At 56.2% G+C, this 56,709-nt stretch carries 54 protein-coding genes and 1 tRNA gene (1 of these 55 cut by a window edge); 26 read left to right on the top strand and 29 right to left on the bottom strand.

The features are described 5' to 3' along the window. The 3 genes in view from lldR to trmL are tightly spaced (at most 47 nt apart) and all read left to right on the top strand, a layout consistent with a single transcriptional unit that may run on beyond the window. Nucleotides 1-104 carry the 3' portion of a transcriptional regulator LldR gene (lldR, locus tag RTX96_RS05675; protein WP_103820483.1) on the top strand. 670 nt of this gene lie to the left of the window's left edge, so 104 of the gene's 774 nt are visible here — the last part of the coding sequence; its start codon lies beyond the left edge, outside the window; the stop codon is at nt 102-104. Then, nucleotides 101-1,285, top strand: coding sequence for an FMN-dependent L-lactate dehydrogenase LldD (gene lldD, locus RTX96_RS05670; protein WP_103820484.1), 1,185 nt, complete (start codon nt 101-103; stop codon nt 1,283-1,285). Before lldR ends, lldD begins: the two co-directional genes overlap by 4 nt. Nucleotides 1,286-1,332: 47 nt before the next feature. Further along, nucleotides 1,333-1,806 (top strand): tRNA (uridine(34)/cytosine(34)/5-carboxymethylaminomethyluridine(34)-2'-O)-methyltransferase TrmL, encoded by a 474-nt coding sequence (gene trmL, locus RTX96_RS05665; protein WP_103820485.1) that lies wholly within the window; start codon nt 1,333-1,335, stop codon nt 1,804-1,806. A 50-nt stretch (nt 1,807-1,856) separates the two neighbouring features. Here trmL and cysE read toward each other — a convergent pair whose 3' ends face one another. The 5 genes from cysE to RTX96_RS05640 all read right to left on the bottom strand — a co-directional run bounded on the left by cysE (nt 1,857) and on the right by RTX96_RS05640 (nt 4,962). Then, nucleotides 1,857-2,675 (bottom strand): serine O-acetyltransferase, encoded by an 819-nt coding sequence (cysE, locus tag RTX96_RS05660; RefSeq protein ID WP_042393296.1) that lies wholly within the window; start codon nt 2,673-2,675, stop codon nt 1,857-1,859. Nucleotides 2,676-2,745: 70 nt separating this feature from the next. Beyond that, on the bottom strand, nt 2,746-3,765 hold the full coding sequence (gpsA, locus tag RTX96_RS05655; RefSeq protein WP_103820486.1) for an NAD(P)H-dependent glycerol-3-phosphate dehydrogenase: 1,020 nt from the start codon (nt 3,763-3,765) through the stop codon (nt 2,746-2,748). After that, the gene (secB, locus tag RTX96_RS05650; protein ID WP_103820487.1) at nt 3,765-4,232 is read right to left on the bottom strand and encodes a protein-export chaperone SecB; all 468 of its coding nucleotides are present in this window, start codon (nt 4,230-4,232) and stop codon (nt 3,765-3,767) included. The genes gpsA and secB overlap by 1 nt, the downstream gene beginning before the upstream one ends. A gap of 32 nt (nt 4,233-4,264) precedes the next feature. Continuing rightward, nucleotides 4,265-4,516 carry a glutaredoxin 3 gene (grxC, locus tag RTX96_RS05645; protein WP_103820488.1) on the bottom strand — a complete coding sequence of 84 codons (252 nt, stop codon included), beginning with the start codon at nt 4,514-4,516 and terminating at the stop codon, nt 4,265-4,267. A 14-nt stretch (nt 4,517-4,530) separates the two neighbouring features. Beyond that, on the bottom strand, nt 4,531-4,962 hold the full coding sequence (locus RTX96_RS05640; protein ID WP_042393305.1) for a rhodanese-like domain-containing protein: 432 nt from the start codon (nt 4,960-4,962) through the stop codon (nt 4,531-4,533). Nucleotides 4,963-5,210: 248 nt separating this feature from the next. Here RTX96_RS05640 and gpmM point away from each other — a divergent pair, with 248 nt between their 5' ends. From gpmM to RTX96_RS05625, 3 genes are read left to right on the top strand one after another with little or no spacing between them, the layout of a single operon-like run. Continuing rightward, entirely contained in the window at nt 5,211-6,758 is a 1,548-nt protein-coding gene (gene gpmM / locus RTX96_RS05635) for a 2,3-bisphosphoglycerate-independent phosphoglycerate mutase (RefSeq protein WP_312670466.1), read from the top strand. 9 nt (nt 6,759-6,767) lie between these two features. After that, nucleotides 6,768-8,036: a murein hydrolase activator EnvC gene (gene envC, locus RTX96_RS05630; protein WP_312670463.1), complete on the top strand. Its 1,269-nt coding sequence runs from the start codon at nt 6,768-6,770 to the stop codon at nt 8,034-8,036. 3 nt (nt 8,037-8,039) lie between these two features. Then, a complete protein-coding gene (locus RTX96_RS05625) occupies nt 8,040-8,981 on the top strand; it encodes a divergent polysaccharide deacetylase family protein (RefSeq protein WP_312670461.1) in 942 nt (313 codons plus the stop codon). Here the strand turns inward: RTX96_RS05625 and RTX96_RS05620 are convergent. The 3 genes from RTX96_RS05620 to kbl all read right to left on the bottom strand — a co-directional run bounded on the left by RTX96_RS05620 (nt 8,978) and on the right by kbl (nt 12,372). Continuing rightward, entirely contained in the window at nt 8,978-10,012 is a 1,035-nt protein-coding gene (locus RTX96_RS05620; RefSeq protein WP_312670459.1) for a glycosyltransferase, read from the bottom strand. The two genes, RTX96_RS05625 and RTX96_RS05620, sit on opposite strands and share 4 nt — an antisense overlap. Nucleotides 10,013-10,140: 128 nt before the next feature. Then, a complete protein-coding gene (tdh, locus tag RTX96_RS05615) occupies nt 10,141-11,166 on the bottom strand; it encodes an L-threonine 3-dehydrogenase (protein WP_312268386.1) in 1,026 nt (341 codons plus the stop codon). A gap of 9 nt (nt 11,167-11,175) precedes the next feature. Then, complete coding sequence (kbl, locus tag RTX96_RS05610; RefSeq protein WP_312670457.1) at nt 11,176-12,372, bottom strand: glycine C-acetyltransferase; 1,197 nt, start codon at nt 12,370-12,372, stop codon at nt 11,176-11,178. A gap of 215 nt (nt 12,373-12,587) precedes the next feature. Between kbl and rfaD the strand changes: the two genes are divergently transcribed. Genes rfaD through rfaC form a run of 3 tightly spaced genes read left to right on the top strand, consistent with a single transcriptional unit; the run spans nt 12,588 to nt 15,532 of the window. Further along, the gene (rfaD, locus tag RTX96_RS05605) at nt 12,588-13,520 is read left to right on the top strand and encodes an ADP-glyceromanno-heptose 6-epimerase (RefSeq protein WP_312670455.1); all 933 of its coding nucleotides are present in this window, start codon (nt 12,588-12,590) and stop codon (nt 13,518-13,520) included. 8 nt (nt 13,521-13,528) lie between these two features. Further along, nucleotides 13,529-14,575, top strand: coding sequence for an ADP-heptose--LPS heptosyltransferase RfaF (gene rfaF, locus RTX96_RS05600; RefSeq protein WP_312268384.1), 1,047 nt, complete (start codon nt 13,529-13,531; stop codon nt 14,573-14,575). A 3-nt stretch (nt 14,576-14,578) separates the two neighbouring features. Further along, on the top strand, nt 14,579-15,532 hold the full coding sequence (rfaC, locus tag RTX96_RS05595; protein WP_312670453.1) for a lipopolysaccharide heptosyltransferase RfaC: 954 nt from the start codon (nt 14,579-14,581) through the stop codon (nt 15,530-15,532). Between the two features lie 7 nt (nt 15,533-15,539). Here the strand turns inward: rfaC and RTX96_RS05590 are convergent, their stop codons facing one another. From RTX96_RS05590 to rfaQ, 7 genes are read right to left on the bottom strand one after another with little or no spacing between them, the layout of a single operon-like run. Next, entirely contained in the window at nt 15,540-16,235 is a 696-nt protein-coding gene (locus RTX96_RS05590; RefSeq protein WP_312670451.1) for a lipopolysaccharide core heptose(II) kinase RfaY, read from the bottom strand. 30 nt (nt 16,236-16,265) lie between these two features. Continuing rightward, complete coding sequence (locus RTX96_RS05585) at nt 16,266-17,372, bottom strand: glycosyltransferase family 9 protein (protein ID WP_312670449.1); 1,107 nt, start codon at nt 17,370-17,372, stop codon at nt 16,266-16,268. An 18-nt stretch (nt 17,373-17,390) separates the two neighbouring features. Then, a complete protein-coding gene (locus RTX96_RS05580) occupies nt 17,391-18,401 on the bottom strand; it encodes a glycosyltransferase family 9 protein (protein WP_103820500.1) in 1,011 nt (336 codons plus the stop codon). Then, nucleotides 18,398-19,792, bottom strand: a complete 1,395-nt coding sequence (locus RTX96_RS05575; protein WP_312670447.1) for an O-antigen ligase family protein — start codon at nt 19,790-19,792, stop codon at nt 18,398-18,400. The genes RTX96_RS05580 and RTX96_RS05575 overlap by 4 nt, the downstream gene beginning before the upstream one ends. Nucleotides 19,793-19,835: 43 nt before the next feature. Beyond that, nucleotides 19,836-20,633 carry a lipopolysaccharide core heptose(I) kinase RfaP gene (gene rfaP / locus RTX96_RS05570; protein WP_312268379.1) on the bottom strand — a complete coding sequence of 266 codons (798 nt, stop codon included), beginning with the start codon at nt 20,631-20,633 and terminating at the stop codon, nt 19,836-19,838. Continuing rightward, a complete protein-coding gene (locus tag RTX96_RS05565) occupies nt 20,626-21,750 on the bottom strand; it encodes a glycosyltransferase family 4 protein (protein WP_312670445.1) in 1,125 nt (374 codons plus the stop codon). Before RTX96_RS05565 ends, rfaP begins: the two co-directional genes overlap by 8 nt. Then, nucleotides 21,747-22,817, bottom strand: a complete 1,071-nt coding sequence (gene rfaQ, locus RTX96_RS05560) for a lipopolysaccharide core heptosyltransferase RfaQ (RefSeq protein WP_312670444.1) — start codon at nt 22,815-22,817, stop codon at nt 21,747-21,749. The genes RTX96_RS05565 and rfaQ overlap by 4 nt, the downstream gene beginning before the upstream one ends. A 320-nt stretch (nt 22,818-23,137) precedes the next feature. On the opposite strand from rfaQ, the gene waaA reads away from it, so the two are divergent. Beyond that, nucleotides 23,138-24,415, top strand: coding sequence for a lipid IV(A) 3-deoxy-D-manno-octulosonic acid transferase (gene waaA / locus RTX96_RS05555; protein ID WP_103820505.1), 1,278 nt, complete (start codon nt 23,138-23,140; stop codon nt 24,413-24,415). A gap of 9 nt (nt 24,416-24,424) precedes the next feature. Then, the gene (gene coaD / locus RTX96_RS05550) at nt 24,425-24,904 is read left to right on the top strand and encodes a pantetheine-phosphate adenylyltransferase (protein WP_103820506.1); all 480 of its coding nucleotides are present in this window, start codon (nt 24,425-24,427) and stop codon (nt 24,902-24,904) included. Nucleotides 24,905-25,106: 202 nt separating this feature from the next. Here the strand turns inward: coaD and mutM are convergent, their stop codons facing one another. From mutM to radC, 4 genes are all read right to left on the bottom strand, one after another. After that, nucleotides 25,107-25,916, bottom strand: coding sequence for a bifunctional DNA-formamidopyrimidine glycosylase/DNA-(apurinic or apyrimidinic site) lyase (gene mutM, locus RTX96_RS05545; RefSeq protein ID WP_312670443.1), 810 nt, complete (start codon nt 25,914-25,916; stop codon nt 25,107-25,109). Nucleotides 25,917-25,987: 71 nt separating this feature from the next. Next, a complete protein-coding gene (gene rpmG, locus RTX96_RS05540) occupies nt 25,988-26,155 on the bottom strand; it encodes a 50S ribosomal protein L33 (RefSeq protein WP_003024094.1) in 168 nt (55 codons plus the stop codon). 22 nt (nt 26,156-26,177) lie between these two features. After that, nucleotides 26,178-26,414: a 50S ribosomal protein L28 gene (gene rpmB, locus RTX96_RS05535; protein WP_002436699.1), complete on the bottom strand. Its 237-nt coding sequence runs from the start codon at nt 26,412-26,414 to the stop codon at nt 26,178-26,180. 216 nt (nt 26,415-26,630) lie between these two features. Next, the gene (gene radC / locus RTX96_RS05530; protein ID WP_103820508.1) at nt 26,631-27,326 is read right to left on the bottom strand and encodes a RadC family protein; all 696 of its coding nucleotides are present in this window, start codon (nt 27,324-27,326) and stop codon (nt 26,631-26,633) included. A 173-nt stretch (nt 27,327-27,499) separates the two neighbouring features. Between radC and coaBC the strand changes: the two genes are divergently transcribed. Then, nucleotides 27,500-28,711, top strand: a complete 1,212-nt coding sequence (coaBC, locus tag RTX96_RS05525; protein WP_312670615.1) for a bifunctional phosphopantothenoylcysteine decarboxylase/phosphopantothenate--cysteine ligase CoaBC — start codon at nt 27,500-27,502, stop codon at nt 28,709-28,711. On the opposite strand, the gene RTX96_RS05520 is transcribed toward coaBC, so the two are convergent. Beyond that, on the bottom strand, nt 28,708-29,874 hold the full coding sequence (locus RTX96_RS05520) for an RNA-guided endonuclease TnpB family protein (RefSeq protein ID WP_312670442.1): 1,167 nt from the start codon (nt 29,872-29,874) through the stop codon (nt 28,708-28,710). The genes coaBC and RTX96_RS05520 overlap by 4 nt on opposite strands. A gap of 121 nt (nt 29,875-29,995) precedes the next feature. Between RTX96_RS05520 and dut the strand changes: the two genes are divergently transcribed. Both dut and slmA read left to right on the top strand, forming a co-directional pair. Further along, entirely contained in the window at nt 29,996-30,454 is a 459-nt protein-coding gene (gene dut, locus RTX96_RS05515) for a dUTP diphosphatase (protein ID WP_181016632.1), read from the top strand. A gap of 39 nt (nt 30,455-30,493) precedes the next feature. Further along, nucleotides 30,494-31,090, top strand: a complete 597-nt coding sequence (gene slmA / locus RTX96_RS05510) for a nucleoid occlusion factor SlmA (RefSeq protein ID WP_312670441.1) — start codon at nt 30,494-30,496, stop codon at nt 31,088-31,090. Nucleotides 31,091-31,134: 44 nt separating this feature from the next. Here the strand turns inward: slmA and pyrE are convergent, their stop codons facing one another. Beyond that, on the bottom strand, nt 31,135-31,776 hold the full coding sequence (pyrE, locus tag RTX96_RS05505; RefSeq protein WP_103820510.1) for an orotate phosphoribosyltransferase: 642 nt from the start codon (nt 31,774-31,776) through the stop codon (nt 31,135-31,137). 200 nt (nt 31,777-31,976) lie between these two features. Beyond that, nucleotides 31,977-32,693 (bottom strand): ribonuclease PH, encoded by a 717-nt coding sequence (gene rph / locus RTX96_RS05500; RefSeq protein WP_103820511.1) that lies wholly within the window; start codon nt 32,691-32,693, stop codon nt 31,977-31,979. Nucleotides 32,694-32,817: 124 nt separating this feature from the next. On the opposite strand from rph, the gene RTX96_RS05495 reads away from it, so the two are divergent. Both RTX96_RS05495 and RTX96_RS05490 read left to right on the top strand, forming a co-directional pair. Next, entirely contained in the window at nt 32,818-33,681 is an 864-nt protein-coding gene (locus RTX96_RS05495) for a YicC/YloC family endoribonuclease (RefSeq protein ID WP_103820512.1), read from the top strand. 69 nt (nt 33,682-33,750) lie between these two features. Next, entirely contained in the window at nt 33,751-34,464 is a 714-nt protein-coding gene (locus tag RTX96_RS05490) for a 4'-phosphopantetheinyl transferase superfamily protein (RefSeq protein ID WP_312670440.1), read from the top strand. 9 nt (nt 34,465-34,473) lie between these two features. On the opposite strand, the gene ligB is transcribed toward RTX96_RS05490, so the two are convergent. Then, nucleotides 34,474-36,153 (bottom strand): NAD-dependent DNA ligase LigB, encoded by a 1,680-nt coding sequence (gene ligB / locus RTX96_RS05485; RefSeq protein WP_312670439.1) that lies wholly within the window; start codon nt 36,151-36,153, stop codon nt 34,474-34,476. A gap of 257 nt (nt 36,154-36,410) precedes the next feature. Here ligB and gmk point away from each other — a divergent pair, with 257 nt between their 5' ends. From gmk to RTX96_RS05450, 7 genes are all read left to right on the top strand, one after another. Then, the gene (gmk, locus tag RTX96_RS05480) at nt 36,411-37,034 is read left to right on the top strand and encodes a guanylate kinase (protein ID WP_103820515.1); all 624 of its coding nucleotides are present in this window, start codon (nt 36,411-36,413) and stop codon (nt 37,032-37,034) included. A gap of 54 nt (nt 37,035-37,088) precedes the next feature. Beyond that, nucleotides 37,089-37,364, top strand: coding sequence for a DNA-directed RNA polymerase subunit omega (rpoZ, locus tag RTX96_RS05475; protein ID WP_031523238.1), 276 nt, complete (start codon nt 37,089-37,091; stop codon nt 37,362-37,364). Between the two features lie 18 nt (nt 37,365-37,382). Continuing rightward, entirely contained in the window at nt 37,383-39,491 is a 2,109-nt protein-coding gene (spoT, locus tag RTX96_RS05470) for a bifunctional GTP diphosphokinase/guanosine-3',5'-bis pyrophosphate 3'-pyrophosphohydrolase (protein WP_103820516.1), read from the top strand. 4 nt (nt 39,492-39,495) lie between these two features. Continuing rightward, complete coding sequence (gene trmH / locus RTX96_RS05465; protein WP_103820517.1) at nt 39,496-40,185, top strand: tRNA (guanosine(18)-2'-O)-methyltransferase TrmH; 690 nt, start codon at nt 39,496-39,498, stop codon at nt 40,183-40,185. 4 nt (nt 40,186-40,189) lie between these two features. Continuing rightward, entirely contained in the window at nt 40,190-42,271 is a 2,082-nt protein-coding gene (gene recG / locus RTX96_RS05460; RefSeq protein WP_312670438.1) for an ATP-dependent DNA helicase RecG, read from the top strand. A 103-nt stretch (nt 42,272-42,374) separates the two neighbouring features. Then, complete coding sequence (locus RTX96_RS05455) at nt 42,375-43,766, top strand: NCS2 family protein (protein ID WP_312670437.1); 1,392 nt, start codon at nt 42,375-42,377, stop codon at nt 43,764-43,766. A 120-nt stretch (nt 43,767-43,886) separates the two neighbouring features. Then, nucleotides 43,887-45,566: an AsmA family protein gene (locus RTX96_RS05450; RefSeq protein ID WP_312670436.1), complete on the top strand. Its 1,680-nt coding sequence runs from the start codon at nt 43,887-43,889 to the stop codon at nt 45,564-45,566. Nucleotides 45,567-45,599: 33 nt separating this feature from the next. Here the strand turns inward: RTX96_RS05450 and yicI are convergent, their stop codons facing one another. Both yicI and RTX96_RS05440 read right to left on the bottom strand, forming a co-directional pair. Further along, a complete protein-coding gene (gene yicI / locus RTX96_RS05445; RefSeq protein WP_312670435.1) occupies nt 45,600-47,918 on the bottom strand; it encodes an alpha-xylosidase in 2,319 nt (772 codons plus the stop codon). A 12-nt stretch (nt 47,919-47,930) separates the two neighbouring features. After that, on the bottom strand, nt 47,931-49,325 hold the full coding sequence (locus RTX96_RS05440) for a glycoside-pentoside-hexuronide family transporter (protein WP_312670434.1): 1,395 nt from the start codon (nt 49,323-49,325) through the stop codon (nt 47,931-47,933). A 288-nt stretch (nt 49,326-49,613) separates the two neighbouring features. Between RTX96_RS05440 and RTX96_RS05435 the strand changes: the two genes are divergently transcribed. The 3 genes from RTX96_RS05435 to RTX96_RS05425 all read left to right on the top strand — a co-directional run bounded on the left by RTX96_RS05435 (nt 49,614) and on the right by RTX96_RS05425 (nt 51,650). Continuing rightward, a tRNA-Sec gene (locus tag RTX96_RS05435) sits at nt 49,614-49,708 on the top strand. Nucleotides 49,709-50,007: 299 nt separating this feature from the next. Beyond that, nucleotides 50,008-51,222, top strand: coding sequence for a phage integrase central domain-containing protein (locus RTX96_RS05430; protein WP_312670433.1), 1,215 nt, complete (start codon nt 50,008-50,010; stop codon nt 51,220-51,222). Between the two features lie 122 nt (nt 51,223-51,344). After that, nucleotides 51,345-51,650, top strand: a complete 306-nt coding sequence (locus RTX96_RS05425) for a hypothetical protein (protein WP_312670432.1) — start codon at nt 51,345-51,347, stop codon at nt 51,648-51,650. Nucleotides 51,651-52,515: 865 nt separating this feature from the next. Here RTX96_RS05425 and RTX96_RS05420 read toward each other — a convergent pair. Genes RTX96_RS05420 through RTX96_RS05405 form a run of 4 tightly spaced genes read right to left on the bottom strand, consistent with a single transcriptional unit; the run spans nt 52,516 to nt 56,671 of the window. Beyond that, nucleotides 52,516-53,433, bottom strand: coding sequence for a hypothetical protein (locus tag RTX96_RS05420; RefSeq protein WP_312670431.1), 918 nt, complete (start codon nt 53,431-53,433; stop codon nt 52,516-52,518). A gap of 29 nt (nt 53,434-53,462) precedes the next feature. Further along, the gene (locus tag RTX96_RS05415) at nt 53,463-54,914 is read right to left on the bottom strand and encodes a hypothetical protein (RefSeq protein ID WP_312670430.1); all 1,452 of its coding nucleotides are present in this window, start codon (nt 54,912-54,914) and stop codon (nt 53,463-53,465) included. After that, complete coding sequence (locus tag RTX96_RS05410; protein ID WP_312670429.1) at nt 54,914-55,759, bottom strand: hypothetical protein; 846 nt, start codon at nt 55,757-55,759, stop codon at nt 54,914-54,916. The genes RTX96_RS05415 and RTX96_RS05410 overlap by 1 nt, the downstream gene beginning before the upstream one ends. A 3-nt stretch (nt 55,760-55,762) precedes the next feature. Next, nucleotides 55,763-56,671 carry a WYL domain-containing protein gene (locus RTX96_RS05405; protein WP_312670428.1) on the bottom strand — a complete coding sequence of 303 codons (909 nt, stop codon included), beginning with the start codon at nt 56,669-56,671 and terminating at the stop codon, nt 55,763-55,765. Nucleotides 56,672-56,709 lie beyond the last annotated feature (38 nt).

Genomic DNA, 56,709 nt, shown 5'->3' with positions numbered 1-56,709 from the left:
TTGTCCATACCACTATCAAACAATTTGATGAAGATCAGGCCCGGCAGGCGCGCATCACCCGCCTGCCGGGCGATCCCGACCCTACCAGGGAGAACAACACATGATTATTTCTGCAGCCAGTGATTACCGCGCAGCGGCTCAGCGCATCCTGCCTCCTTTCCTGTTTCACTACATCGACGGCGGCGCGTACGCGGAATATACCCTGCGCCGCAACGTTGAGGATCTCGCCCAGGTTGCTCTGCGCCAGCGCGTGCTGAAGAACATGGCCGACCTGAGCCTGGAGACCACGCTGTTTAATGAAAAGCTCTCTATGCCGGTCGCTCTTGCACCGGTGGGACTCTGTGGAATGTACGCCCGCCGGGGCGAGGTGCAGGCCGCTGCCGCTGCCGATGCGAAAGGTATTCCGTTTACTCTCTCTACCGTCTCGGTCTGCCCGATTGAAGAGGTGGCCCCCACGCTGAAGCGCCCGATGTGGTTCCAGCTCTATGTTCTGCGCGATCGCGGCTTTATGCGCAACGCCCTGGAGCGAGCCAAAGCGGCGGGCTGCTCGACGCTGGTCTTTACCGTTGATATGCCGACGCCGGGGGCACGCTACCGCGATGCCCACTCCGGCATGAGCGGTGCCAACGCCGCCATGCGCCGCTACTGGCAGTCGGTAACCCATCCCCGCTGGGCCTGGGACGTGGGCCTGCACGGCCGTCCGCACGATCTGGGAAATATCTCCACCTATCTTGGCAAACCAACCGGGCTTGAAGATTACATTGGCTGGCTGGCGAACAACTTCGATCCCTCTATCTCGTGGAAGGACCTGGAGTGGATCCGCGAATTCTGGGACGGCCCGATGGTGATCAAAGGGATCCTTGATGCCGAAGATGCCCGCGACGCGGTGCGCTTTGGCGCGGACGGCATCGTGGTCTCGAACCACGGCGGCCGCCAGCTGGATGGGGTGCTCTCCTCGGCACGGGCGCTACCTGCGATTGCCGATGCGGTGAAGGGCGACATCACTATTCTGGCCGACAGCGGGATCCGTAACGGCCTCGACGTGGTGCGAATGATAGCCCTCGGGGCGGACAGCGTGCTGCTGGGCCGGGCCTACCTCTACGCGCTGGCGACCCACGGCCAGGCAGGGGTAGCGAACTTGCTGAACCTGATCGAGAAAGAGATGCGTGTGGCGATGACCCTGACCGGGGCGAAATCCATTAAGGAGATCACCCGCGACCTGCTGGTGCAGAACGTCGAGCACGAGTCGGTATTTGAACCGGTGAAGACCGGCGACGCGGCGTAATTTAAGCGTAATTCTGCTATGCTGCCCCGCGTTATTGAGGGGGCACCATGCTGAACATCGTCTTATTTGAACCGGAGATCCCGCCGAACACCGGGAATATCATTCGTCTTTGCGCCAATACCGGCTTCCGCCTGCATATTATCGAACCGATGGGTTTTACCTGGGACGATAAGCGCCTGCGCCGTGCGGGGCTGGATTACCATGAGTTCACCGCCGTGCAGCGTCACGCTGACTACGCGGCGTTTATGGCGGCGGAAAACCCGCAGCGCCTGTTTGCGCTCACCACCAAGGGCACGCCTGCGCACAGCGCGGTGAGCTATCAGGAGGGCGACTATCTGATGTTTGGTCCCGAGACCCGCGGCCTGCCCGCGACGATTCTGGATGCGCTGCCGCCTGAGCAGAAGATCCGCATCCCGATGATGCCGGACAGCCGCAGCATGAATCTGTCTAACGCGGTGTCGGTAGTGGTGTATGAGGCCTGGCGTCAGCTGGGGTACGCCGGAGCGGTGCTGCGCAGCTAAGGTTTCGCCGGGTGGCGCTACGCTTACCCGGCCTACATGACGTGCGCGGATTAAATTCCGTCGCCGTACTCGAACCCGTGATGGGCAGCGAAGTGCTGATCCATATCCATCGCGGGCTTGTCCGACTCTGGCTTACCAACAATGCGAGCCGGGACGCCTGCGGCGGTGGTATGGGGCGGAACAGGCTGCAGCACCACCGAGCCCGCGCCAATCTTCGCCCCGCGTCCGACTTCGATATTGCCGAGGATTTTTGCCCCCGCGCCAATCATCACCCCTTCACGAATTTTCGGGTGACGATCGCCGCTGGTTTTGCCGGTCCCGCCAAGAGTAACGGATTGCAGAATCGAGACGTCGTTTTCAATCACCGCCGTTTCACCGACGACGATGCCGGTTGCATGGTCAAGCATGATGCCGCGACCAATCCGCGCCGCCGGGTGAATATCGACCTGGAACGAGACCGAGACCTGGTTTTGCAGGAAGATGGCCAGCGCGCGGCGGCCCTCTGCCCACAGCCAGTGTCCGATGCGATAGGCCTGCAGGGCATGGAAACCTTTCAGGTAGAGCAGCGGCGTAGAGTATTTATCTACCGCCGGGTCACGGGTACGCACGGCTTGAATATCGCAGGCGGCGGAGGCGATCATCTCCGGATCGGCGGCGTAGGCCTCTTCGACCACTTCGCGAATAGCGATGGCGGGCATAATGGGCGACGCCAGCTTGTTGGCCAGCATATAGCTCAGCGCGCTGCCAAGATTTTCATGCTTAAGTAACGTCGCGTGATAGAAACTGGCCAGCATCGGCTCACAGTCCGCCAGCGCCCGGGCTTCGGCTTTAATATTATTCCAGACCAGATCCAGCTCTTCACACGGCATTGCATACTCCAGACGTAATAAAAGAGACCGGCCAATCTACGTTGGCCGTGTCCATTTAGATGATTTGAAATTACTGACTGCTACGCTCGTCCTTGCGCGTGCGCCCTAACAGAGTTAATGCTGCCTCGCGCGCGTTTTTACCGCAATACAATACTTGAAATATCTCCTCGGTAATTGGCATTTCGACACCAAAGCGGTGTGCCAACTCGCGGACCTCTTTCGTATTGCGGTAGCCTTCTACCACCTGGCCAATCTGCGTCTGGGCCTGCTGCACGTCCATGCCCTGGCCGAGCATCATGCCAAAGCGGCGGTTACGGGATTGGTTATCGGTACAGGTCAGTACCAGATCGCCTAAACCTGCCATCCCCATAAAGGTTTCGGGTGCCGCACCCAGCGCAGCGCCGAGGCGTGACATCTCCGCCAGCCCGCGGGTAATCAGCGCGGTACGGGCGTTGGCACCAAAGCCGATGCCGTCTGACATGCCCGCACCAATGGCGATGACGTTTTTCACCGCGCCGCCGAGCTGCACGCCGATAAAGTCCGGGTTGCTGTAGACGCGGAAGCTTTTGCCGCAGTGCAGCAGCTGCTGGAGATCTTCAGCAAAGGCGCTATCCGTTGAGGCCAGCGAGATGGCCGTTGGCAGGCCCGCCGCCAGCTCTTTCGCAAAGGTTGGCCCGGAGATCACCGCCAGTGGAATGGTATCGCCCAGCGCTTCACGCGCCACGTCCTGCAGCAGGCGGCCCGTCTCGGCTTCCAGCCCTTTGGTGGCCCAGACGATACGCGCATCGTCGCGCATTAGCGGCTTGATCTGACGCAGCACGTCACCAAACACGTGGCTTGGCACCACCACCAGAATATTGCGGCTGGCCTGCAGAGCGGTCGCTAAGTCGCTCTCAAGATGCAGCGTGTCGGGGAAAGGCACATCGGGAAGGAACGCGGCATTGCAGCGATCGTGCTGCAGGGTCGCGATATGTTTTGGATCGTGCCCCCAGAGAATAACCTGGTGGCCATTTCTTGCCAGGGTGATGGCAAGAGCGGTGCCGTAAGAGCCGGCACCGATCACAGTCATATGAGCATTAGGTGTACTCATCAGGCATCCTGATGTTCTTCAGTACCTTCACCAGCCTGCTGCTGCAAATAGTTCATGAACAGCGCATCAAAGTTGACCGGCGCAAGGTTCAGCTGCGGGAAGGTACCGCGAGAAACCAGGCTGGTGATGCATTCGCGGGCGTACGGGAACAGAATGTTCGGGCAGTACGCGCCCAGGCAGTGCGCCATCTGGTTGCCTTCGATACCACCAACGGAGAAGATACCTGCCTGCTGCACTTCGCACAGGAACGCGGTCTCTTCGCCCAGGCTTGCGGTAACGGTCACGCGCAAGACCACTTCGTATACATCATCAGCCAGCTGGCTGGACGCGGTATCCAGATCCAGTTTCACTTCTGGCTGCCAGTCTTTCTGGAATACATGAGGCGCATTTGGCGCTTCAAAAGAGACATCCTTGGTGTAGATACGCTGGATCTGGAACGTCATTTCGGTGTTATTTTGTTCTGACATGAGAAAAGCCCTTAGTAATATACTCAAACGCCTTAGCGCAACAGGGGATCGAGTCCACCACGCGCATCCAGCGCATACAAGTCGTCACAGCCGCCAATGTGCTGTGCATCAATAAAAATCTGCGGCACGGTCGTACGGCCACTACGTTGAATCATCTCTTCACGCTTCACGGCATCGCCGTCAATCGGCAGCTCCGCGTAGGTCACGCCTTTGCTGCTCAGCAACGCCTTTGCACGATGGCAAAACGGGCAGGTTGCTTTGGTATAGATTTCAATGTTGGCCATAACGCTTCTCCAGATTATTTACCGCGAACCAGCGGTAGGTTTTCGCCGCTCCAGCCTGCAACGCCGTCCTTCAGCACATAAACCTGTGTGAAGCCCGCGTTGACCAGCGCGCTGGCAGGCTCCTGCGCCTGCATGCCAGAACCATCTACAACAATAATGGGTTTGCTTTTGTGTTTATCAAGCTCACCTACATTATTGGCTTTAATTTCGGCTGGCAGCAAATTCACCGCGCCGGCGATATGCCCTTTGCGGAAATCATCACGCTGACGCAGATCGACAACCACGGCCTCTTCTTTGTTAATCAGACGCGTCGCTTCACCACGGGTGATCACTTTCACTTTGGATGTAAGGCCTTTGAAGGTGGTGAACAGCACCGCCCCCAGTAACACAACCCACGCGATACAGAGGATGGGGTGACGGCTAACAAATTGCATAATTTCTTGCATGGGGGGTAACAGCTCCCGACTCAGTGAATAAAAAAACCAGGATGGGAGTATACCTGTGCAGTGTGGCAAATACAGCCAGCGAGCAACAAGGAATGCATTTTCTGCGTACCGGCACGAAAAAAAGCGCTATAAGCCGCCCCAATCGGCACTTTCCCGGTGCTTTTCTTTGATCTTCTGCGGCTATTTAATCGATTCAGTCGTAGTAAAATCAGGCAAATTTTTGTCTTATGAGCTTGAGGGTTGTCGCAATGTCGGTTACTAAAAAACCTATGGTACTGGTGATTCTGGATGGCTACGGCTACCGCGAAGATCAGCAGGATAACGCTATTTTTAACGCCAAAACGCCGGTGATGGACGCCCTGTGGGCGAAACGTCCGCACACGCTGGTGGACGCATCCGGCCTCGAAGTGGGCCTGCCGGACCGCCAGATGGGTAACTCAGAAGTGGGCCATGTCAACCTGGGCGCGGGCCGCATTGTTTATCAGGATCTCACTCGCCTGGACGTCGAGATTAAAGCGCGCACCTTCTTCAGCAACCCGGCGCTGGCGGGCGCAGTGGACAACGCCGTGGCACAGGGCAAAGCAGTGCACATTATGGGCCTGCTCTCCGCCGGCGGCGTGCACAGCCATGAAGATCATATTCTGGCGATGGTTGAGTTGGCCGCGGCACGTGGCGCAGAGAAGATCTACCTGCACGCGTTCCTCGATGGCCGTGATACCCCGCCGCGCAGCGCAGAGTCCTCCCTCAAACGCGTTGAAGAGAAGTTTGCCGAGCTGGGTAAAGGCCGCGTCGCCACGCTCATTGGCCGCTACTACGCTATGGACCGCGATAACCGCTGGGATCGCGTTGAGCAGGCCTACGATCTGATGACCCAGGCGAAGGGCGAATACCAGGCCGACACCGCCGTGGCGGCTCTTCAGGCCGCCTACGCGCGTGACGAGAACGACGAATTTGTGAAGGCGACGGTGATCCGCGCTGAAGGCCAGGCCGACTCTGCCATGCAGGATGGCGACGCGCTGATCTTCATGAACTTCCGTGCCGACCGCGCCCGTGAGATCACCCGCGCCTTCGTCAACGCCGACTTTGACGGCTTTGCCCGTAAAAAAGCGGTCAAGCTGGGCGAGTTCGTGATGCTGACTCAATACGCTGCTGACATCAACGCGTCCTGCGCCTACCCGCCCGCCTCGCTGGCCAACACCTTCGGCGAGTGGATGGCGAAGAACGACAAAACCCAGCTGCGCATCTCTGAAACGGAAAAGTACGCGCACGTCACCTTCTTCTTCAACGGCGGTGTAGAAGAGCCGTTCAACGGGGAAGATCGTATCCTGATCAACTCGCCGAAAGTGGCAACCTACGACCTGCAGCCGGAGATGAGCTCTGCAGAATTAACTGAAAAATTGGTCGCTGCCATCAAGGGCGGTAAGTACGACACCATCATCTGCAACTATCCGAACGGTGATATGGTCGGCCATACCGGCGTGTTTGAGGCTGCCGTTGCCGCCGTCGAAACGCTGGACAAATGCATTGCTCAGGTTGCCGATGCGGTAGAGTCTGCAGGCGGCCAGCTGTTGATTACCGCGGATCACGGCAATGCCGAGCAGATGCGCGACCCGGCCACCGGCCAGGCCCATACCGCTCACACCAACCTACCGGTTCCGCTGATCTACGTTGGTGGTAAATCGGTTAAAGCAGTCAGCGGCGGTAAACTTTCGGACATCGCACCGACCATGCTGAGCCTGATGGGCATGGAAATCCCGCAAGAGATGACTGGCAAGCCGCTGTTCATCGTGGAATAATCGCTCCCCATGAGGGGAAAGGCGATTTTTTCAATCACATGGGCCGGCACTGTCCGGCCACTGTTCTGTGCCAGCGCACTTAGCGCTGGCGTTTTGCTATGCGCTTTTCCCGCCCACGCGGACGATCGCGACCAGCTAAAATCGATTCAGGCCGATATCGCCAGCAAAGAGCGGGCGGTACGCCAGCAGCAGCAGCAGCGCGCTACGCTTCTGGCGCAGCTTAAAGAGCAAGAGGAGGCGATCTCCGCCGCCGCCCGTAAACTGCGTGAAACCCAAAGCACCCTCAACGAACTCAACAAGCAGATTGACGCCATGAATGCGTCAATTGCCAGGCTTGAGCAGCAGAAAGCCAGTCAGGAGCGCAACCTGGCGGCCCAGCTCGACGCCGCATTTCGCCAGGGCGAGCACTCTGGCGTCCAGTATATTTTTAACAGCGAAGAGAGCGCCCGCGGCGAGCGCATGCAGGCCTATTACGGCTACCTGAACCAGGCACGTCAGGAGACCATCGCCCAGCTTAAGCAGACTCGTGAAGAGGTCGCTGTGCAACGGGCTGAACTGGAAGAGAAGCAGAGCCAGCAGCAGACGCTCCTCTATGACCAGCAGGCCCAGCAGGCGAAGCTGGAGCAGGCGCGTAACGAACGTAAAAAGACCCTCACCAGTCTGGAAAGCTCTATTCAGGCAGGCCAGCAGCAGCTGAGCGAAATGCGTGCCAACGAATCTCGTCTGCGCAACAGCATTGCCCGGGCGGAAGCCGCTGCGAAGGCGCGGGCGGAGCGCGAGGCCCGCGAGGCCGATGCCGTTCGCGATCGCCAGCAGGAGGCGTCACGTAAGGGCACCACCTATAAGCCCACCGAGAGCGAGCGTTCGCTGATGTCACGCACCGGCGGTTTAGGCTCGCCGCGTGGACAGGCCTACTGGCCAGTACGCGGTACTATCCTGCATCGCTATGGCGAGCAGCTGCAGGGCGAGCTACGGTGGAAAGGGATTGTTATCGGCGCCTCCGAAGGCAGCGAGGTGAAAGCCATTGCTGATGGACGGGTGATCCTCGCCGACTGGCTACAGGGCTACGGTCTGGTCGTCGTTATTGAGCACGGGAAAGGCGATATGAGCCTTTATGGCTATAATCAGAGTGCACTGGTCAGCGTCGGAACACAGGTTCGCGCGGGCCAGCCGATTGCCCTCGTGGGCAGCAGTGGCGGTCAGGGCCGTCCGTCACTCTATTTTGAAATTCGTCGTCAGGGTCAGGCGGTTAATCCACAACCGTGGTTGGGAAGATAAGTTTTGCTTCAGTTTCGTCGTCTGTTTCTCGCGATTATGACGCTTCTGCCGTTTATTGTTCCGGCGCACGCCGGCAAGCTCTCCATTGTTATTGATGATTTCGGCTATCGCCCGCATACGGAAAACCAGGTGCTGGCGATGCCCGCCGCGGTTTCCGTTGCTGTGCTGCCCAACGCGCCTCACGCCCATGAGATGGCGACCAAAGCGCATAACAGCGGCCACGAGGTCCTGATCCATCTGCCGATGGCCCCGCTGAGCAAGCAGCCGCTGGAAAAAGATACCCTTCGCCCGGAGATGAGCAGCGCCGAGATCGAACGCATCATTCGTGACGCCTATGGCAAAGTGCCCTATGCCGTGGGCCTGAATAACCACATGGGCAGCGCCATGACCTCAAGCCTGTTTGGCATGCAGAAGGTGATGCAGGCTCTGGAGCGCTATAACCTCTACTTCCTCGATAGCATGACCATCGGCAACAGTCAGGCGATGCGCGCCGCCGCCGGGACGGGCGTGAAAGTGATCAAGCGTCGGGTATTTCTCGACGATACGCAGAACGAAGGGGATATCCGCCGCCAGTTCAACCGGGCGGTAGATCTGGCCCGTCGCAACGGCTCGGCGATTGCCATCGGCCATCCTCACCCGTCTACCGTGCGCGTGTTGCAGCAGATGCTCTACAGCCTGCCGAGTGATATCACCCTGGTACGCCCGAGCAGCCTGCTTAACGAACCGCAGATTGATACCTCAAGACCGAACCTGACGCCGCCTGGCGGCAACGGCCAACCCGCCGCGCCGCGCAATCCGTTCCACGGCGTGAAGCTGTGTAAACCGAAGCAGCCTCTGCAACCGGTCTACGCCAGCCATTTCTTTACCGTGCTGGCTGAGAGCATTAGCCAGAGCTCGGTCACGGCCTGGTTCCAGCAGCAGTGGCAGGGTTGGGGTCAACGCTAACCGAGATTTAAGGCTCTGCGGGCGATACGGTGGTGCGACAGCGTTTTATCGCGCCACTTGTAGAGCCGCAGCGACCAGAGCAGCGCCTGGTAGGCCATCTTGACGCTACGCACGTTGGTCAGCATCCGGCGGTACATCCCCGAAGTGAATACCTCGGCGATCATGCGTTGCTGAGTGAGGGTATCCGGCTCTTTACGCAGGGCATGGAACACGCGCAGCGCCTCGTAGGTAATCTGCTGGCGGAACTCAGGATAGATAGGGATACGACCCGCATAGTCGCTGTTCAGCTTCTCCAGCAGGCGGGTGATCTTGATGTAGTGCCGCTGATAGGCAAGGTTCTTCTCTCCCTGCCGTTTCATATGGCTGACGGAGTTATCGTGCTGATAATACCGGTACAGCGACTCTTCGGTGTACCTGACGCGCCGGGTATTAAACATAAACTCGGTGCTCCAGATAATATCCTGATGATGCAGGCCCGGTACGAAGCGGATCCGGTGCTGTTTGATCAGCTCGTGGCGATAGACCCCCATCCACAGCACGTGCGTCCAGCGGCGTGACTTCAGCCCCATCCGCAGCCAGTCCGGCCCGGTGAGTACGCCCGTCGAGCGCAGGCGGCTGGTAGGGATGGATTGCCATACCTTACCCGTGGCGCGCGAACTCCAGTCGGCGTTGCACTGGGCTACATCCAGGTCGTCCTCCATTGCCATCGCCATCAGTTTTTCGTACATGGTGGGATAGACTTCATCGTCGGCGTCGACAAAAGCAATGTAGTCTCCGGTTGCTATGTCCAGCGCCCGGTTGCGGGCGACGGAGACACCGGAGTTTGCCTGATGCAGCAGGCGAATGTGGGGGTACGCTTCAGCGTAAAATTTGGCGATCTCCACGGAGTTATCCGTCGAGCCATCGTTAACAATGATGATCTCCAGATCGGTCCATGTCTGGGCGATCAACGACTCCATGCAGGCTTTAAAATCGTTCCCGGCGTTGTACAGCGGGATGATGACGCTCAGCTTTTTTGTAGGGGTTGTCATGGGATAATCAATCCATCTCTTAGAGTATCCCTCCCTTTTACCAGCCGATTATTAAGATAAGGTTAAAAGCTGCACAATTAAGAGAAGCCAGGCTTTTTGGGCCTGGCTTCTGTGAATGCTGGCGAGGATCAGTTCCAGCTCAGGATCACTTTCCCGGACTGGCCAGAGCGCATGGCGTCAAAGCCCTGCTGGAACTCATCGATGCTGAAGCGGTGGGTAATGATCGGCGTGAGGTCCAGTCCGGACTGGATCAGCGCCGCCATTTTATACCAGGTTTCAAACATCTCACGACCATAGATACCCTTGATAAACAGGCCCTTGAAGATGACCTTGTTCCAGTCGATAGACATCTCCGACGGCGGAATACCCAGCAGCGCAATGCGGCCGCCGTGGTTCATGGTATCGAGCATCGTGCGGAACGCCGGCGGTGCGCCGGACATCTCAAGACCCACGTCAAACCCTTCGGTCATGCCCAGCTCGGCCATCACCTCATCCAGGCTCTCGGTGGCGACGTTAACCGCCCGGGTTACGCCCATTTTGCGCGCCAGATCCAGGCGGTATTCGTTGACGTCGGTGATCACCACGTGGCGTGCGCCAACATGCTTCGCCACCGCCGCCGCCATGATGCCGATAGGCCCCGCACCGGAAACCAGCACGTCTTCACCCACCAGATCGAAAGAGAGCGCGGTATGCACAGCGTTGCCAAACGGATCGAAGATTGAAGCCAGCTCGTCAGAGATGTTGTCCGGAATTTTAAAGGCGTTGAAGGCCGGAATAACCAGATACTCGGCAAAGGAGCCGGGGCGGTTAACGCCGACGCCGACGGTGTTACGGCAGAGGTGGGTGCGGCCACCGCGGCAGTTACGGCAGTGCCCGCAGGTAATGTGGCCTTCACCGGAGACGCGATCGCCGATTTTAAAGCCTTTGACCTCCTGGCCAATCCCGACCACTTCGCCAACGTACTCATGACCTACCACCATCGGTACCGGAATGGTTTTTTGTGACCACTCGTCCCAGTTATAGATGTGCACGTCCGTACCGCAGATCGCGCTTTTGCGGATCTTGATCAGCAGATCGTTATGGCCCACCTCTGGCTCTGGCACATCGGTCATCCAGATCCCTTCCTGTGGTTTCAGCTTGGATAACGCTTTCATCTCTTGTCCTCAGGCAATCACGCCAAGTTGTTTACCAATGCGGGTGAAGGCCTCCACCGCACGTTCAATCTGTTCAGGTGAGTGGGCCGCCGACATCTGGGTGCGAATGCGCGCCTGGCCTTTCGGCACCACCGGGAAGAAGAAACCGGTCACGTAGATCCCCTCTTTTTGCAGCTCGCGGGCAAAGTTCTGCGCCACGACTGCATCGCCCAGCATCACCGGAATAATGGCATGATCGGCGCCGGCCAGGGTAAAGCCCGCGGCGCTCATTTTTTCGCGGAACAGGCTGGCGTTAGCCCACAGCTTTTCCCGTAGCGCCGCGCCGGACTCCAGCATCTCCAGCACCTTGATGGAGGCGCTGACGATCGCCGGGGCCAGCGAGTTGGAGAAGAGATAGGGGCGCGAGCGCTGGCGCAGCCACTCCACCACCTCTTTACGGGCCGCCGTATAGCCGCCGGATGCGCCACCGAGCGCCTTGCCCAGCGTGCCGGTGATGATATCCACCCGGCCCATCACCTCGCAGTATTCGTGGGTGCCGCGCCCGTTGGCGCCAACAAAGCCCACCGCGTGGGAGTCGTCGACCATCACCAGCGCCTCATACTTATCCGCCAGGTCGCAGACGCCCTTCAGGTTGGCGATGACGCCATCCATAGAGAAGACGCCGTCGGTGGCAATGAGTACCTGACGTGCGCCCGCGTCGCGCGCCTCCTGCAGACGTGCCTCCAGCTCCTGCATATCGTTATTGGCGTAGCGATAGCGTTTGGCTTTGCAGAGGCGGACCCCGTCGATGATGGAGGCGTGGTTCAGGGCGTCGGAAATAATGGCGTCCTCCGCGCCCAGCAGCGTTTCGAACAGGCCGCCGTTGGCGTCGAAGCAGGAGGAGTAGAGAATGGCGTCCTCCATGCCGAGGAACCCAGCCAGCTTCTGCTCAAGGACTTTATGCGTGTCCTGGGTGCCGCAGATGAAACGCACAGAAGCCATGCCGAAGCCGTGGCTGTCCATTCCGGCCTTCGCCGCGCTGATGAGATCCGGATGGTTCGCCAGACCGAGGTAGTTGTTGGCGCAGAAGTTGATCACCTGGCTGCCGTCGGCAACGGTGATATCGGCCTGCTGGGCCGAGGTGATAATGCGTTCTTCTTTAAACAACCCTTCCGCCCGGGCGGTTTCAAGGTCGCTGTTCAACCGTTGGTAAAAATCCCCACGCATTGCAATTCTCCAGACTGGGCAAATTTCAGCACATCTTACCGAAAGCATTACGCTGATACGAGATGATGCCGCACCGGTTATCGTTTTTGCAGCACAAATCACGTACGGGTGGTTGGGATCGCGGCGAAGGGCTGAAGGGTCGGCAATGTGATGGTATGATAAAGGTATTCATGCCTGAGATTGTCTCAGCGCATCCACATTTAAAGGTTACAGTTATGATTATCGTTACCGGCGGCGCAGGCTTTATCGGCAGCAACATTGTCAAAGCGCTTAATGACAAAGGCATCACCGACATTCTGGTGGTCGATAACCTGAAAGATGGCACCAAGTTCGTCAACCTGGCCGATCTGAACATCGCCGACTATATGGATAAAGAGGATTTCCTCATCCAGGTCATGGCGGGCGAAGAGTTCGGCGACGTCGAAGCCATCTTCCACGAAGGCGCATGCTCCTCCACCACCGAGTGGGACGGCAAGTACATGATGGATAACAACTATCAGTACTCCAAAGAGCTGCTGCACTACTGCCTGGAGCGCGATATTCCGTTCCTGTACGCCTCCTCTGCGGCCACCTACGGCGGACGCACCAGCAACTTTATCGAGTCCCGCGAGTATGAGCAGCCGCTGAACGTCTATGGCTACTCCAAGTTCCTGTTCGATGAGTACGTGCGCCAGATCCTGCCGGAAGCAAGCTCGCCGATCGTCGGCTTCCGCTACTTCAACGTCTACGGTCCGCGTGAAGGCCATAAAGGCAGCATGGCCAGCGTTGCTTTCCACCTCAACACCCAGCTGAACAACGGCGAAACGCCGAAGCTGTTTGAAGGCAGCGACGGCTTCAAGCGCGACTTCGTCTACGTTGGCGACGTGGCGGCAGTGAACCTCTGGTTCTGGGAAAACCGCGTCTCCGGTATCTACAACCTCGGCACCGGCCGCGCAGAGTCCTTCCAGGCCGTGGCCGACGCCGCGCTGGCGTTCCACAAGAAGGGCGAGATCGAGTACATCCCGTTCCCCGAGAAGCTGAAAGGCCGCTACCAGGCGTTCACCCAGGCGGATCTGACCAATCTGCGTGCGGCCGGCTACGACAAGCCGTTTAAAACCGTTGCCGAAGGCGTAGCGGAGTATATGGCCTGGCTGAACCGCGACGCGTAAGAACCTGCATGAAAATACTGGTGATCGGCCCGTCATGGGTGGGCGACATGATGATGTCGCAAAGTCTCTATCGCACGCTCAAGGCGCGCTATCCCCAGGCGACAATCGACGTGATGGCACCCGCATGGTGTCGTCCGCTGCTGTCGCGGATGCCGGAAGTGAATGAAGCGATCCCTATGCCGCTTGGGCATGGGGCGCTGGAGCTTGGTGCGCGTCGCCGGCTTGGCGTGAGCCTGCGCGAGCGCCGCTACGATCGCGCTTACGTGCTGCCAAACTCGTATAAATCTGCCTTAGTACCTTTCTTTGCCAATATCCCCGTGCGCACCGGCTGGCGCGGCGAGATGCGCTACGGCGTGCTTAACGACGCTCGCGTGCTCGATAAGCAAGCCTGGCCGCTGATGGTCGAGCGCTACGTGGCGTTGGCCTACGATAAAGGCGTGATGGACTCGGCAAAAGACCTACCCCAGCCGCTGCTCTGGCCGCAACTGCACGTAGAAGAGAGCGAGCAGCGCCGCACCTGTCACACCTTCGGCATCCTGACCGATCGCCCTGTTATTGGCTTCTGCCCCGGCGCGGAGTTTGGCCCGGCGAAGCGCTGGCCGCACTATCACTATGCCGAGCTGGCAAAGCAGCTGATCGACGAAGGTTACCAGGTGGTGCTGTTTGGTTCAGCGAAAGATCACGAGGCGGGGAATGAGATTCTGACCATGCTGAGCCTTGAGCAGCAGGCATGGTGCCGTAATCTGGCCGGTGAGACACAGCTTGAGCAGGCGGTGATTTTACTGGCGGCCTGTCGGGCGGTAGTTACCAACGACTCCGGCCTGATGCACGTTGCCGCCGCGCTTAACCGCCCGCTGGTGGCGCTGTACGGTCCCAGCAGCCCGGACTTTACCCCACCGCTGTCGCATAAGGCGCGGGTGATCCGCCTCATTACGGGCTATCACAAAGTGCGCAAAGGCGATGCGGCAGAGGGCTATCACCAGAGCCTAATCGATATTCAGCCTGAGCAGGTGCTGGAGACGCTCAACGGCCTGCTGCTGGATGAAGAAGGCTAACGGATGCGGGTACTGATTGTTAAAACGTCCTCGATGGGTGATGTGCTACACACCCTGCCCGCCCTGACGGACGCTATGCAGGCGATTGCCGGGATCCGCTTCGATTGGGTCGTAGAGGAGGGCTTCGCCCAGATCCCCTCCTGGCACGAGGCGGTGGATCGCGTTATTCCAGTGGCTCTGCGCCGCTGGCGTAAAGCCTGGTTCTCCGATCCGGTGAAGGCCGAGCGGCGGGCGTTTCGCGAGACCCTGCGAGCGGTGCACTATGACGCGGTGATCGACGCCCAGGGGCTGGTGAAAAGCGCGGCGCTGGTCACCCGGCTGGCGCATGGCCTGAAGCACGGCATGGACTGGAAAACCGCGCGCGAGCCGCTGGCCAGCCTGTTCTTCAATCGTCGCCACCACATCGCTAAGCAGCAGCATGCCGTGGAGCGCACCCGGGAGCTGTTTGCGAAAAGCCTGGGCTACAGCAAGCCGCAGACCCAGGGTGACTACGCCATTGCGCAGCATTTTGTCAAAGAGAGTACAACGGGCGCGCCTTACGCCGTGTTTCTGCATGCCACCACGCGGGATGATAAGCACTGGCCAGAAGCCCGCTGGCGGGATCTGCTGGCGTTGATGGCGACGTCGGGGTTAAAGATTAAGCTGCCGTGGGGGGCACCTCATGAAGAAGCGCGCGCCAGACGGCTGGCGGAAGGGTTTGATTATGTGGAGGTACTGCCGCGCCTGAGCCTGGAGAAGGTGGCTCGCGAGCTGGCAGGGGCGAAGATGGTGGTATCGGTCGATACCGGGCTCAGTCATATGGCCGCCGCCCTCGACCGCCCTAACTTCACGCTCTATGGCCCGACCGATCCGGGGCTGATTGGCGGCTACGGCAAGAATCAGCTGGCGGTGCGTTCACCACATGGCGATCTGCAGCAGCTCACCGCAGAGAACGTGTTTAAAACGATAACGCCCTGACAGGGCGTTATTTTTTATGCTTAAGGGCGCGTATTTTTCGCCGCAGCGCCTCTTTAGTACGGATGATCTTATACACCCGGCTACTGCTTTTAATGTTCACGCCAAATTTCCTGCGCAGCGCCAGCAGATCGTTTGCCTGGCACACCTTCACGCTTGCCTTGCAGGAGATATCGATAATGCGGAGAGTGCCGCCAGGCGTCAGGATAAAGTTGCCATAGTGGATATCGTTTGAGGCCAGCCCGTGGCGATGCAGCTCCAATATGCACTCGATGATTTGCGGAATATACTGCTCAGGGTTCTCTACCTCGGTAAGCGGCGTACCTTCAATATACTCGTAGAAGGCGTAGACATCCTGCGTAGTGCGAAAACGGTTTTTTTCGGCAACGAAGTAGAGCTCCTGGAAAACGTGGCAGCCCTCATCCACAGCGCGGTCCATCAGCCTGATTAGGCGTGACTGGAACGGGCCAAATATAAAATTGGCGATCTTCTTCTCAAGCCGCTTATCCCGCTCGCGATCCTCTTTTAGAATATATTTGCGCTTCTCCGAGGCGATAATTGCCACTGACCTGGCGGCACTGCCGCTGGCCAGTTTGCGCACCGGGATTTGGTTATTTTTATACTGCGTAAGCAGGGTGGTGAAATCATCATCGTTGATGCGCTGATAGATCTCAAAACCCTGTTTACGGCTAAACGCCACGCTCATTATTGTTTTCCTTATACCCGCGAACAAAAGCTAGAGAAACGTTTTCACCCGCGCATACACTTCGCTAAGGCTAATTTTATCTAATGCGGAAGCGTAGTGTTGTTCATCAAATGTGGTAAAGGCTTTATAGATAACCGAGTGTAGCTCTGGATCCTGGTAGGGGCCATAGAGCATAGGCGAGGTCACCACGAACATGCTCACGGTTGGGATCTGCATCGCCACCGCCAGGTGCAGAGGGCCGGTATCGGACGTCACCAACAGGCTCATCTTCTTGATCTCCTGCAGCAGGCCGGGAATAGTGGTTTTGCCAATCAGCGGCAAAACGCGATCGTGGTAGCGGGCATCGAGCTGCTGTAGAAACTTATCCTGCAGCGCGACTTCGTTCGGTGCACCAATCAATACAATTTTTACCGCGTCATAATCGTTAATCAGCTGGGTCGCGAGACGGGCAAAATTCTCTGTCGACCAGCATTTGCGCAGGCTCGACGCCCCCATCTGGAAGCCAATATACTTCACCGCCGGATCGCGGGTCGCTTCATCTACCACAACCTCTGCGGGCAGGCGCATCGCCCGGGAGGGCTCATGGCTAAGGAAAGGGGCAATAAGCTCCAGCTTGCGCTGAATAGTATGACCCACAAAATTCTTCAGGCGGCTGGTCGCCCATTTGCTGACCAGGGGAATAGCCTGCTTATCGTTATCGATAAAGACATATTTTGCCCCGGCGCGAAGGGCGCTGAGAAAATCATACGGCGTATGGGAGTGCAGAATAATTGCCGCGTCCGGGCGGCCCTGCTGTTTGATGTTTTTTACCAGCGCTGAGACCGTGGTCAGCTTGTTATCCCAGGCGATCAGGCTATCCCAATCTTTACCCGCCGAAAGAAACTGCACCATTTTTTTATGGCAGATAAGGGTAATATGCGCGTCTGGATACCCCTGGCGGATGGCGTGGATCGCCGGGGAGTTCATCATGAAATCGCCCAGCGCCGTCGAGGAGTAGATAACAATATTTTTGATATTGCGCTTATCTTCCTGGGCGAATTCCGCCTGGGTAGAGGCCAGGCCGTTCTTCCCTGTATACAGCCGCAAAAACAGGTTAACCAGAATTAGCTGTATCTTCTTTCTCAGTGCTCGAATCATTCAGTGAAACCTGTTCTATTAACGCTGTTCCTGCAGACGAATGAAGGCATTATACACCTCATCAACCGGGATGTTGCGGACATCATAGCCCTCACCCTGTAGCAGTTCATGCGGTACGGCCCACGGCGTCCAGAGCCACGCCGCTTTGTTGCCAAATAGCGCAACAATCGGTTTATGCACCCCTGCGGCAATGTGCAGCGCGCCGCCGTCGCTGGTAACAATCTGATTGCACAGCGACATGCCCGCCATCAGCTCGCGGATATTGGCTGTGACGACCGGGATCAGCGACACGCCCTGGCAGTTATCAATGATATAGCGCGCCTTCTCATCATCCCCCGGGTGCAGTTTGTTATCCGCGCTGCCCGGGGACCAGAAGAGCAGGATATGGCACGGCTGCTGAGCAGTAAGCCGCTGCGCCAGAGCGACGAAGTTCTCCACCGGCCAGCGCTGTTCGGGCCGGCGGGAGCTAATCTGTAACCCATAGATCGGCAGGCCGTCATTGGGAAGATTAATCTTCTGCTTAATGGCCGCCGTCTCTTCAGGCCGCACGTACAGCTCCAGCGGGCCAGGCTCAGCGGTGATGCCCAGCGGCTCGGCTAAGCGCGCCAGCAGCTTCACCAGGTGCTCGTTTTGAGTTGACTCCGGCAGCGCGTCGGTCACTTCAGGCGGGCAGTCGTTACCAATAGCGATGATTTTTTTCGCCCCTGCCAGCTTTGCCCACTGCAGCGGACGTTTATCCCAGCGCTCTTTGGCAACAATCGCCACGTCATAGCGTGCGCGGCGCAGATCGATAATGGTTTTTAACCGCTGCCACAAAACGCTTAATGCCGACGTCCCTTTGCTGCGGTGGTGCAGCTTGCTGTAGAGAAATACGTTGCCTACGTGCGGGTTATTATCCAGCACCGGCTTGTTGTAGGTATTGACCAGCAGATCGACCTTGCTCCCCGTTTCGCGGGCAATGGTCGCAATCAGCGGCGTGGTCAGAATCAGATCGCCAATGTTATCGCGACGAATAATCAGAACCTTCATGACGCACTCCCTGGTACGCTGTTTTTATCTTTAGTCACGATCAAGCCAATCATCAGGCCGGTAAAGGCCATAAACTGCTCTAAGAAGTGATCCCTTAACATATTATCTACGCTGGAGCGGAAGAGGAAACTTACCGCCATTAACGATAAAAAGAGACCTGGCATGATTAGCTTTTTAGAAAACGCGTTCCAGCCAACCACAATTAACGAGATAACAAAGCATAACCAGCCCACGAGACCAATAAAGCCGTTTTGCAGCGCAAAATCGATGACGCCGTAGTGGCTATTTTCCTGCTCAATGGTGGGATCGTGGTAAGCCTTCTGTAACAGCACCAGGAAAGCATCTTTTCGTGGGCCCGTGCCGAAGGGGTTTTCGAATACCAGCTTCCAGCCCTGATGGAAAAAGGTTGAACGGCAGGCGTTAGACTCATCCAGCACCCGGCCGGTGCTGTCCTGCAGCGTTGGTCCTTTAAAGCCGTCGTAGCAGCGGTTATCCACTGAGAGGTTCCACCCGGAGACGGCATCCTGGCTCAGGCTCTGCCAGCGTGGATCCTGGGTCCACGAGGTGTAGCCTACGGCGGCAACCATCAGCGCCACCGCGGCCCCAGTTAACAGCATCTTCTTACGATTGTCCCGGCTGAGCATTTTGGCGGCGATAAAAATGCAGATAGAGATAGTGCTGCCAATTAAACCGATCGTTCCCCAGCGGGTATTGACTAACGCAGTGGCGACAAAGCAGATGGCAATGAAAAAGAGCAGCAGGCTGGTTTTAAAGATTAAAAACTTGCGGTGCAGGAACAGACGGGAAAGCAGCTCGGCAAAGAGAATGCCGCAGATGAAGTTAATCTGGAAACTCATCTCGGTGCGCGTGCGGACAATCCAGGTCACGCCCCAGTCAATATAGCCGTTACGCAGGTACATAAAGGCAGTCTGGATGACATGGATAAATATGACGCCCAGCGAGCAGAGCACCACTAAAGAGAGAAAGCGGGTTTTACTCAAGCCACGAAAACAGCTGGCGCTAAAGGAGTAGATAAGCAGGCCGATGAAAAAGAGCAGCCCGGCGCGCAGATATTGCCCCTGCCAGCTGCGGAACATCTGCTTAAGATCCGGGGCAACAAATAACCCGTTCAGCAAGGTAAATGCCAGCAGGCCAGCAAGTATATAGATCGGCATACGCGATGTCGCGTTATGCGCCAGCGGCATGCCCTGCTTTTTAAAATAGAGAAACAGCGTCATTGCCAAACTAAGGTAGATAAACAGGTTGCGGTTGGCAGGCAGATTTGAGTTCTCAATCGGCCAGACGAAGCACAGAACGCAGAAACAGAAAAGCAGAAGCGAGGTGGTCACTTTTTTAGCGGAAAGATTCGCTAAAGACTGAACGGCTATCATATTAAAACCCATCATAAAACTGACAATCAGCTGTAAAAAAGCGCTACAAGTTATTGCGCTGCGAATGCGTTACGATCTTATGAGTCTTACGCTCATATGACGATAGTAACTGCCCTTCACTCTTAAATATCGCCTTCAAATCCGTGGCGAAATAGATCTTCATAAAACGTAAAATATCCCGCTGCGTCAGACCGATATTGACCGAGGAGAAGTAGAGGCCAATAAGGTCTTTATCACGCCAGCGCTGCGGAACACGACGGCGGATCTGCGCCCGGTGCAGGTCGATAATCGACAGTTTTAAATCCCGCTCCTCTCCGGAAAAAGGCAGGTGCAGCAGAAAATGGCATAAATAGCAGTCGCGGTGGTTAACGCCAGCCTGATGCATCTTGCGCACCATCGTAGCAACGCGACGAATCAGCATGCGCTTCACGTGCAGATCGGGCGGATTCACGCGCCAGTCGGCACAGTAATCTTCGAGGCTGATGGTCGGGGTGAGATCCTCGGTAATGATAAACGAGGTCTTAGTCAGCGGATTGGCCCCTTTCTCCCCGAAGCCCACGCCGTGCATGGTGTCAACGCCGCACTCGTGCAGGCGGTGAATAGCGTTCCACTCCCGGTCGGCCCCCAGCACCGGCAGACGCAAAGAGAAAAGATTCTTGACCACCTCTTTTACCGACGTGCCCTGGTGCCACTTCAGGAAGTAGCTCTTGCCGGCCAGCTCAAAGCGGATCGTTCTGCGCGTTTCAAGTTCGCGAAACACATCGCCCTGCAGTTTTTTCACTTCGGCAAAAGCATCTTTACCGCGCCATAAGGTGGCCAGCGGCTCTTTCAGTTCAACCATTCACTTCACCCGTTATCATATCAGCCACCTTTTCCGGCAGGCTGTAGAGATCCTGCGTATCCGCATAGTGACGGGCGTTGGCCGCCCACTCGCTCAGGCACGACGGCGTACTCAGCGCATCGGCCAGCGTCTTGTTCAGTGCTGCCTGCGAAAACGGTTCGTTAATTACTACGCCACAGCGGGCATTCGCTATGTAGGGCGCGTAGCCACAGACCTCGGTGACAATCACCGGTAGCCCTGCCGCTACCGCCTCCAGCAGCACAATGCCCGCCGCCTCCTGTTTTGCAGGGTGCACAAGCAGGTCCGCTGCTGCCATCAGCTCCGCCACGTCGCTGCGTCCGGCAAAGAAGTGTACATTCTCTTTTATGCCCAGCTTTGCGGCAAGGGCAGCGAAGGGTCCAGGTTTATCCTGCCCGACGACAAACAGCAGCGTATCTTGCCGCACGGCATCAGGCAGCGCGGCGATGGCCTCGATAGTGCGCGCCACACCCTTACGGTTAAAATCTGACCCCACCTGCAGGACAAAGTTCTGATCCGCGCCGATGCGGTTTTTTTCCCGGTAGATATGACGGCTATCGGGGATCTGCTGGCTGTATTTGCGATCGGGATAGATGCCGGGCGGCAAAATATGAAAGCGCTCAGGCTCGGTGTGATAGTGGCGCTGGAAATCGGCAATCTGCTTATCCGTCAGCATCAGCAGCTGCGTCTTTTTGCCCTGTTCAAAGGTTGCTCGCTCAAAGGCCGCGTAGTGACGGTAGCGTGACGTCAGACGGTAGAAAAAGCCCTTCTCCTGCGCCACCTTCTCGGCATAGCAGACGTCTGCCGCATAGTAGAGATCGAGGCCTGGCATCTTGTTAAAGCCCACGACCCGCGCCACCGGATGCTGGGCAAGATGCGCTGTTACCCACTGATAGTACTCGGCGTTGCGCCCGTGATTAGTGCGTTTCCTGACCGGAACGACAATCAGCTCAAACTCCTCGGGACACTCGCCCTGCCAGGACTGGGTATAGACCCGTACCTGGTGGCCGCGCCCTGCTACCGTCCGGGCAATGCGCATAAAATCGCGCTGTAGCCCGCCAAACGGGAAGTATTTATAGAGACAAAAGGCAATAATCATAGCGAGCCACCCGCCGACCCGGCAGCGTTAAGCGACGGAAGCAGCTTCCGGGCTGCGGCAATGACCTCCTCCGCAGGGATCACAGAGAGGTAGCGCCGGTTGCGATCGAGCTGGTCACGCGTCGGCATCGGCTGGTAATTCCCGGCCCAGAGCACGACGGCGTCATCTGACCACGGACGCCAGGCAATATGATCGGTTGCGCCAAACAGGGCAATGATTTTGGTTTTTACCGCCGCGGCGATATGCATGGGCGCGGAGTCGACGCCGATAAACAGCGCGGCGTGGTCGATCAGCGCGGCCAGCTCGGGAAAACGCGTTTTCCCCGCCAGCGCGGTGACCGGTCGCGTTGCGCAGGCGCCAGCAATCTCTTCCACACACGCCAGGTCGTCCGCGCCAGGCCCGGAGGTGAGCACCACCTCATAGCCCTGATGATGCAGCGCATCGATAACCTGCGAGAATTTGCTGTTATCCCAGCACTTAAAGGCCTGCCGCGCCGTAGGTTGGATCACCACATAGTGCTCCCCTACCCCAGCAGCGTTCAGCTGCTCGCGCATCGCCTGCCAGTTTTGTCCGGTATAGCTCATGGTCAGCTCGCGGCAATCTTCGGTGATCCCCAGCGGACGCAGGGCCGACAGGTTGCGCTCAACAATGTGATCGCCAACGACAGGCGCATGGTGGGTAAAGCTTTTACGCCAGAAAGCCGCCTGCCGATGGGAGAACGCCTGCGAAATTTTGACGCGGGCAGGCAGGCAGCGCACCAGCGCAGCGACCATCCACTGGTCAGTCAGATTGATGATGAGATCGTAACGGTTGGCGCGCAGCTGTTTGAGCACATCCACAAAGTTGGCGATTTTCTCTCCGGCGTTGGCTTTTTTATTTTTGAGGCCGTAGAGCGCGTTGATCTCTGCATTTTCTGACAGGATGGGGATCGTATCCTGGTAGAGCAGCACGTCGATTTTCGCATCAGGGTAGCGGCGTTTCAGGGTGCTTACGACGGGCGTCGTGAGCAGCATATCCCCATGAAACCGCATTTTTATCAGCAGAATTCTTTGAAATGGCTTTTCCACAAGCGGCTCTTATCCGTTGATGATGACCAGTATAGATAACAATAAGCACGCTACCGCCCAGGCTTACCCGCTGCCCGTGCACCGTAACGCGCCCATTTTTGCGCGCTAGTGTAGCATTTTTTGCTGTCTAAGCCGACACGAATGTTTTTTCAGCAACCCGCTGATTTCAACTAACTTTATAAAAATACTACAAAAAAGTAAGCGATTTAGGATTCATCGCCCGCGGAAGAGGGGATTTGCAGCGAATTCGGCAAAAGTAATGGCATTGATGCAGCTAAATACATAGAATTCCCAGCACATCCATCAGCCAGTTGCGTACTATGCTTCAATTGCTTTACACCACTCTTTTCTACCTGATTCAGCCGTTTATCTGGCTGCGTCTCTGGGTGCGTGGTCGCAAAGCACCGGCCTACCGCAAACGCTGGGGCGAGCGTTACGGCTTCTATAAGAAACCGCTTAAGCCCGGCGGCATTCTGATGCACTCCGTTTCCGTAGGCGAAACCCTGGCGGCCATTCCGCTGGTTCGCGCCCTGCGCCACCGCTATCCCGATCTGCCGATTACCGTCACTACGATGACCCCGACCGGCTCGGAGCGCGTGCTCTCCGCTTTTGGCAACGACGTGCAGCACGTCTACCTGCCCTACGATCTGCCGGACGCGCTCAATCGTTTTCTAAACGCCGTGGATCCGAAGCTGGTGCTGGTGATGGAGACCGAACTGTGGCCAAACCTGATCGCCGCTCTGCACAAACGCCAGATCCCGCTGGTGATCGCCAACGCCCGTCTCTCTGCGCGCTCCGCTAAAGGCTATGCAAAGCTGGGCGATTTTATTCGCACTCTGCTGCGCCGAATCACGCTCATTGCTGCCCAGAACGAAGAGGATGGCGAGCGCTTTATTGCCCTTGGGGCAAAGCGTAACCAGCTCACCGTCACCGGCAGCCTGAAATTTGATATCTCTGTGACGCCGCAGCTTGCTTCCCGGGCAGTGACGCTGCGCCGCCAGTGGGCGCCGCACCGCCCCGTCTGGATTGCCACCAGCACCCACGAGGGCGAAGAGAGCATTGTTATCGAGGCGCACCAGGCACTTTTGCGCGAGTTTCCTAACCTGCTGCTGATTCTGGTTCCACGCCATCCGGAACGCTTCCCGGACGCCATCAACCTGGTGCGTCAGGCGGGCCTGAGCTACATCACCCGCTCATCCGGCGAGGTCCCCTCCAGCAGTACCCAGGTCGTGGTGGGCGATACAATGGGCGAGCTGATGCTGCTCTACGGCATTGCCGATCTCGCCTTTGTTGGTGGCTCACTGGTAGAACGCGGCGGGCATAACCCGCTGGAGGCCGCTGCGCATGCTATTCCGGTGCTGATGGGGCCGCATACGTTTAACTTTAAAGATATCTGCGCTCGTCTGAGCCAGGCGGATGGTTTGATCACCGTTGCTGACGTCGCCTCGCTGAGCAAAGAGGTCGCCTCCCTGTTGACCGATGAAGACTACCGCAACTTTTACGGTCGCCATGCGGTAGAGGTGCTCTATCAAAACCAGGGTGCGCTACAGCGTCTGTTACAATTGCTGGAACCCTATCTGCCACCAAAAGCCCATTAAGGTTTTTATATGCAAAAGCGCGCTATTTACCCGGGCACCTTCGATCCGGTCACCAACGGCCATATCAACATCATCACCCGGGCCGCGGGCATGTTCGATCGGGTTATCATGGCGATTGCCGCCAGCCCGAGCAAAAAGCCGCTCTTCTCTTTGGATGAGCGCGTTGCCCTGGCGCAGGAAGCTACCGCCCATCTTGAAAACGTTGAGGTCATTGGCTTCAGCGATCTGATGGCGAGCTTTGCCCGCGACCAGCAGGCGACCATTTTGATCCGTGGTCTGCGGGCGGTGGCGGATTTTGAGTATGAGACCCAGCTGGCGCATATGAATCGCCACCTGATGCCGGAGCTGGAGAGCGTCTTTCTGATGCCCGCCAAAGAGTGGTCGTTCATCTCGTCATCGCTGGTCAAAGAGGTGGCGCGCCATCAGGGCGACGTTACGGACTTCCTGCCGCCAAACGTGCACCAGGCGCTGATGGAGAAGCTTAAGTAGGATTCGCTACGCCTTACCCGATCTACGGTGAGCAGGGTGCACTGCGTAGGCCCGGTAAGCGTCAGCGCCACCGGGCGTTACTCTGCTGACGCTGCAATGCCGGGCGGCACTGCGTTTGCCCGGCCTACGGTGGGCACGGTGCGGTTTGCAGCTCAGACACATAAACACACTTACAGGTGATAGCAGTATTTACGTGATGCGACTACTTCTGGCAATTGCGGCAGTAGAAGGTCGCGCGCTGGGCGTGCTTGGTCGCCACAATTGGCGTTGCGCAGACGCGGCAGGGTTCGCCTTTACGTCCGTAAACCTGCAGCTGCTGGGCGAAATAACCCGGTTTCCCATCGCTTTGCAGAAAGTCTTTTAACGTTGTCCCGCCCTGCTCTATCGAGCGCAGCAGCACCGCCTTAATCACCTGCACCAGCAGGGCATACTCTTCATAAGAGAGCGACGAGGCGAGTCGGTCGGGATGGATCCCGGCGGCAAACAGCGATTCGCTGGCGTAGATATTGCCCACGCCCACCACCAGCTTGTTATCCATCAGCCAGGGTTTAATGGCGGTTTTCTTTTTGGCGCACTTCTGCTGCAGATACTCTGCATTGAACGCATCGCTGAGCGGCTCCGGCCCCAGGTGCGCCAGCACGTTATGCCCCTCCAGCTCTTTGGTCCACAGCCAGGCACCAAAGCGGCGCGGATCGGTATAGCGCAGCACTTTGCCGTTGCTCATCACCAGATCGACATGATCGTGCTTCTCGGCAGGAAGATCGTGCGGCAGGATGCGCAAGCTACCGGACATGCCGAGATGGACGATGATCCAGCCGTCGGGCAGCTCCAGCAGCAGGTATTTTGCCCGCCGCTGCACGCTCAGCACGGGTTTATCGCTCAGGCGGTGGATCTCGTCGGAAACGGGCCAACGCAGGCGGCCATTGCGTACCACCGCGTGCAGGATAGTTTGACCCACCAGGTGCGGCTCTATACCGCGGCGGCTGGTTTCTACCTCAGGTAATTCAGGCATGTTTCCTCCTTAGAGACGCAGAATGCAAAAAACCCGGCCGAAGCCGGGTTTCTGTACAAGAAAACTAAAACTTATTTAATTTTAGCTTCTTTGTAAAGAACGTGCTGACGGACAACTGGATCGAACTTTTTCAGTTCCAGTTTTTCCGGCTTAGTACGTTTGTTCTTCGTAGTGGTATAGAAGTGACCAGTACCAGCAGAAGAAACCAGCTTGATTTTCTCACGAATACCTTTAGCCATGATTTATTTCCTCTTTAAGTACTTAGTACTTTTCGCCACGGGCACGCAGTTCAGACAGAACTGTATCGATGCCTTTCTTATCAATTACACGCATACCTTTAGCAGATACGCGCAGGGTGACAAAACGCTTCTCGCTCTCAACCCAGAAACGGTGAGAGTGCAGGTTCGGCAGGAAACGGCGTTTAGTCGCGTTCAGTGCGTGGGAACGGTTGTTACCGGTCACCGGACGCTTGCCAGTAACTTGGCAGACTCGGGACATGTCTATTCTCCAAAAATCAAATTAGCTCGAGCTTCGTATAGGGTTTTGACGCCTCGTCAGGCTGTAAGGCCCGGTCACGGCGGTTCAGTGTGAACTCGCGATTGCCAGGCCCAAATGCCAAACCCGAGATTCTCAAAGGTGGCGTAGTATACGCTGTGTCGGCTGTGTGCTCAAGTCCCGAACAGACAAAGATCCCGCTGGATCGCGCGGGGTGGTTTAAATCCAACCACGTTCGGCAAATGAAACCCACTCTCCCCGGCCTACCACGAGGTGATCTAATACACGGATATCCATGAATTCACAACATTTTACCACACGTTCGGTAATTTGTTTATCGGCAAAACTGGGTTCCGCACAACCTGAAGGATGATTATGGGCAAGGATCACGGCGGCGGCGTTGATCGCGATGGCTTCCCGGACAATTTCCCGCGGATGCACTTCAACATGGCTCAGCGTGCCGGAAAAGAGGCGGCTGTGCCGGAGCACCCGGTTCTGGTTGTTGAGATAGATGACCAGAAAGATCTCGCGCGGCTCGTCGGCAAGCTGGCTTTGCAGAAACGCTTTGGTGGAGTGCGGGCTGTCCAGGACCTGCGCCTCCTGAATGCTGGACGCATGGTAGCGGCGCGCTAGCTCGGCGATGCCTTTAAGCTGGGCAAACTTAGCTACGCCGATACCCGACACCTCGGCAAACTGCTCCGCATCCGCGGAGAGCAGAGCGTAAAGTGAACCGAAATGCGCGACCAGATATTCAGCGAACGCCATCACGCTGCGCTCCGGCGTGCCGGTACGCAGAAACAGCGCCAGCAGTTCGACGTCGGTGAGAGATGCAATTCCCAGGCGCAGCATCTTCTCGCGGGGCATCTTTTCACGCGGCACGTTCTTATATGACGTCAGCGGCGTAGCCGTCTCCATAGCGCTCCTCCCTGTAAAAACCCTATTTTGCCACGGCGCAACCGGCGGCTCGATCTGCGGTTTCCGCATTTGCGTGGCAGCTCGTAAAGGGAGTGATGCGCAAAAGCACCTCACTTTACAGAGTGTGATAAAATGCCCACCTTCTGGTGAAACCCCAACAGGAATGAATCATGATGAGCCTGGCCGGTAAAAAAATCGTTCTTGGCGTGAGCGGCGGCATCGCTGCCTATAAAACGCCAGAGCTGGTGCGTCGCCTGCGCGATCGCGGCGCAGAGGTACGCGTGGCAATGACAGAGGGTGCCAAAGCCTTTATTACTCCCCTGAGCCTGCAGGCGGTGTCGGGCTACCCGGTTTCCGATAGCCTGCTGGATCCGGCTGCCGAAGCGGCAATGGGTCATATTGAGCTGGGCAAGTGGGCCGACCTGGTGATCCTTGCCCCGGCGACTGCCGACCTGATTGCCCGCGTGGCCGCCGGTATGGCTAACGATCTGGTGACAACGATCTGCCTGGCCACGCCGTCGCCCGTCGCGGTGGTTCCCGCGATGAACCAGCAGATGTACCGCAACGCCGCCACCCAGCATAACCTTAGCGTGCTAGCCGCCCGTGGCCTGCTGCAGTGGGGGCCGGACAGCGGCAGCCAGGCCTGTGGTGACGTGGGCCCAGGCCGGATGCTCGACCCGCTGGCTATTGTCGATCTGGCCGCAGCGCATTTTTCGCCTGTCAAAACACTGCAACATCTTAATATCATGATTACCGCGGGTCCGACGCAGGAGCCGCTGGATCCGGTGCGCTACATCACTAACAAAAGCTCCGGCAAGATGGGCTTCGCCATTGCCGCCGCCGCTGCCCGCCTTGGCGCGAACGTGACGCTGGTGAGCGGCCCGGTTTCGCTGCCGACACCGGCAGGGGTGACGCGTGTCGATGTCATGACCGCGCTGGAGATGGAAGCTGCCGTACAGGCTCGGGTTCAGTCGCAGCAGATTTTTATCGGCTGTGCTGCCGTCGCTGACTACCGCGCCGCCGCCGTTGCCGATGAGAAGATCAAAAAGCAAGGCGATGAAATAACAATAAAAATGGTTAAAAACCCGGATATTGTTGCCGGCGTTGCGGCGCTAGGTACCCACCGCCCCTACGTGGTAGGGTTTGCCGCCGAAACAAATAATGTGGAAGAATACGCCCGGCAAAAACGTATCCGCAAAAACCTTGATCTGATCTGCGCTAACGACGTATCTGACGCAAATCAAGGGTTTAATAGCGACAGCAACGCATTACACCTTTTCTGGCAGGACGGCGATAAAGTCTTGCCGCTTGAGCGCAAAGCACTTCTGGGACAACTACTACTGGACGAGATCGTTACCCGTTATGTTGACTGTTCCCTACCCTAAAGGGCGGGGATTCCCACTTCACGGAATCGGACCTGAGCCGCTTTATGCGGTTCAGGATTTACAGGCTCTCCGTGGGCTAACACTGCCAGCCCGGCAGCTTTGATATTACGGGCCGCGTTGACGTCGCGATCGTGGTCTGCACCGCATTCCGGGCAGGACCATTTACGAACATAAAGAGGCATTTTTTGCAGGGTGAAACCGCAACAGCTACAGCGTTTTGAGGACGGGAAAAACGGGTCAATGGCGACCACGCTGCGCCCTGCCCATTCACCTTTGTACTCTAGCTGGCGCACAAATTCGCCCCAACTCGCGTCTGCTATCGCGCCGGACAGCGACGGATGGCGGATCATGTTCTTCACCTTAAGGGATTCGACGCAAACAACCTGGTTCTCGTTAATCAGTTTGCGGGTGGCCTTGTGCAGGGCATCCAGACGGCAATCGGCAATTTTCGCATGGAGCCGGGCCACCTTTAAGCGGGCTTTGGCGCGGTTTTTTGAGCCTCTGGCCTTTTTGCTTAACCGGCGCTGGAGCAGCGCCAGACGTGCCGCGTATTTAGCGGTATGGCGGGGATTGCCGGATTTGAATCCGGTATCGGTGACGAACAAGTCTTTTAAACCAACATCAATGCCGGTCGTTGCTGCGGTGACCGGCAGTGATACAGGTTCAAACTCGCAGAGGCAGGAGACGAAATATCGTCCGGCAGTGTCTCTGGTGAGGGTGACAGTAGACGGAACGGACGGCAAGGGGCGACTCCAGCGCACGTCAAGGGGCGCTTTGCTCTTTGCCATGTACAGCCTGCCGTCTCGGTATTTAAAGGCGCTGGTAGTCAGTTCTGCGGCCTGTTTATGGCGCTTGCTTTTGAATGTCGGGTATCTGGCGCGTCCGGCAAAGAAGTTTGAAAAGGCGGTTTGCTGGTGGCGCAGCGACTGCTGGAGCGGTACGCAGGAAACATCATTCAGCCAGGAAAATTCCGGCTCTTTTTTCAGGGCCGTCAGTCTTGCGCTGGCCTGAGCATACCCCGTTTTCTCCTGACGCTCATCCCAGGCATCGGTGCGCCAGCGGAGGATTGAGTTGTAAACGAAACGCACACACCCGAACGTCTGAGCCAGTAGCTCAGCCTGCTCGGGTGTTGGATAGAACCGGTATTTGTATGCGCGTTTCATGGCTTGACAACATACGCGCAGAAATATGAGAGGTATTGACAGTGGTCAAACAAAAAGAAGTCAGGTTGTTTAGCACCCCCTTTTCTTCCTGCCTGACCGGGCAGGTTCTCCAGAGGGCAATATGATGAAAAAAATCGACGTTAAAATTATGGACCCGCGGGTTGGCAAAGTATTCCCGCTGCCAACCTACGCCACCTCCGGCTCTGCCGGTCTTGACCTGCGAGCCTGTCTTGATGACGCCGTAGAGCTGGCACCGGGCGCAACGACGCTGCTGCCGACGGGCCTGGCTATTCACATCGCCGATCCGTCGCTGGCCGCCGTGATTTTACCGCGCTCGGGCCTTGGCCATAAGCATGGCGTGGTGCTGGGCAACCTGGTTGGCCTGATTGATTCAGATTACCAGGGACAGCTGATGGTTTCCGTCTGGAACCGCGGCAAGGAGAGCTTCACGATTGAGCCGGGCGAACGTATTGCACAGATGGTATTTGTGCCGGTGGTGCAGGCAGAGTTCAACCTGGTAGAGGAGTTTGACAGCTCTGAACGTGGTGAAGGCGGCTTCGGCCATTCCGGGCGTCAGTAATTCGCCTCGTCCTTATATCATCCAGGATGCGTCTAAAACATGGCAGAAAAACAAACCGCGAAAAGGAATCGTCGCGAAGAAATACTCCAGTCTCTGGCGCTAATGCTTGAATCCAGCGATGGCAGCCAACGCATTACCACGGCAAAGCTGGCTGCATCGGTTGGTGTCTCCGAAGCGGCCCTTTATCGGCATTTTCCAAGCAAAACGCGCATGTTTGACAGCCTGATCGAGTTTATCGAAGATAGCTTGACGACGCGTATCAACTTAATCCTAAAAGACGAGAAAGATACGGTGGCACGCCTGCGTCTTATCGTTCAGCTGATTTTAGGCTTTGGTGAACGCAATCCGGGGCTAACGCGTATCCTCACCGGTCATGCGCTGATGTTTGAACAGGATCGCCTCCAGGGCCGTATTAACCAGCTGTTTGAGCGGATTGAGTCGCAGCTGCGCCAGGTTCTGCGCGAGCGGAGGATGCGCGAGGGCGAGGGCTTCAGCGTGGATGAAACGCTGCTGGCGAGCCAGCTGCTGGCCCAGTGTGAGGGTTTGCTGTCGCGCTTTGTACGCAGCGAGTTCAAATGCCGGCCTACGGACGACTTTGACGTCCGCTGGCCGCTGATGGTGGCCCAGCTACATTAATCTGTAAGCCCGGTTAGCGTACGCGCCACCGGGCGGTTTAACGCTTAAACCCCAAACTCTTCCCGATACGCCTGCACCGACGCCAGATGGTTTGCCATCTCCGGGCGCTCTTCCAGATAGGCAATCAGATCCTTCAGGGTGATGATAGAAATGACCTGGCAACCGTAGTCGCGCTCGACCTCCTGAATCGCCGAGATATCACCGCGCCCGCGCTCCTGACGGTCAAGAGAGATCAGCACGCCAGCCAGCGTCGCGCCATTGGCCTGGATAATCTCCATTGACTCACGGATAGCGGTTCCGGCAGTGATCACGTCATCTACCAGCATCACGCGGCCCTGCAGCGTGCTGCCTACCAGATTGCCGCCCTCACCGTGGTCTTTGGCCTCTTTGCGGTTAAAGCAGTAGGGCACATCGCGCTCGTGGTGCTCCGCCAGCGCGACCGCCGTGGTGGTAGCGATGGGAATGCCCTTGTAGGCAGGACCAAACAGCAGATCAAAATCGATACCGGAATCCACCAGCGCTTCGGCATAGAAACGGCCTAACAGTGCCAGATCGCGCCCGGTATTAAACAGTCCGGCGTTGAAGAAATAGGGACTTTTACGCCCGGATTTCAGCGTAAATTCGCCGAACTTAAGTACCTGCTTGTTAAGCGCAAACTCAATAAACTGGCGCTGATACGGTTTCATGGATTCGCTCCTCATCTCACTTTCATTATTACGCTATATAAGGTTACGCTAAATAATTCGCGCAGCATCGCGAAGGCAACGTAAGTTATCCCCAGGAGCATAGATAACTATGTGACTGGGGTGACTTACGGCAGCCGACAAAGAGGCTGCGTGAAGTATGACGCGTAAAAAAAGGGCGACTCAATGGTCGCCCTTAAAAACTAATTCTCTAACGCCGCTTTTTGCGTCGCTACGATAGATTCAATGCCCCCTCTGGCCAACGCCAGCAGCGAGAGCAGCTCCTCATGGGTGAACGGCTCGCCCTCGGCGGTGCCCTGCACCTCGATCATCCGGCCATCTTCGGTCATCACTACGTTCATATCGGTTTCGGCGGCAGAGTCTTCAACATACTCCAGATCGCATACCGCTTCGCCGTTGACAATGCCCACGGAGACCGCTGCCACCATCCCTTTCATCGGGTTGGTCTTCAGCTTGCCTGCGGCAACCAGCTTGTTCAGCGCATCTGCCAGCGCCACGCACGCCCCGGTAATGGAGGCGGTACGCGTACCGCCGTCGGCCTGGATCACGTCGCAGTCGAGGGTAATGGTAAACTCACCCAGTGCTTTTAAGTCTACGGCAGCGCGCAGAGAGCGGGCAATCAGGCGCTGGATCTCCAGCGTGCGGCCACCCTGCTTGCCTTTCGCGGCTTCACGTGCGTTGCGGGTATGGGTAGCGCGCGGCAGCATGCCATACTCAGCGGTGATCCACCCCTGGCCCTGGCCTTTCAGAAAACGCGGCACGCCTTCATCAATAGAGGCGGTACACAGAACTTTAGTGTCACCGAATTCAACCAGCACGGCACCTTCAGCGTGTTTTGTATAGTTTCGGGTCAGGGTGACGGGACGCACCTGATTAGCGCTACGGCCTGCTGGACGCATGATGATTTCTCCGGCTTCTACGAATGTGGCTGCGCATTATACGGACTAAATACGCTTATTCCTATCTTGAGAAGGCCCCGAAAGCTATAATCCCCCCATCTCCTCTTTAAAAACAGGAACGTCTATGATCCGCAGTATGACAGCCTACGCCCGGCGTGAAATCAAGGGTGAATGGGGCAGCGCAGTCTGGGAACTGCGCTCGGTTAACCAGCGCTATCTGGAGACCTGGTTCCGCCTGCCGGAGCAGTTCCGCAGCCTTGAGCCAGTGGTACGCGAGCGTATCCGCACCCGACTGACCCGCGGCAAAATCGAATGTAACCTGCGCTTCGAGCCTGACGTCAGCGCGCAAAGCGAGCTGATTCTGAATGAAAAACTGGCTAAACAGCTAGTAACAGCCGCGAACTGGGTCAAAATGCAGAGCGACGAGGGTGAAATTAACCCGGTTGATATTCTGCGCTGGCCGGGCGTGATGGCCGCTCAGGAGCAGGATCTGGACGCAATTGCCGCTGAGATCCTCGCCGCGCTGGACGGCGCGCTGGATGACTTTATTGTTGCCCGTGAAACCGAAGGCCAGGCGCTGAAGAGCCTGATCGAGCAGCGTCTGGAGGGCGTTAGCGCGGAAGTCACTAAAGTACGCGCCCAGATGCCGGAAGTGCTGAAGTGGCAGCGTGAGCGCCTGGTTGCCAAGCTGGAAGATGCTCAGGTGCAGCTGGAGAACAACCGCCTTGAGCAGGAGCTGGTGTTAATGGCCCAGCGCATCGACGTGGCCGAAGAGCTGGACCGTCTCGACGCGCACGTTAAAGAGACCTACAACATTCTGAAAAAGAAAGAGGCCGTAGGCCGCCGACTGGACTTTATGATGCAGGAGTTCAACCGCGAGTCGAACACTCTGGCGTCGAAGTCTATTAATGCTGATATCACCACTTCTGCTATTGAGCTGAAGGTGCTGATTGAGCAGATGCGCGAGCAGATCCAGAATATTGAGTAATCTGGCATTCAGCCTGCAACAGTTTAAGCGCCCCATACCGGGGCGTTTTACTCTCCCATGACAAACACCATGTTCTCACCCACTCGCACCTTCGACGCCCCGCCCTTTATCCGGCGTGCGGAGTCCGGCTACATGAGACACCAGCCTGCGCTGGCCTACTGCCTCGTTGAGTATGACCGGGCGCACTACAGCGACGACCTGTTCCAGCTTTTCTCGCAGCCGCTCCCGGCGGTGCTGGCTAATGCGGTGGCGAAGCGCAGGGCCGAGTATCTGGCGAGCCGCTACTGCGGGCAGGTGCTCCTTGAGCAGGCGCAGGCAGCCTCAACGGTGATCGGCACTGATGACCGCGTTCCTCAATGGCCAGCTGGCTGGCGGGGTAGTATCTCCCACAGCGATAAATATGCACTGGTCGTTGTTGCGCCTGAGCCTACGGGGTTAATGCCCGGCATTGATATAGAGCAGTGGCAGTCCGAGATCATGCTGGAGACGGCGGATATGTTCGCCTCGCCAGACGAGCAGAAACTGCTATCCGCTTTAACGCTGCCCTATCCGCAGGCGCTGCTAACGCTCTTTTCAGCTAAAGAGAGCCTGTATAAATCGCAGTGGCCTGAAGTGAGGCGCTACTTTGATTTCCAGGCTGCAAAGGTCACCCACGTCGATGAAGCAGAGCAGCGCTTTACCCTGACGCTCACCGAGACCTTAACCCCAGAGCTAAAATGTGGCACCGTCTTTAGCGGCAGGTATACGTTTCTTAGCGACGCGGTCATCACCTGCATCGGCTAGCCCCCTTTCTCAAAATCCCCTTATTCCCTGCGCAGCCAGCCATGCGGTGAGGCTCTGCACCAGCGGATGGTGTACAAAGGTAACCACCTGCCGCGCCTTCTCAGCACCAATGCCCGGCAGCTGCTGCCAGCTAAGCTCATTACGGCTGGTAAACTGCGGCCAATTGCTGTCGCCGGTGAGCCTGAGCGCGGCCTGGTTGAGCGGCAGGCCCAGCGCCATTACCCAGCGGATAAACGGCCGCTCACGGGCCAGATTAAACTGGTGCCAGATCTGTTCTCCTCTGGCTGCGCTCATCCCCGGCGTGTTCTCCAGCTGCTGCCGGGTCAGGGCCAGCCAGGAAAAGATGTGCTCAAAGCGGTGCGCCTGATGCAGAAGCCGCCAGCCCGCATCGCCCAGCCCTGCAATATCCAGCACCGGCTTCGAGCTAAGCCATACCAGCCGGGCAAAAAACTGTGGCAGGCATTCAGGTGAGGCATAAAAGCAGGTTAGCCCATTGAAATGCGCAGGTGGCGGCTCGGGCTTATCACGCGCCAGACTGCGCCATATCACCTGGTCGATACGCGGGATGCCCTGGCCTGCCAGACTCACCTGCACCTGGTCACCCGGGGCGATATCCAGCTCTTGCCAGCGGCGGACAGAGCCAAGATTCACCCGACGCACCATTTTGTCATCCAGCTGTACCGGTTCAAGCTCCGCCACCACGGCGATCTTACCGCTGCGACCGGTGGCAAAACGGATGTTCGTTACCTCGGCAACCTGCTCAACGGGCGGATATTTCCAGGCCACGACCCAGTCGCCCTCGCCGGGCCGCCAGCGCTGGCCCTCCGGCTCTTTTGCCGCACGGATCACTACCCCGTCGGTGACAAAGGGCAACGGAGAGGCGAACCAGCGGGTGCGGATCGTCTCAACCTCATCCGCATTTTTTACCGGCAGGCTGAAACGCTCGCTGCGACTAAACCCGGCCTCGCTTAGCAGCTTCAGACGCTGCTCTATCGCGGCAGGCCCGTCCGGCCACGCCCAGACAAAGAGCGCCAGCTCATTTAGTAGAGGAGAGTTCCCCCGCTGCATCAGCGCGCCCGCTACTTTTGCTCGGGCATTGACGCCACCCATCCGCTGCTGGATATGCCCATCACGCGCCAGATAGATCTCGCCCTGCAGCACGCTATTTGCCAGCGGCCCGGCAAGTCGTTTAGGCAGAGACGGAATAAGGCGCACCTTCTCAGTCCACGACTCCCCCTTGCGGCCATCGCCACGGCTGATGGCCTGCACCAGCTGCCCGTTGCGGTAGACCAGCGTCACCGCCACGCCATCAACCTTAGGCTGTACCCACAGGTCACGGCGGTCGCGCATCCAGCGTTTGAGCGCATACTTGTCCGTCAGCTTGCGCACCCCGGTATGCATCACCGGGTGCGGCACCGAACCACTCACGGGCGGCGCTGAGACGTCGGGCTGCGGCTGGGATAGAAAGCAGCGCTGCCACTGCGCCAGCCGATCGCTAAGGCGATCGAACACCGCATCGCTCACTCCGCTACTCCCCTCTCGCCAGTACGCCGTGTTCCACTGGGTAACCTGCCGCTGGAGCCGGGCGATCTCCAGCTGGGCCCGAAAGGGCGACCAGGACGGACAGGCCGCCGTGCTGTAACAGCTCCAGATGGTTAAGCCGAGCGCTAATCCTCTACGCTTCCACATTTTCTGTCTCCCTTGCCTCGACCAGCACGGTATAGCGCGTGGCGAACCGGCAGGCGACGGGCAAAACGTCAGGCTGCGAGGCGGCTTCAGCGCTTTTTAAAACGTTGCTGCAAACGAGAGTTGGATCGGCAAGAGAGTACGCAAAATGCAATAATCTCGTGCGAAAATGTGACAAAAACTACGTTAAAGGGTGTCGACGTGTATAATAGGCACGTATGTAGACATTTCCGTTCGTTCATTACATATAAAAGATACTCATGGCTCAAGGCACGCTCTATATCGTTTCCGCCCCCAGTGGCGCGGGTAAATCAAGCCTCATTCAGGCTTTGTTAAAGACCCAACCGTTGTACGACACCCAGGTTTCTGTTTCACATACCACGCGCGCGCCGCGTCCCGGTGAAGTGCACGGTGAACACTACTTCTTTGTGAATCATGACGAGTTTAAAACCATGATTAGCAACGATGCCTTCCTTGAGCATGCGGAAGTGTTTGGTAACTACTACGGTACGTCCCGGGCAGCCATCGAGCAGGTGCTGTCCACGGGCGTAGACGTCTTCCTCGATATCGACTGGCAGGGCGCGCAGCAGATCCGCGCAAAAATGCCCCAGGCGCGCAGCATCTTTGTATTGCCGCCGTCGAAGCTGGAGCTGGATCGCCGCCTGCGTGGCCGCGGTCAGGATAGCGAAGAGGTTATCGCCAGGCGTATGGCACAGGCAGTTGCAGAAATGAGCCATTACGCCGAATATGATTATCTGGTTGTGAACGATGATTTTGATACCGCTATCAGCGATATGAAGACCATCATCCGTGCTGAACGTCTGCGCATGGGCCGCCAAATGCAGCGACATGACGCTTTAATCAGCAAACTATTGGCAGATTGAACCGGGTTTCAGTATCATGCCCAGTCATTTCTTCATCTGTGGAGCACTTTAAGTATGGCACGCGTAACTGTTCAGGACGCTGTAGAGAAAATTGGTAACCGTTTTGACCTGGTACTGGTGGCCGCGCGTCGCGCTCGTCAGATGCAGGTTGGCGGTAAAGATCCGCTGGTAGCGGAAGAGAACGATAAAACTACCGTTATCGCGCTGCGCGAAATCGAAGAAGGTCTGATCAACAACCAGATCCTCGACGTACGTGAGCGCCAGGAGCAGCAAGAGCAGGAAGCCGCTGAGTTACAGGCCGTCACCGCTATTGCTGAAGGTCGTCGTTAATAACGCTGCAGGTCACCCTTGTATCTGTTTGAAAGCCTGAATCAACTGATTCGCACCTACCTGCCGGAAGACCAGATCAAACGTCTCCAGCAGGCGTATCTCGTTGCACGTGACGCTCACGAGGGCCAGACACGTTCAAGCGGTGAACCCTACATTACGCACCCGGTAGCGGTGGCCTGTATTCTGGCCGAGATGAAACTCGACCATGAAACGCTGATGGCCGCCCTGCTGCATGACGTAATTGAAGATACCCCCGCCACCTACCAGGACATGGAGCAGCTGTTTGGCAAAACCGTGGCCGAGCTGGTGGAAGGGGTTTCAAAGCTTGATAAGCTGAATTTCCGCGATAAGAAAGAGGCGCAGGCCGAAAACTTTCGCAAGATGATCATGGCGATGGTGCAGGATATCCGCGTCATTCTCATCAAGCTTGCTGACCGCACCCATAACATGCGCACGCTGGGCTCACTGCGCCCGGATAAACGTCGCCGCATCGCCCGTGAAACCCTCGAAATCTACAGTCCGCTGGCGCACCGCTTAGGTATCCATCACATCAAAACCGAGCTGGAAGAGCTGGGCTTTGAAGCGCTGCACCCGAACCGCTACCGCGTGATTAAAGAGGTCGTGAAGGCCGCGCGCGGCAACCGTAAAGAGATGATCCAAAAAATCCTCTCGGAGATCGAAGGGCGCTTGCAGGAGGCGGGAATTCCCTGCCGCGTAAGCGGTCGCGAGAAGCATCTCTACTCCATCTACTGCAAGATGGTGCTGAAAGAGCAACGTTTTCACTCGATCATGGATATCTATGCTTTCCGGGTGATTGTCCACGATCTCGATACCTGCTATCGCGTGCTGGGTCAGATGCATAGCCTTTACAAGCCGCGTCCAGGGCGCATGAAGGACTATATCGCCATTCCAAAAGCGAACGGCTATCAGTCTCTGCACACCTCCATGATTGGCCCGCACGGCGTGCCGGTTGAGGTGCAGATCCGTACTGAGGATATGGACCAGATGGCAGAGATGGGGGTTGCGGCACACTGGGCGTATAAAGAGCATGGTGAGAGCAGCACCACCGCGCAGATCCGCGCCCAGCGCTGGATGCAGAGCCTGCTAGAACTTCAGCAGAGCGCGGGCAGCTCCTTTGAATTTATCGAGAGCGTTAAATCCGATCTCTTCCCGGATGAGATTTACGTTTTCACACCGGAAGGGCGCATCGTTGAGCTGCCTGCCGGTGCGACACCGGTCGACTTCGCCTATGCGGTGCACACCGATATCGGCCACGCCTGCGTTGGCGCGCGCGTCGATCGACAGCCCTACCCGCTGTCGCAGCCGCTAACCAGCGGGCAAACGGTAGAGATTATTACCGCGCCGGGCGCACGCCCGAACGCCGCCTGGCTTAACTTTGTCGTGAGTTCGAAAGCGCGCGCCAAAATCCGCCAGATGCTGAAAAATCTCAAGCGCGACGACTCGGTAAGCCTGGGCCGTCGTCTGCTGAATCACGCCCTCGGCGGCAGCCGCAAGCTGGCGGAGATCCCATCAGAGAATATCCAGCGCGAGCTGGTGCGCATGAAGCTGGTCTCTCTCGACGATCTGCTGGCGGAGATCGGTCTCGGCAACGCCATGAGCGTGGTGGTAGCGAAAAACCTGCAGCAGGGCGAAGCCTCCGCTGTCTCTACCGCACCGAGCCACGGCCACCTGCCGATTAAGGGCGCGGACGGGGTGCTGATCACCTTTGCAAAATGCTGCCGTCCGATCCCCGGCGACCCGATTATCGCGCACGTCAGTCCCGGCAAAGGGCTGGTTATTCACCATGAGTCCTGCCGTAACATCCGTGGCTATCAGAAAGAGCCTGAGAAGTTTATGGCGGTCGAGTGGGATAAAGAGACGGCGCAGGAGTTTATCACCGAGATCAAGGTTGATATGTTCAACCATCAGGGCGCGCTGGCCAACCTGACGGCGGCAATCAACACGGCCTCTTCCAATATTCAAAGTCTGAATACCGAAGAGAAGGACGGTCGCGTCTATAGCGCCTTTATCCGCCTGACCTGCCGCGACCGCGTGCATCTGGCGAATATCATGCGCAAAATCCGCGTGCTGCCGGACGTGATCAAGGTCACCCGTAACCGAAACTAGCCCTATGACTCTGAAACGTTATGCGCGTATACGTGAGATGCTCGCCAGGCGCCAGCCTGATCTGACCGTCTGCATGGAACAGGTTCATAAGCCGCACAACGTTTCGGCAATCATTCGCACCGCCGATGCCGTCGGCGTGCATGAAGTACACGCCGTCTGGCCAGAAAACCGGATGCGCATCATGGCCTCCTCCGCTGCGGGGAGTAACAGCTGGGTGCAGGTCAAAACGCACCGCACCATTGCCGATGCCGTCGGGCATCTGAAAGGCCAGGGAATGCAGGTGCTGGCTACCCATCTCTCTGAAAAAGCCGTAGATTTCCGTGATATCGACTATACCCGCCCCACCTGTATCCTGATGGGCCAGGAGAAGACCGGTATCACCCAAGAGGCGCTGGACCTCGCGGACCAGGATATTATCATCCCGATGATTGGCATGGTGCAGTCCCTCAACGTTTCAGTCGCCTCTGCGCTGATCCTCTATGAAGCGCAGCGCCAGCGGCAGAACGCCGGGATGTACGCTCGCGACTCTAGCACCATAGATGATGATGACCAGCATCGACTGCTGTTTGAAGGCAGCTACCCGGTGCTTGCCCGCGTGGCGAAGCAGAAGGGACTGCCCTATCCCGACCTTAACGCGCACGGTGAAATAGAAGCCGACGCCGCGTGGTGGGCCACCATGCAGGCAGCCAGGTAAGATTATGCAAGGCAAACTGCTCGATGCTGTCCCGCTCAGTTCTTTAACCGGCGTTGGCGCGGCGCAAAGCAGCAAGCTGGCTAAAATCGGCCTGGTGAACGTCCAGGATCTGCTCCTGCACCTGCCCCTGCGCTACGAAGACCGCACCCATCTCTACCCTATTGCCGATCTGCTGCCGGGCGTCTACGCCACGGTCGAGGGCGAAGTGCTCAACAGCAACGTTACCTTCGGCGGTCGCAGGATGATGACCTGCCAGATCAGCGACGGCAGCGGCATTCTGACGATGCGCTTTTTCAACTTCAACGCGGCGATGAAAAATAGCCTCTCGCCAGGCCGCCGCGTGCTGGCCTACGGCGAGGCGAAGCGCGGCAAGTACGGCGCGGAGATGATCCACCCCGAGTACCGCATTCAGGGCGATCTCAGCACCCCGGAGATGCAGGAGACCCTGACGCCGGTCTACCCCACTACCGAAGGCATCAAGCAGGGAACGCTGCGTAAGCTGACCGATCAGGCGCTGGATCTGCTCGACACCTGCGCCATTGCCGAGCTGCTGCCGCCTGAGCTGGCGCAGGGGATGATGAGCCTGCCGGAGGCGCTGCGCACGCTGCATCGTCCGCCGCCGACCTTACAGCTGGCCGACTTAGAGCTTGGCCAGCATCCCGCCCAGCGCCGCCTGATCCTGGAAGAGCTGCTGGCGCATAACCTCAGTATGCTGGCTTTGCGCGCCGGGGCGCAGCGGTTCCACGCTCTGTCTCTGAAGGCCAACGATACGTTAAAAAACCAGCTGCTGGCGGCCCTGCCGTTTAAGCCTACCGCCGCCCAGGCGCGGGTTACGGCAGAGATCGAACACGATATGGCGCTGGATATCCCCATGATGCGCCTGGTGCAGGGCGACGTTGGCTCGGGTAAAACGCTGGTGGCCGCTCTCGCCGCGCTGCGCGCTATCGCCAACGGCAAGCAGGTGGGGCTGATGGCGCCCACCGAGCTGCTGGCCGAGCAGCACGCCAACAACTTCCGTAGCTGGTTTGAGCCGCTGGGCATTCAGGTAGGCTGGCTGGCGGGCAAGCAGAAGGGCAAGGCCCGCCTTGCACAACAGGAAGCAATTGCCAGTGGACAGGTGCAGATGGTGGTCGGCACGCACGCCATTTTTCAGGAGCAGGTGCAGTTTAACGGTCTGGCGCTGGTGATCATCGACGAGCAGCACCGCTTTGGCGTCCATCAGCGGCTGGCGCTGCGGGAGAAGGGCCAGCAGCAGGGCTTCCATCCGCATCAGCTGATCATGACCGCCACCCCTATCCCCCGCACCCTGGCGATGACCGCCTACGCCGATCTCGACACCTCGGTGATCGACGAGCTGCCGCCAGGACGTACCCCGGTTACCACCGTGGCAATTGCCGATACGCGGCGCGGCGAGATTATCGAGCGCGTGCGCCATGCCTGCACCAACGAAGGCCGCCAGGCCTACTGGGTCTGCACGCTGATTGAAGAGTCTGACCTGCTCGAGGCCCAGGCCGCCGAAGCGACGTGGGAGGAGCTGAAGCTGGCCCTGCCGGAGCTGAACGTTGGGCTGGTCCACGGCCGCATGAAGCCCGCCGAGAAGCAGGCGGTGATGCAGGCGTTCAAGCAGGGCGAGCTGCATCTGCTGGTGGCAACAACCGTAATTGAAGTAGGCGTGGACGTACCCAACGCCAGCCTGATGATTATCGAGAATCCCGAGCGCCTTGGTCTTGCGCAACTCCACCAGCTGCGAGGCCGCGTCGGTCGCGGTGCGGTTGCCTCCCACTGCGTACTGCTTTACAAATCTCCGCTCTCCAAAACGGCGCAAATGCGTTTGCAGGTGCTGCGTGACAGTAACGACGGCTTTGTGATTGCGCAAAAAGATCTGGAGATCCGCGGCCCCGGCGAGCTGCTGGGTACCCGTCAGACCGGCAACGCCGAGTTTAAGGTCGCCGACCTGCTACGCGACCGGGCGATGATCCCGGAAGTTCAGCGCCTCGCCCGCCATATTCATGAACGCTACCCGGAGCAGGCCGCGGCGTTAATTGAGCGCTGGATGCCGGAAACCGAACGTTATTCCAACGCCTGATAACGCCGCTTAGAAACACCTTGTAAAATTTATAAATGCAATCGTTTGCTTTTATGAGTTGCTCAGCTAAAATGCCCGCTTTTCCACCGTGGAATTGCCTGAGATGTCCGTTAACACCCTCGAGTCTAAAGATGCGCAACCGGTTGCGCAGCCACACAACAGCGAACTGATCTATCGTCTGGAAGATCGCCCGCCGCTGGCGCACACCCTTTTCGCCGCCTGCCAGCACCTGCTGGCGATGTTTGTTGCGGTCATCACTCCGGCACTGCTGATCTGCCAGGCGCTGGGCCTGCCCGCGCAGGATACGCAGCACATCATCAGCATGTCGCTGTTCGCCTCGGGCGTGGCCTCGATTATCCAGATTAAAGCCTGGGGTCCGGTGGGTTCAGGTCTGCTCTCCATTCAGGGCACCAGCTTTAACTTCGTTGCCCCGCTGATTATGGGCGGCACGGCGCTGAAAACCGGCGGCGCGGACGTGCCAACGATGATGGCGGCGCTGTTCGGCACCCTGATGCTGGCAAGCTGCACCGAGATGGTCATCTCCCGCGTGCTGCACCTTGCTCGCCGGGTGATCACTCCGCTGGTCTCCGGCGTGGTGGTAATGATTATCGGCCTGTCGCTGATTCAGGTTGGCCTGACTTCTATCGGCGGCGGCTACGGCGCGATGGCGGATCACACCTTCGGCGCACCGAAAAACCTGCTGCTGGCAGGCGTGGTGCTGGCCGTGATCATCCTGCTGAACCGCCAGCGTAACCCCTACCTGCGCGTAGCCTCACTGGTGATCGCGATGGCGGTAGGCTACCTGCTGGCGTGGTGGATGGGCATGCTGCCGCAGAATAGCGCCCCAACCAGCAGCGACCTGATCATGATCCCGACTCCGCTCTACTACGGCCTGGGCATTGACTGGAGCCTGCTCCTGCCGCTGATGCTGGTGTTTATGATCACCTCCCTTGAGACCATCGGCGACATCACCGCGACATCCGACGTCTCGGAGCAGCCGGTCTCCGGTCCGCTCTATATGAAGCGTCTGAAGGGCGGCGTGCTGGCAAACGGCCTGAACTCCTTTGTCTCAGCGGTGTTCAACACCTTCCCGAACTCCTGCTTCGGTCAGAACAACGGCGTGATCCAGTTGACCGGCGTTGCAAGCCGCTACGTAGGCTTTATCGTGGCGCTGATGCTGATCGTGCTCGGCCTCTTCCCGGCAGTGAGTGGCTTCGTACAGCATATTCCTGAGCCGGTGCTCGGCGGTGCAACGCTGGTGATGTTCGGTACCATCGCCGCCTCCGGGGTGCGTATCGTCTCCCGAGAGCCGCTGAACCGCCGCGCGATTATGATTATCGCCCTCTCGCTGGCGGTGGGCCTCGGCGTCTCCCAGCAGCCGCTGATCCTGCAGTTTGCGCCGGACTGGCTGAAAAACCTGCTCTCCTCCGGCATCGCTGCGGGCGGTATCACCGCTATCGTGCTGAACCTCGTCTTCCCGCCAGAGAAGAACTAGTCCCTATCGCGGCAGCGGTATTCACCCGCTGCCGCCGTAACACTGTCTCACCATTCCTTCCTTGAGCATTGTGCACAAATCGTGCATAAACTCCTTGTATGCTCATCGGGAAGGAAGACCATGAAACTGATTGGAAAAATGCTGCTCTACATTGCGATCGCCCTGCTGCTGGCGATTGTGGCCTGCTATTTTCTGGTCCAGACGCGCTGGGGTGCAACGCAGGTTGGCAAGTGGGTCAGTAGCAATACCGACTATCACCTCGCCTTTGACGCCGCCGATCACCGCTTCTCTTCACCTTCCCATCTGCTGCTCAAGAACGTCAACTTTGGCCGCAAAGGTCAACCCGCGACGCTGGAAGCGAAGAGCGTGGACATCGGTTTTAGCAGCCGCCAGCTCACCGATCCGCTGCACGCGGACACTATTTTGCTCCAGGATGGAACGCTTAATCTCTCGCCCGCCACCGCGCCGCTGCCGCTCAAGGCCGACCGCCTGCTGCTGAGCGATATGGCGTTTAACAGCCCGGCCACCGGCTGGGATCTGAGCGCCCAGCGGGTAACCGGCGGTATCACGCCCTGGGAGCCGATAGCGGGTAACGTGATGGGCAGCAAAGCGCAGATCCAGTTCAGCGCCGGCTCGATGACGCTAAACGGCGTCCCCGTCAGCAACGTGCTGATTCAGGGCAGTATCGATAACAGCGACGTGACCCTGAGCACCATTGGCGCGGATATGGCGCGCGGATCGCTAACCGGCACAGCGCGCCGCACCGCCGACGGGGGCTGGATTGTCGACAGCCTGCGCCTGAACGACATACGCCTCCAGAGCGATAAATCCCTGACCGATTTTTTTGCCCCGCTGACTACCCTGCCCTCACTACAGATTGGCCGTCTTGAGGTGACCGATGCTCGCCTGCAGGGGCCAGACTGGGCGGTGACCGATCTCGACCTCAGCGCCCGCGCTCTGACCCTGACAAAGGGCGACTGGCAGAGCGAGGATGGCCGACTCTCGATGAACGCCAGCGAGTTCATTTTTGGCTCGCTGCACCTCTTCGATCCGATTTTTAACGCCGAATTTTCCCCGCAGGGCATCGCGCTGCGTCAGTTCACCTCCCGCTGGGAGGGTGGCATGGTGCGAACCTCGGGCAACTGGCTGCGGGATGGCAAAGCGCTGGTGTTGGACGATACGGCGCTGGCGGGTCTGGAATATACCCTGCCCGCTAACTGGAAACAGCTGTGGATGGATCAACTCCCGGGCTGGCTGAACAGCGTTACGCTGAAAAGGTTTAGCGCCAGCCGTAACCTGGTGATCGATATCGATCCTGCATTTCCGTGGCAGATCACCGCTCTGGATGGTTACGGTGCAAATTTGCAGCTGGCGCGGGATCGCCAGTGGGGGATATGGGGCGGCAGCGCCAAGCTCAACGCCGCCGCCGCAACCTTTAACCGTGTTGACGTTCGCCGCCCTTCGCTAGCGCTGGCTGCCGACCGCAGCACGGTCAACATCAGCGAGCTGAGTGCCTTTACCGGCCAGGGCCTGCTGGAAGGGACCGCTACCGTATCTCAAGGGCCGGAGCGGCAGGTCAGCGTTAACCTCAACGGGCGCGGCATTCCCCTCAGCATATTGCAGCAGTGGGGCTGGCCTGCTCTGCCCCTCTCCGGCGGCGGTAATATCCAGCTCACCGCCACCGGCAGGGTTAACGCCGAGGCACCGCTGAAGCCAACGGTGAACGGCGAGCTGAAGGTGATCGACGTGATGAAACAGCAGCTCACCCAGACGATGCGCAACGGCGAAGTCGTGCAGTAAACACATCGCCCGGTGGCGCTACGCTTGCCGGGTCTAGAGCTCGATCGCGAGCGTATTCCCTTTGGCGGTCACGACCACACCCCACTCGCTGCCAGCGGATGTGCCGCCTTGCACGTCGCCAATCGTCTGCACGTTTCGCAGGCAGAGCGTCCAATCCTGCGCCTCGCCGGAACCCACTACGCGCAGCGTATTACCCTCGCGCTTCGCCTTCAGGGTAAACATTACCGCGCCGTCGTCACCCGGCACCCCGCAGGTAGCCTCGTGACCATCCTCAAGGGCAAAGAGCTGAAAGGCGGTTCCCTCATGCCACGCATAGTCCGGCCGCTGGTCGTTGCTTCCCAGCGCCAGCAGCGTATTGTTGCGCACATAGACCGGCAGGCTCATAAAGTCATGCTGCTGTTTGTACCAGCGGCTACCCTTTAGCTCATCGTTGCGCCAGAGATGCGTCCAGCGCCCTTCCGGCAGGTAGAACTGTACATCACCCGCCTCGGAGAAGACCGGCGCAACCAGCACGGCGTCGCCAAGCATATACTGGCGGTCAAGGTAGTCGCAGGCCGGATCGTCCGGGAATTCCAGCATCATCGCCCGCAGCATTGGGGTACCCTGCTCACGAGCCAGTGCCGCCTGGCGATAGATATAGGGCATCATGCGGCACTTCAGCTGTGTAAAGTGGCGCACCACGTCGCAGGACTCGTCGTCATAGGCCCAGGGTACGCGGTAGGATTTGCTGCCGTGCAGGCGGCTGTGGCTGGAGAGCAGCCCGAACGCGCACCAGCGCTTATAGACATGCGCCGGGGCGGTATTCTCGAAGCCGCCGATATCATGGCTCCAGAAACCAAACCCGGAGAGACCAATCGACAGCCCGCCGCGCAGGCTCTCCGCCATCGACTCATAATTGGCGTAGCAGTCGCCGCCCCAGTGCACCGGGAACTGCTGCGCCCCCACCGAGGCCGAGCGGGCAAACAGCACCGCCTCGCGCTCGCCCACCGTCTCTTTCAACACGTTCCACACCAGCTCGTTGTAGATATAGGCATAGTGGTTGTGCATCTTCTGCGGATCGGCGCCGTCGAACCACTGAACGTCGGTAGGGATGCGCTCGCCAAAGTCGGTCTTGAAGCAGTCGACGCCGATCGCCACCAGCTTCTTCAGCTCGTCGGCGTACCAGCGGCAGGCTTCGGGATTGGTAAAGTCATAGATGGCCAGCCCCGGCTGCCACTTGTCCCACTGCCAGAGCGAGCCGTCCGGGCGTTTAAGCAGGTAGCCCTTCTCCTTCAGCTCCTTAAAGCGCGGCGACTTCTGGCCGATGTAGGGGTTGATCCAGACGCAGATTTTCAGCCCCTTCGCCTTCAGGCGGCGGATCATCCCCTCTGGATCCGGGAAGGTCACCGGGTCCCACTCAAAATCGCACCACTGGAATGCTTTCATCCAGAAGCAGTCGAAGTGGAAGACGTGCAGAGGCAAATTGCGCTCGGCCATGCCGTCAATAAAGCTGTTTACCGTGGCCTCATCGTAGTTGGTGGTAAACGAGGTGGTGAGCCACAGCCCAAACGACCACGCGGGCGGCAGCGCCGGGCGACCGGTGAGCTGCGTGTAGCGGTTAAGGACATCCTTCGGCGTCGGGCCGTCGATCACGAAGTATTCGAGATGCTCACCCTCAACGCTGAACTGTACCTTCGACACCTTCTCCGATCCCACCTCAAACGAGACGCACTCGGGATGGTTCACCAGCACGCCGTAGCCACGATTGGTGAGGTAGAACGGGATATTCTTGTACGCCTGCTCGGTGCTGGTGCCGCCGTCACGGTTCCAGGTCTCCACCGTCTGGCCGTTACGCACCAGAGCGGTAAAGCGCTCGCCCAGGCCGTAGACCGCTTCCCCGACGCCGAGATCCAGCCGCTCGAACAGGTAGTTTTTACTATGGTGCGCATCCTGCACGTAGCCGCTGTTCTTCAGCTGGCTGCCGGTGATCCGCACACCGTTGCGCAGAAAATCGAGCGACCACGTCTCGCCCTTGGTCACCCGTGCGGTGAGGTTGCCGGAGGTCAGGGATGCGAACGTCTCGCCATTTTGCAGCTCGACCTCGACGCCTTTTTGCACATTCAGCGGGTAGTGCGGACCGTTATCCAGTGCGCCCTGAAAGTGCTCCATCCGCACGCCGATCACACCCTCCTGTGGCGAGAAGAGGCGCAGGGTAAAAAGAGGCGTATCCAGCTGCCACGTCCGCTCGCGTATGTCACGCGGGGCGGCGTGGATCAGCAGCTCGCTGCCCTGCTGCTCGACATCAAAGAACTGCACCGGAGAGATCACGTTAAGGCCGGGTTGAATAAGCCAGTTTCCATCACTGATTTTCATGCTCTGTTCCTTTTAATGCGTTAATTCTTTGCCGATCGATTCCTGGTCAAACGCCTGCTGATTGCGGCGTGCGCCCACGGCGAGCTGCTGCATCATGGCGGTCAGGAAAGGGGTCTTCAGGGTGTAGAAGCGTTTAGCAATAATGGCGCTCAGCAGATAGCAGACCGCCGGCACGAGAGTAAAGAGGGCAATAATGATGGTGATCGTGGTGCCGTTCTGCGCTTTTGCCGCCGCATCGTAGCCGCCGCCCGCCAGCGCCCAGCCGATCACCGCCCCGCCGAGGGCCAGGCCCAGCTTCAGCACAAACAGCGTGCCAGCGAAGCTGATCCCGGTCAGGCGTTTGCCGTTACACCACTCGCCGTAGTCGACGGTGTCGGACATCATGACCCACTGGATAGGCGTCACCAGCTGGTGCAGGACGCCAATCACGAAGATAAAACCAAACATGGTGAGGCTGGCACTCATCGGCACAAAGAACATCGCCACGCTTAGCACTGCCAGCGCCGCGTTGGTCCACCAGAAGATGCTGACCTTGCACTTCCAGTCGGTGAGCGGTTTTGCCAGCGCGCTGCCGATCAGGTTGCCGACGCAGTAGGTAGTGAGGAAGGCGACGAACACTTCCGGCTGGCCGAGGATCCAGGTGACGTAGTACATCATCGCCCCGCCGCGCACGCAGACCGCGAGGATGTTCAACAGCGTCAGGAAGCCAACGATGCGCCACTGGTCGTTGTTCCAGATATCGCGCAGATCCTCACGCATCGGCGTAGTGCTCGGCGGCACCTGGATGCGCTCGCGGGTGGTAAAGAAGCAGAAGGCAAGCATCAGAAACGCCACCACCGAGAGCACCGCGATGCCGCCCTGGAAGCCCAGCGCCTTATTGTCACCGCCAATGAGATGTACCAGCGGCATCATCAGCACCGTAGAGAGCATGCCGCCCGCCGTCGCCAGCACAAAGCGCCAGGACTGGAGCGAGATGCGCTGGGTCGGGTCATTGGTGATCACGCCGCCGAGCGCGCAGTAAGGGATATTGACTACGGTGTAGAGGAGCGTCAGCAGCGTATAGGTGACGGCGGCATAGACCAGCTTGCCGCTGTGGCTGAGGTCCGGCGTGGTATAGGCCAGCACGCAGACGATGCCGAAGGGGATGGCACCGAACAAAATCCACGGGCGGAACTTGCCCCAGCGGCTGCGGGTGCGGTCGGCAATCAGGCCCATGCAGGGGTCGGAAATAGCGTCCAGCGCGCGGGCCAGCAGGAACATGGTGCCAACAAAGCCGGCAGGAATACCAAAGATATCGGTGTAGAAAAACATCATGTACAGCATGACGTTATCAAAGATGATATGGCTGGCGGCGTCGCCCATGCCGTAGCCAATCTTCTCCTTTACAGAAATAATCTGACTCTTCATTTTTCTTATCCTTCAGGTAAGGAAACGTTCTGAGACCGGTTGCAGACGTTGTAAACCATCCCCCTCAGCGCGGGTATTCCGTTTTCTGGTTATCAAATTACGATTCTTGTTTTCTGTGATCGCGGTAGGCTAAAAAGGCGGATTCGATTGTAACTTACGGAAACTATAGGGTTTTAACCAAAACGGCGGGTGGCAACGAAACGGGACAGTGAAAAAAGCGCTAATAGATGTGTGTAAAAGCGGGAAAGTAGCTATAATGCGCCCGCCTCCATGTAGCAATGCAGGCGCGGAAGATCGTCGTCTCCGGTGAGGCGGCTGGACTTCAAATCCAGTTGGGACCGCCAGCGGCCCCGGGCAGGTTCGACTCCTGTGATCTTCCGCCAATTTGCCTCTACTAAACTCTCCTGAAGTCAACAAATCCCCTTCTAATCCCTTATATATCGAGCTTTCCTTGTATTCTGACGTCAACCGACTTCAACCTGCATCGAGTTGTTTTTGGGGGTGCTTTAGGGGGTGTTATTTTCCCTTAAAATATCAACACCCCCACAATGGTAAAAATGTGATGTATAACAATGGCTTTTAACAACATCTTTGTTATACAAGGGGTGCATTGGGGGTCTCGGGTTACTTACTGGCAGAAATCCCCTCAGGAGCATGGATTCATCAAAAGCCGGAGGATGTCATGGCGCTAACCGATGTTAAAGTGAAAACCGCCAAGCCAAAAGAAAAGCCCTATAAGCTGGCTGATGGCGGTGGTATGTATCTGCTGATTAACGCTAATGGCTCTAAATACTGGCGTATGAAGTACCGCTTTGCTGGTAAAGAAAAGATGCTTTCTATTGGCGTATACCCCGATGTAACGCTTGCCGACGCACGAGAGAAACGTAATGAAGCCAGAAAAACTCTCGCTGCTGGAAGTGATCCTGGCGAAGTAAAGAAAGAAGAAAAAATGGCACAGCAAATGAGTCTGAAAAATACTTTCGAGGCCGTTGCTCGTGAATGGCATCAGCATAAAGCTGATCGCTGGTCATTACGCTATCGTGATGAAATCATCGATACTTTCGAGAAAGATATCTTCCCCTATATTGGCAAGCGCCCTATTGCTGAAATCAAGCCAATGGAGCTACTGGAAGCACTACGTAAAATGGAGAAACGTGGCGCTCTGGAGAAGATGAGGAAGGTTCGCCAACGTTGCGGTGAAGTGTTTCGCTATGCGATTGTCACTGGCAGAGCGGACTATAACCCCGCTCCTGATCTCGCGAGTGCTTTAGCTACTCCCAAAAAGGTACATTTCCCCTTCCTTACTGCCAATGAACTTCCTCACTTTCTCAATGATTTAGCGGGTTATACAGGTAGCATCATCACCAAAACAGCAACTCAGATTATTATGTTAACGGGTGTACGCACGCAGGAACTTCGCTTTGCCCGTTGGGAAGATATCGATTTTGAGAAGAATTTGTGGGAGATCCCGGCTGAGGTGATGAAGATGAAGCGACCTCACATTGTGCCGCTATCGGAACAAGTTGTTGCATTGTTTAAGCAGCTTGAACCGATCTCCAGACATCACCCACTAGTGTTTATTGGCAGGAACGATCCACGCAAGCCCATCAGCAAGGAAAGTGTTAATCAGGTTATTGAGTTACTGGGATATAAAGGCAGACTGACGGGACACGGCTTTCGCCACACGATGAGCACCATTCTGCACGAGCAAGGCTTTAACTCAGCATGGATTGAAACCCAGCTTGCACATGTCGATAAGAACGCGATTCGCGGCACATATAATCATGCTCAATATCTGGATGGACGTAGGGAAATGATGCGGTGGTATGCGGATTATATTGATTCACTTGCCAGCAATGGCAACGTATTGCAGGGAAATTTTGATAAGTCAGCATAAAGCATAATTTTAGATATCTAAACGGCTAATCTGCCTGTATCGACAACACACATTCAAACCAACTATAGCCCTTCCGGGAAACCGGAAGGGCTTTTTTGTTCATTTGTTCTAAGGAAATAAAAATGATTTGCCAATATTGTGGTTCAACAAACACGCAGAAAAGAAATACTGGTAGAAAAATAGGCGGAGGTATCGGCGCGATCGCTGGTGGCGTTGCGGGTATGTCAGGAGGTGCAGAGGGTGCGGCACTCGGCGCAACGATGGGCTCAATAATTCCCGGTGTCGGGACGATTACTGGTGGTGTGATCGGGTTTCTGGTGGGCATGGGAAGTGGAGTTGCAATCGGTGCGACGGCAGGCGGAAGTCTGGATGGTGAGGTGTTTGATGAATATATTTGCCATACTTGTATGTTAACATTTGATGATTAAAGGCCAACGTTTTAGCCTTTAACTCAACGAAAGGACGTAGCACAGGCTACGTCCGTTTACACCTTAGTAGCTGGAAAACACGCCACTATCTACCATTTCATCCGTAGGCAGTTTACCGTCTGGGTCATAGTCGATATCCCACGTTGTGGGGCTGATGCAGGGGACATGTAAAATTGCCTTATCGCCTTTAAATACCGTTAAGTCATTACGATTCCACCCTTGCCCGACTCCAGAAAAAACCACGTATGAGTAGTTACCATTGATAAAACGGTAATAATACCCATAACTTTTCGAAAAGGGAGGCGCACCATATTTGACTTTACTTTTATCGCCCGGCATGGAAGGGATAACCAAATCAGGAGCTTTCCCTGGAGTACCATAAATGTACTGTGGTACATCGTTATTCAGTACAATATTTAGCTGTTTTTGATTTACAAGATTACATGAAAAAATGACGTTATTAGCTAATGTTATGTCAGCGAAGAAAATACAAACTAAAAAATAAAGATGTTTCTCATTCCGGTATCACATATTCCTACACATAAACAGTAACACTGAACGTTACTCAAATGTCCGTGTTACTGTCATTTATAAATTGACTTATGCCACAATATTTATCTAATACGCTCGATTAGATATTTTTTCCCACACTCCGGACAAACACATTCACTTATCTTTGGCTGTAATGATTTTGCATTCGCAAATTTCGTATTTCCATGAAATTTCATGCCTCCGTACCTTTGCTTACTTACGATATTAACCGCTTGATCAAATGTGTATTTTTTCTCACAATGTAAACATCTGAATTCTTTCTTAGATAGAAAAATATTAAACCTCAAGTTATTTGACCTATCACCAAAAATGCTTAATGGAAAAGCCTGGAAAGATCTTCACCATATTTCTCTTTAAATTCATATGCATCATCAATAGATATGCCAAGTCGTGACATTATTTTATTTTGCGGCATGTCATTTATTTTTCTAAAATAGAAGCAAGCTCGTTCTAAAAGTTGTTTTCCAGCAGAGTTGATAATAATACCTGATTCATTTCCATTAACAGTAAGAACTCCACTTTTTCGGTCAAAAGACAATCTCTTGACATCACACCAATAGGTCCTGGAATAATTAGGGGCCCCGTTAGTAATATAAATAGAACTATTGTCAATACAAAGCGCGTTCTTTTTAAGGCCTATCAAAGAACAATTAAAATAAAAATTAATGTTACTTGAAATATAACCCAAAACACGGAGAGCCTCATCAGACTCATTCACCCAAGTTGAAAATTTCTTTTGAGCCTTAGATAACTCACTAAATTTCTCGAACTCACCCCTAAATTCCCAGGCAGTCAATTCATTTACATAATCGGCATCAAATATATCTTCATAATTGTCATGATTGAATGGAAAAAAAATAACCCTAGGATTTATATAGCGTTTCAAGCAATACAAATGAAGAATTGCACTCAATCTTTCAGTACAATATCCCTCGCCTTTGTGAGAATAACTATTGATCCTTTCCTCAAATCCTTCTACATATCTGGAAATATCATCTATATAAGCATCTAACTCTTTATCATAACCTGTTTTTTTACTGTGAAGATCTGCTATAAATTCACCAGCATATGTTTTTGTTATTTGTAAAGACTGTTTTTCATTTTTACCATCATCAGAGCGAAAACCATCATTCATTTTTATGCTTTTTTTAGCATCGCCAAAAACACACCAAAGAATAAAATTAATAAATCTTATGGAAATCTTAATAAAAAACAAAATCAATTTAAACATATTCACAAAACCCTATTAAAGAGAGTAGTCTATTGGTTCATAAAAAAATCAAGTTCAGCATGATTTTTTATTATATCAGGCTCAGGTATGCCATAGGCCTGAGCTAGTGTAATGCTCGCTTCGAGTAATTGACGGTTATTTTCAATATTGAAAGCTGCTGCTGTCAGATCCCCTAATGCCTTGAATTCCGATAATATTCTCCTGAGCACCTGCTGTTCAATGTCATTCAGCCGAAGGGTAAAATGGTTCATTCTGGCTTGCAAAGCCTGGCGGGCTTTACTATCCAGATTTTTGGCAACTGTGACCATGAACTTCCCAGAGATAGAGCCAATTACAGCCCCTAGCACAGGAACAGGTATTAACGCCTGGCCTGCGATGGTCATTGCACCAACAATGGCGGACTCGGCACAAACAATGAGCCCGAGATCGGCAAACTCATCAAGATCTATTTCACCCTGCTGATAAGATAAGGCAAGGCTTCCAACCCCTTTGGCTGCGGTGACCAGTGCGCTGGCGAATGGTGCTCCCATCGAGGCATAGTTGGTTAGGGTATAAATCGCTCCAGCGGATACACCTCCAATGGCTGCACCTTTTAGTGTATCCAGCCCCACGTCCTGCCAGTCTTGTGCATCGAACTCACCACAAAAAATATTTTTACCGTCACGATACTTGCGGTATATCCCCGTTCCGAGAGCAAAAGCCCCCCCGAAAGCAACCCCCATCCCTGTCGCCCGCATGGCTTCGTTCAGCGAAGGCTGGTGATCCTCAATAATTTCAGCTTTTTTAGTCTCGTTCTGCTTACCTAATTCCTGATCATGCTTATCAAGTGTTTCGTCAATTTTTCCCCATTGAACGTCTTTGTAATCGGAGACTCCCGGGCGTACGACATCGGCGAATGGTCGCCCCGTCGAGCTTTCAATATCGGCAACTTTATCCTTGATTGCCTGCAATGTTTTTTCGCTCAACCCCTCTACCGGCTTCCCATCAATGACGTCCTGGATAGTCTGCCAGGTATCTTTCGGGATATGGTAAAACTGCTCACCCTTTGTGAAGTCGGGATAGGTTTCCATGTGCTTCAGAACATGAGTTAGATTGTTATTAATGCCATTTATAAATTTTGACTGTACTTCAATACCATCAATCTTGTAGTCCGCAGGGGCGGTGCGACCCACCCCATTAAATGTTGCACCTAAAGCCGACTCATCAACCAATCCTTCATCGATCGCCTGGCGTGCATTACGCACGCCCACCTCAAGTTGTTCAGCAATCTCGCCGTGCTTGGTACTCATCGAACCCAGAATGTTATTCGGTGACGCAATAAAATCACGCACCTTCTGCATCTGTTCGCCCGCAAAAGTAAAGGCGCTATCCTGCTGCGCCAACTTAAACAATTCATCCTTGATGCGGGCCTGATTGAGGGCATCAACCGCACTGCCAATAACTTGATCGCCTACCGCATCATGACTATTCATACTGTTCATTACTGAATTTTCTTATTGATCAGTTTTGATAACGCATTGATATGGTTAATCAACGCCCCTAGCTGATCTTTCTGATGCGCATTAAACTGGCTATAGTCTCGCGGCGCGGTCTTTTCAAGCGCATCGACGATGCTCTCAGTGCCATGATAATGCTCCGACGTTAACACTTTCAGTTCCTGCGCTCCGCGTTCCATTACCCTCAATTCGCTGGTTTTGGCGCGAACCTGGCGATCTTCGCGCTGAGCTTCGTCAATAATTTTTCCATTCTTACGACGAGCCAGTAAGGTTCCGCCCGCAATACCTACGGCACCAATTCCCCAACCGACTGGACCCGCTAACGCCAGCAATGCGCCTCCAGCGGACATGCCTCCGCCGCCAGCGGCCAGTGCACCACCACCAAGCCATGCCAGTGCAGCATTCGTTGCCGCAGCGCCACTTAAAGTTGCAATGGCGGTACCCGTTGAGGCGGTACCAAAAGTCGTTGCAATGGCTAAGGCTGCCGTAGGGGCAAATGCTGCGACACCGGCTCCGACGGCCACTCCCGCAGCAGCCGTCCCTTTTCCAACGTGTGAGGTTCGGTATTCTTCTTCCAGTTTTTCGACAACGTTATCGAATTCAGTAATTTCCGCTTTCAGTTCGCTCCAGGATTTATCAAATTCCTTGGGTTTATTCGCCAATCGATTGACGAAGCTTTCACCCCGAGTAATTAGGGTTTTACTGCATTTTTGGCGTAGCAAAAAGAGAGCTGTGATCTCCTCCTGAGTATCCTTTGCCTGTGCTTCATATTGGTTTTTTGCCCTGGTAAGACTAGCTAATGCTTCTTTTCTTTCTGAGCCACGTAACATTTTTCACTCCTGTTGCATATCGTCAAAAATAGTCATGCTGCATTTTGTTTCCATTTCAGCCATCTGTTGCTTGAGCTGCTGCTGAAAACGCTGTTGCAGGCTAATCGGGGAAGTAATAATGAGATTGGGTAACCAGTATCGTAATAGAGGGAAAAGCTGGTTTTCGTGCGCCATTTCAGTTTGAACAATCAAATCACCGTTTGATTCTTGTTGTATTAATTTCTGCGCAGGTAATAAGTTGCGGCGCTGAAAGTAGTAGCTAACCTCGGCTGCGATTTTGACGTGTACCTTCTGCTTATTCAGAGAAAACCAGACATCATCTTCTTCAGCAAAGTACTGGATTATGTGCTGCTCTGGCGTGAAATGTACGGAAGTAAGATGCAGCCAGCGAATTTTACTGAGCTGATAACCCTTCACATTTCCTCTATCCACAGCGCCGAGATACCAGACACCTTTTATGTTAATTAGCTTATAAGGGGCAACGGTACGGAGTTTGTCTTTATAATGAAATTCGCAAATTTTGTGTTCGCAAATCGCTTTATCAAACAGACTAAAGTTATTCTCAAGTACTCGTTGAGCCTCAGGATCACTCGGTAGAGAACGGATACTTAACGACGTTAAATCAGCCTTGGAGACGAGTTTTTTGGCGGGAAATAACGCTTCCATCCCTAAAATACGGACGAGATTTTGCAGTTCTTTTAGCGATTGAGGTTTGGCATATGCAGGTGCCAGCCTGTAAACACCATCGCCATTATGGATAATACGATCGCCTAGGCGGTTAAGATCCCGATACAAGGTGCGTTCGCTGATTTTGAATTCGTCCATCAGCTTTTGGCGAGACACAAAACCGTACTGATAAAGGTCTGAGATAATAACAGTTATTCTCTGTACCATGACTTCATGCCCGCTCATGCGTTTTCCCTTGATAACTTTTCCCTGATGGTAATCTT

Source organism: Pseudescherichia sp. (assembly GCF_032052675.1).
Classification (GTDB): Bacteria; Pseudomonadota; Gammaproteobacteria; order Enterobacterales; family Enterobacteriaceae; genus Pseudescherichia.
The sequence above is the reverse complement of the archived record's forward strand: the minus strand, read 5'-3'. Positions and strand labels throughout refer to the sequence as shown.

Coding starts and splice junctions, on each gene's coding strand:
- lldD (WP_103820484.1), top strand. CDS start 101: ATGATTATTTCTGCAGCCAGTGATTACCGCGCAGCGGCTCAGCGCATC.
- trmL (WP_103820485.1), top strand. CDS start 1,333: ATGCTGAACATCGTCTTATTTGAACCGGAGATCCCGCCGAACACCGGG.
- cysE (WP_042393296.1), bottom strand. CDS start 2,675: ATGCCGTGTGAAGAGCTGGATCTGGTCTGGAATAATATTAAAGCCGAA.
- gpsA (WP_103820486.1), bottom strand. CDS start 3,765: ATGAGTACACCTAATGCTCATATGACTGTGATCGGTGCCGGCTCTTAC.
- secB (WP_103820487.1), bottom strand. CDS start 4,232: ATGTCAGAACAAAATAACACCGAAATGACGTTCCAGATCCAGCGTATC.
- grxC (WP_103820488.1), bottom strand. CDS start 4,516: ATGGCCAACATTGAAATCTATACCAAAGCAACCTGCCCGTTTTGCCAT.
- RTX96_RS05640 (WP_042393305.1), bottom strand. CDS start 4,962: ATGCAAGAAATTATGCAATTTGTTAGCCGTCACCCCATCCTCTGTATC.
- gpmM (WP_312670466.1), top strand. CDS start 5,211: ATGTCGGTTACTAAAAAACCTATGGTACTGGTGATTCTGGATGGCTAC.
- envC (WP_312670463.1), top strand. CDS start 6,768: ATGAGGGGAAAGGCGATTTTTTCAATCACATGGGCCGGCACTGTCCGG.
- RTX96_RS05620 (WP_312670459.1), bottom strand. CDS start 10,012: ATGACAACCCCTACAAAAAAGCTGAGCGTCATCATCCCGCTGTACAAC.
- tdh (WP_312268386.1), bottom strand. CDS start 11,166: ATGAAAGCGTTATCCAAGCTGAAACCACAGGAAGGGATCTGGATGACC.
- kbl (WP_312670457.1), bottom strand. CDS start 12,372: ATGCGTGGGGATTTTTACCAACGGTTGAACAGCGACCTTGAAACCGCC.
- rfaD (WP_312670455.1), top strand. CDS start 12,588: ATGATTATCGTTACCGGCGGCGCAGGCTTTATCGGCAGCAACATTGTC.
- rfaF (WP_312268384.1), top strand. CDS start 13,529: ATGAAAATACTGGTGATCGGCCCGTCATGGGTGGGCGACATGATGATG.
- rfaC (WP_312670453.1), top strand. CDS start 14,579: ATGCGGGTACTGATTGTTAAAACGTCCTCGATGGGTGATGTGCTACAC.
- RTX96_RS05590 (WP_312670451.1), bottom strand. CDS start 16,235: ATGAGCGTGGCGTTTAGCCGTAAACAGGGTTTTGAGATCTATCAGCGC.
- RTX96_RS05585 (WP_312670449.1), bottom strand. CDS start 17,372: ATGATTCGAGCACTGAGAAAGAAGATACAGCTAATTCTGGTTAACCTG.
- RTX96_RS05580 (WP_103820500.1), bottom strand. CDS start 18,401: ATGAAGGTTCTGATTATTCGTCGCGATAACATTGGCGATCTGATTCTG.
- RTX96_RS05575 (WP_312670447.1), bottom strand. CDS start 19,792: ATGATAGCCGTTCAGTCTTTAGCGAATCTTTCCGCTAAAAAAGTGACC.
- rfaP (WP_312268379.1), bottom strand. CDS start 20,633: ATGGTTGAACTGAAAGAGCCGCTGGCCACCTTATGGCGCGGTAAAGAT.
- RTX96_RS05565 (WP_312670445.1), bottom strand. CDS start 21,750: ATGATTATTGCCTTTTGTCTCTATAAATACTTCCCGTTTGGCGGGCTA.
- waaA (WP_103820505.1), top strand. CDS start 23,138: ATGCTTCAATTGCTTTACACCACTCTTTTCTACCTGATTCAGCCGTTT.
- coaD (WP_103820506.1), top strand. CDS start 24,425: ATGCAAAAGCGCGCTATTTACCCGGGCACCTTCGATCCGGTCACCAAC.
- mutM (WP_312670443.1), bottom strand. CDS start 25,916: ATGCCTGAATTACCTGAGGTAGAAACCAGCCGCCGCGGTATAGAGCCG.
- rpmG (WP_003024094.1), bottom strand. CDS start 26,155: ATGGCTAAAGGTATTCGTGAGAAAATCAAGCTGGTTTCTTCTGCTGGT.
- rpmB (WP_002436699.1), bottom strand. CDS start 26,414: ATGTCCCGAGTCTGCCAAGTTACTGGCAAGCGTCCGGTGACCGGTAAC.
- radC (WP_103820508.1), bottom strand. CDS start 27,326: ATGGAGACGGCTACGCCGCTGACGTCATATAAGAACGTGCCGCGTGAA.
- coaBC (WP_312670615.1), top strand. CDS start 27,500: ATGAGCCTGGCCGGTAAAAAAATCGTTCTTGGCGTGAGCGGCGGCATC.
- RTX96_RS05520 (WP_312670442.1), bottom strand. CDS start 29,874: ATGAAACGCGCATACAAATACCGGTTCTATCCAACACCCGAGCAGGCT.
- dut (WP_181016632.1), top strand. CDS start 29,996: ATGATGAAAAAAATCGACGTTAAAATTATGGACCCGCGGGTTGGCAAA.
- slmA (WP_312670441.1), top strand. CDS start 30,494: ATGGCAGAAAAACAAACCGCGAAAAGGAATCGTCGCGAAGAAATACTC.
- pyrE (WP_103820510.1), bottom strand. CDS start 31,776: ATGAAACCGTATCAGCGCCAGTTTATTGAGTTTGCGCTTAACAAGCAG.
- rph (WP_103820511.1), bottom strand. CDS start 32,693: ATGCGTCCAGCAGGCCGTAGCGCTAATCAGGTGCGTCCCGTCACCCTG.
- RTX96_RS05495 (WP_103820512.1), top strand. CDS start 32,818: ATGATCCGCAGTATGACAGCCTACGCCCGGCGTGAAATCAAGGGTGAA.
- RTX96_RS05490 (WP_312670440.1), top strand. CDS start 33,751: ATGTTCTCACCCACTCGCACCTTCGACGCCCCGCCCTTTATCCGGCGT.
- ligB (WP_312670439.1), bottom strand. CDS start 36,153: ATGTGGAAGCGTAGAGGATTAGCGCTCGGCTTAACCATCTGGAGCTGT.
- gmk (WP_103820515.1), top strand. CDS start 36,411: ATGGCTCAAGGCACGCTCTATATCGTTTCCGCCCCCAGTGGCGCGGGT.
- rpoZ (WP_031523238.1), top strand. CDS start 37,089: ATGGCACGCGTAACTGTTCAGGACGCTGTAGAGAAAATTGGTAACCGT.
- trmH (WP_103820517.1), top strand. CDS start 39,496: ATGACTCTGAAACGTTATGCGCGTATACGTGAGATGCTCGCCAGGCGC.
- recG (WP_312670438.1), top strand. CDS start 40,190: ATGCAAGGCAAACTGCTCGATGCTGTCCCGCTCAGTTCTTTAACCGGC.
- RTX96_RS05455 (WP_312670437.1), top strand. CDS start 42,375: ATGTCCGTTAACACCCTCGAGTCTAAAGATGCGCAACCGGTTGCGCAG.
- RTX96_RS05450 (WP_312670436.1), top strand. CDS start 43,887: ATGAAACTGATTGGAAAAATGCTGCTCTACATTGCGATCGCCCTGCTG.
- yicI (WP_312670435.1), bottom strand. CDS start 47,918: ATGAAAATCAGTGATGGAAACTGGCTTATTCAACCCGGCCTTAACGTG.
- RTX96_RS05440 (WP_312670434.1), bottom strand. CDS start 49,325: ATGAAGAGTCAGATTATTTCTGTAAAGGAGAAGATTGGCTACGGCATG.
- RTX96_RS05430 (WP_312670433.1), top strand. CDS start 50,008: ATGGCGCTAACCGATGTTAAAGTGAAAACCGCCAAGCCAAAAGAAAAG.
- RTX96_RS05425 (WP_312670432.1), top strand. CDS start 51,345: ATGATTTGCCAATATTGTGGTTCAACAAACACGCAGAAAAGAAATACT.
- RTX96_RS05420 (WP_312670431.1), bottom strand. CDS start 53,433: ATGTTTAAATTGATTTTGTTTTTTATTAAGATTTCCATAAGATTTATT.
- RTX96_RS05415 (WP_312670430.1), bottom strand. CDS start 54,914: ATGAACAGTATGAATAGTCATGATGCGGTAGGCGATCAAGTTATTGGC.
- RTX96_RS05410 (WP_312670429.1), bottom strand. CDS start 55,759: ATGTTACGTGGCTCAGAAAGAAAAGAAGCATTAGCTAGTCTTACCAGG.
- RTX96_RS05405 (WP_312670428.1), bottom strand. CDS start 56,671: ATGAGCGGGCATGAAGTCATGGTACAGAGAATAACTGTTATTATCTCA.